Source organism: Curvibacter sp. Hmag1.1 (genome assembly GCF_059769165.1).
This window is the reverse complement of the sequence record NZ_JBMBGX010000002.1, coordinates 1275001-1332671: the sequence shown is the minus strand read 5'-3', so window position 1 is coordinate 1332671 and position 57671 is coordinate 1275001. Positions and strand designations below refer to the sequence as shown.

Annotated in this window: 41 protein-coding genes, 1 rRNA gene and 1 pseudogene (2 of these 43 only partly in view); 29 read left to right on the top strand and 14 right to left on the bottom strand. The window is 57.8% G+C overall.

Going from position 1 to position 57671, the window contains the following annotated elements; genetic code table 11:
- The 7 genes from ACOAP0_RS06790 to ACOAP0_RS06760 all read right to left on the bottom strand — a co-directional run.
- Nucleotides 1-540, bottom strand: partial view of a protein phosphatase CheZ gene (locus tag ACOAP0_RS06790; RefSeq protein ID WP_087495228.1) — the 5' portion only. 99 nt of this gene lie to the left of the window's left edge; the window shows 540 of its 639 coding nt (coding positions 1-540); it begins with the start codon at nt 538-540; its stop codon lies beyond the left edge, outside the window.
- A 2-nt stretch (nt 541-542) separates the two neighbouring features.
- A complete protein-coding gene (cheY, locus tag ACOAP0_RS06785; protein WP_087495227.1) occupies nt 543-932 on the bottom strand; it encodes a chemotaxis response regulator CheY in 390 nt (129 codons plus the stop codon).
- A 59-nt stretch (nt 933-991) separates the two neighbouring features.
- The gene (motB, locus tag ACOAP0_RS06780) at nt 992-1933 is read right to left on the bottom strand and encodes a flagellar motor protein MotB (protein WP_087495226.1); all 942 of its coding nucleotides are present in this window, start codon (nt 1931-1933) and stop codon (nt 992-994) included.
- Nucleotides 1934-1951: 18 nt separating this feature from the next.
- Nucleotides 1952-2809, bottom strand: coding sequence for a flagellar motor stator protein MotA (gene motA, locus ACOAP0_RS06775; protein ID WP_087495225.1), 858 nt, complete (start codon nt 2807-2809; stop codon nt 1952-1954).
- A gap of 162 nt (nt 2810-2971) precedes the next feature.
- Nucleotides 2972-3511: a flagellar transcriptional regulator FlhC gene (flhC, locus tag ACOAP0_RS06770; protein ID WP_498375060.1), complete on the bottom strand. Its 540-nt coding sequence runs from the start codon at nt 3509-3511 to the stop codon at nt 2972-2974.
- Between the two features lie 40 nt (nt 3512-3551).
- Nucleotides 3552-3878, bottom strand: a complete 327-nt coding sequence (gene flhD / locus ACOAP0_RS06765) for a flagellar transcriptional regulator FlhD (RefSeq protein ID WP_087495223.1) — start codon at nt 3876-3878, stop codon at nt 3552-3554.
- 341 nt (nt 3879-4219) lie between these two features.
- Nucleotides 4220-5734 (bottom strand): flagellin N-terminal helical domain-containing protein, encoded by a 1515-nt coding sequence (locus ACOAP0_RS06760; protein WP_087495222.1) that lies wholly within the window; start codon nt 5732-5734, stop codon nt 4220-4222.
- Nucleotides 5735-6226: 492 nt separating this feature from the next.
- On the opposite strand from ACOAP0_RS06760, the gene ACOAP0_RS06755 reads away from it, so the two are divergent.
- From ACOAP0_RS06755 to ACOAP0_RS06720, 8 genes are all read left to right on the top strand, one after another.
- Nucleotides 6227-7624, top strand: a complete 1398-nt coding sequence (locus ACOAP0_RS06755) for a flagellin N-terminal helical domain-containing protein (RefSeq protein WP_498391511.1) — start codon at nt 6227-6229, stop codon at nt 7622-7624.
- A 182-nt stretch (nt 7625-7806) separates the two neighbouring features.
- A complete protein-coding gene (gene fliD / locus ACOAP0_RS06750) occupies nt 7807-9225 on the top strand; it encodes a flagellar filament capping protein FliD (protein WP_498375062.1) in 1419 nt (472 codons plus the stop codon).
- A 160-nt stretch (nt 9226-9385) separates the two neighbouring features.
- Nucleotides 9386-9805, top strand: coding sequence for a flagellar export chaperone FliS (gene fliS, locus ACOAP0_RS06745; protein ID WP_087495219.1), 420 nt, complete (start codon nt 9386-9388; stop codon nt 9803-9805).
- 16 nt (nt 9806-9821) lie between these two features.
- Entirely contained in the window at nt 9822-10121 is a 300-nt protein-coding gene (locus ACOAP0_RS06740) for a flagellar protein FliT (protein WP_087495218.1), read from the top strand.
- A 140-nt stretch (nt 10122-10261) separates the two neighbouring features.
- On the top strand, nt 10262-12112 hold the full coding sequence (locus tag ACOAP0_RS06735) for a type I secretion system permease/ATPase (protein ID WP_498375063.1): 1851 nt from the start codon (nt 10262-10264) through the stop codon (nt 12110-12112).
- A 1-nt stretch (nt 12113) separates the two neighbouring features.
- On the top strand, nt 12114-13445 hold the full coding sequence (locus ACOAP0_RS06730) for an HlyD family type I secretion periplasmic adaptor subunit (protein WP_498375064.1): 1332 nt from the start codon (nt 12114-12116) through the stop codon (nt 13443-13445).
- Entirely contained in the window at nt 13442-14803 is a 1362-nt protein-coding gene (locus ACOAP0_RS06725) for a TolC family outer membrane protein (RefSeq protein WP_087495215.1), read from the top strand. Before ACOAP0_RS06730 ends, ACOAP0_RS06725 begins: the two co-directional genes overlap by 4 nt.
- Before the next feature lie 10 nt (nt 14804-14813).
- Nucleotides 14814-16610, top strand: coding sequence for a tetratricopeptide repeat protein (locus tag ACOAP0_RS06720; RefSeq protein ID WP_498375065.1), 1797 nt, complete (start codon nt 14814-14816; stop codon nt 16608-16610).
- On the opposite strand, the gene ACOAP0_RS06715 is transcribed toward ACOAP0_RS06720, so the two are convergent.
- The 5 genes from ACOAP0_RS06715 to fliE all read right to left on the bottom strand — a co-directional run bounded on the left by ACOAP0_RS06715 (nt 16579) and on the right by fliE (nt 37485).
- Nucleotides 16579-17349: an FkbM family methyltransferase gene (locus ACOAP0_RS06715; protein ID WP_498375067.1), complete on the bottom strand. Its 771-nt coding sequence runs from the start codon at nt 17347-17349 to the stop codon at nt 16579-16581. The genes ACOAP0_RS06720 and ACOAP0_RS06715 overlap by 32 nt on opposite strands.
- Before the next feature lie 9 nt (nt 17350-17358).
- Entirely contained in the window at nt 17359-18153 is a 795-nt protein-coding gene (locus ACOAP0_RS06710) for an FkbM family methyltransferase (protein ID WP_498375068.1), read from the bottom strand.
- The gene (locus ACOAP0_RS06705) at nt 18150-22550 is read right to left on the bottom strand and encodes a tetratricopeptide repeat protein (RefSeq protein WP_498375069.1); all 4401 of its coding nucleotides are present in this window, start codon (nt 22548-22550) and stop codon (nt 18150-18152) included. Before ACOAP0_RS06705 ends, ACOAP0_RS06710 begins: the two co-directional genes overlap by 4 nt.
- A gap of 9 nt (nt 22551-22559) precedes the next feature.
- A complete protein-coding gene (locus ACOAP0_RS06700; RefSeq protein WP_498375070.1) occupies nt 22560-36893 on the bottom strand; it encodes a hypothetical protein in 14334 nt (4777 codons plus the stop codon).
- Nucleotides 36894-37167: 274 nt separating this feature from the next.
- Nucleotides 37168-37485 (bottom strand): flagellar hook-basal body complex protein FliE, encoded by a 318-nt coding sequence (fliE, locus tag ACOAP0_RS06695; protein WP_198301932.1) that lies wholly within the window; start codon nt 37483-37485, stop codon nt 37168-37170.
- Between the two features lie 173 nt (nt 37486-37658).
- Between fliE and fliF the strand changes: the two genes are divergently transcribed.
- The 13 genes from fliF (at nt 37659) to fliR (ending at nt 48451) form a co-directional block, all read left to right on the top strand.
- Nucleotides 37659-39347, top strand: a complete 1689-nt coding sequence (gene fliF / locus ACOAP0_RS06690) for a flagellar basal-body MS-ring/collar protein FliF (RefSeq protein WP_498375071.1) — start codon at nt 37659-37661, stop codon at nt 39345-39347.
- Between the two features lie 21 nt (nt 39348-39368).
- Nucleotides 39369-40370, top strand: coding sequence for a flagellar motor switch protein FliG (fliG, locus tag ACOAP0_RS06685; protein WP_087495208.1), 1002 nt, complete (start codon nt 39369-39371; stop codon nt 40368-40370).
- Nucleotides 40370-41080 (top strand): FliH/SctL family protein, encoded by a 711-nt coding sequence (locus tag ACOAP0_RS06680; RefSeq protein WP_498375072.1) that lies wholly within the window; start codon nt 40370-40372, stop codon nt 41078-41080. Before fliG ends, ACOAP0_RS06680 begins: the two co-directional genes overlap by 1 nt.
- The gene (gene fliI / locus ACOAP0_RS06675) at nt 41067-42497 is read left to right on the top strand and encodes a flagellar protein export ATPase FliI (RefSeq protein ID WP_498375073.1); all 1431 of its coding nucleotides are present in this window, start codon (nt 41067-41069) and stop codon (nt 42495-42497) included. Before ACOAP0_RS06680 ends, fliI begins: the two co-directional genes overlap by 14 nt.
- A 24-nt stretch (nt 42498-42521) precedes the next feature.
- Nucleotides 42522-42989: a flagellar export protein FliJ gene (gene fliJ, locus ACOAP0_RS06670; protein WP_498375074.1), complete on the top strand. Its 468-nt coding sequence runs from the start codon at nt 42522-42524 to the stop codon at nt 42987-42989.
- Nucleotides 42986-44161 carry a flagellar hook-length control protein FliK gene (locus ACOAP0_RS06665; RefSeq protein ID WP_498375075.1) on the top strand — a complete coding sequence of 392 codons (1176 nt, stop codon included), beginning with the start codon at nt 42986-42988 and terminating at the stop codon, nt 44159-44161. Before fliJ ends, ACOAP0_RS06665 begins: the two co-directional genes overlap by 4 nt.
- Before the next feature lie 110 nt (nt 44162-44271).
- Complete coding sequence (locus tag ACOAP0_RS06660) at nt 44272-44841, top strand: flagellar basal body-associated FliL family protein (protein ID WP_498375077.1); 570 nt, start codon at nt 44272-44274, stop codon at nt 44839-44841.
- A gap of 18 nt (nt 44842-44859) precedes the next feature.
- A complete protein-coding gene (fliM, locus tag ACOAP0_RS06655) occupies nt 44860-45864 on the top strand; it encodes a flagellar motor switch protein FliM (protein ID WP_087495204.1) in 1005 nt (334 codons plus the stop codon).
- Nucleotides 45854-46294, top strand: coding sequence for a flagellar motor switch protein FliN (gene fliN / locus ACOAP0_RS06650; protein WP_087495203.1), 441 nt, complete (start codon nt 45854-45856; stop codon nt 46292-46294). Before fliM ends, fliN begins: the two co-directional genes overlap by 11 nt.
- A gap of 13 nt (nt 46295-46307) precedes the next feature.
- Nucleotides 46308-46619: a FliO/MopB family protein gene (locus ACOAP0_RS06645; RefSeq protein WP_087495202.1), complete on the top strand. Its 312-nt coding sequence runs from the start codon at nt 46308-46310 to the stop codon at nt 46617-46619.
- A gap of 1 nt (nt 46620) precedes the next feature.
- Entirely contained in the window at nt 46621-47391 is a 771-nt protein-coding gene (gene fliP / locus ACOAP0_RS06640) for a flagellar type III secretion system pore protein FliP (RefSeq protein ID WP_498375078.1), read from the top strand.
- Nucleotides 47392-47401: 10 nt separating this feature from the next.
- Nucleotides 47402-47671: a flagellar biosynthesis protein FliQ gene (gene fliQ, locus ACOAP0_RS06635; RefSeq protein WP_087495200.1), complete on the top strand. Its 270-nt coding sequence runs from the start codon at nt 47402-47404 to the stop codon at nt 47669-47671.
- Nucleotides 47672-47683: 12 nt separating this feature from the next.
- Nucleotides 47684-48451: a flagellar biosynthetic protein FliR gene (gene fliR / locus ACOAP0_RS06630; RefSeq protein ID WP_087495199.1), complete on the top strand. Its 768-nt coding sequence runs from the start codon at nt 47684-47686 to the stop codon at nt 48449-48451.
- Nucleotides 48452-48454: 3 nt separating this feature from the next.
- On the opposite strand, the gene ACOAP0_RS06625 is transcribed toward fliR, so the two are convergent.
- Nucleotides 48455-49084 carry a response regulator gene (locus tag ACOAP0_RS06625; protein ID WP_498375080.1) on the bottom strand — a complete coding sequence of 210 codons (630 nt, stop codon included), beginning with the start codon at nt 49082-49084 and terminating at the stop codon, nt 48455-48457.
- Nucleotides 49081-50220 carry a hybrid sensor histidine kinase/response regulator gene (locus ACOAP0_RS06620; protein WP_498375081.1) on the bottom strand — a complete coding sequence of 380 codons (1140 nt, stop codon included), beginning with the start codon at nt 50218-50220 and terminating at the stop codon, nt 49081-49083. The genes ACOAP0_RS06625 and ACOAP0_RS06620 overlap by 4 nt, the downstream gene beginning before the upstream one ends.
- A 160-nt stretch (nt 50221-50380) precedes the next feature.
- On the opposite strand from ACOAP0_RS06620, the gene ACOAP0_RS06615 reads away from it, so the two are divergent.
- The 8 genes and pseudogenes from ACOAP0_RS06615 to ACOAP0_RS06580 all read left to right on the top strand — a co-directional run.
- Complete coding sequence (locus ACOAP0_RS06615) at nt 50381-50824, top strand: hypothetical protein (RefSeq protein ID WP_087495196.1); 444 nt, start codon at nt 50381-50383, stop codon at nt 50822-50824.
- A 41-nt stretch (nt 50825-50865) separates the two neighbouring features.
- Nucleotides 50866-51228: a response regulator gene (locus ACOAP0_RS06610; RefSeq protein ID WP_087495195.1), complete on the top strand. Its 363-nt coding sequence runs from the start codon at nt 50866-50868 to the stop codon at nt 51226-51228.
- 43 nt (nt 51229-51271) lie between these two features.
- Nucleotides 51272-53408 (top strand): annotated as a pseudogene (locus ACOAP0_RS06605) (chemotaxis protein CheA).
- A 22-nt stretch (nt 53409-53430) separates the two neighbouring features.
- Nucleotides 53431-53919, top strand: coding sequence for a chemotaxis protein CheW (locus tag ACOAP0_RS06600; RefSeq protein ID WP_087495193.1), 489 nt, complete (start codon nt 53431-53433; stop codon nt 53917-53919).
- A gap of 62 nt (nt 53920-53981) precedes the next feature.
- Nucleotides 53982-54818, top strand: a complete 837-nt coding sequence (locus ACOAP0_RS06595; protein ID WP_498391350.1) for a CheR family methyltransferase — start codon at nt 53982-53984, stop codon at nt 54816-54818.
- Nucleotides 54819-54875: 57 nt separating this feature from the next.
- Entirely contained in the window at nt 54876-55547 is a 672-nt protein-coding gene (gene cheD, locus ACOAP0_RS06590) for a chemoreceptor glutamine deamidase CheD (protein ID WP_498376083.1), read from the top strand.
- Nucleotides 55548-55553: 6 nt separating this feature from the next.
- Nucleotides 55554-56645: a protein-glutamate methylesterase/protein-glutamine glutaminase gene (locus tag ACOAP0_RS06585; RefSeq protein ID WP_498375085.1), complete on the top strand. Its 1092-nt coding sequence runs from the start codon at nt 55554-55556 to the stop codon at nt 56643-56645.
- A gap of 328 nt (nt 56646-56973) precedes the next feature.
- A 16S ribosomal RNA gene (locus tag ACOAP0_RS06580) occupies nt 56974-57671 on the top strand; it runs 837 nt beyond the window's last position.

The following is a 57671-nucleotide window of genomic DNA, read 5'->3' as shown; positions in this document are numbered from 1 at the left end:
AACATACTCCGCTGGAGTTGCTGCGGCTTTGGCTGCAGCCTCCGGTGGGGCGGTTTGAATCAGGAGCAAAACCAATTGCTCTTCAATGGTGGCTGCCAAGTTCACCACTTTGGCAATCACTTGGCCGGTCAAGTCATGAAAGTCTTGCGCCATCATGATTTCGGTCAGGTGTGCATCCACCTTCTTGCTGGCTTGGTCCACATCGGTGATGAAGTTCATCACGTGTCCCTTGGCAACCGCTGCGACCGGGTCTTTGACAATCAGTTCACCAATGCGACGGGTTTCCGAGGCGATGAAGTCGTGTTGCTCTTTGGCCTGGTCGACCTGGTTCAACACCTTCTCGGCAGCCTGGCCGGTCAAGCGCGCAATATAAGAAAGGCGGCTTTTTGCATCGGGGAGTTCGCCCGCCCAATCCTTCACTTTGTCTGCCAAGCCCAAGCCATTCAGGGAGTCGTGCAGTTGGCGCGTCAATGCCCCCAGCTGCTGGTGGACCTCGACGGTGCTGAGCGCAGGTGCGGCGGGCGTGGTGTCGGCGGACATGGTTACTTCAGTCCCATCTTGGTGAGGATGTGATTGACCTTGTCTTCCAGCGTGGCCTTGGTGAACGGTTTAACGATATAGCCGGACGCGCCTTGCTGGGCAGCCAGCACGATGTCTTCCTTGCGGGCCTCAGCGGTCACCATCAACACGGGAATGTGTTTGAGCTTTTCGTCTTTCTTGATTTCTGCCAGCAACTGGAACCCATTCATATTGGGCATGTTGATGTCGCTCACCACGAAATCGAAGGTGCTGTTGCGCAGCTTTTGCAGCGCCGCAACACCGTCTTCCGCTTCATCCGCGTCCGAATAGCCGCTTTCTTTCAGGAGGTTTCGCACGATCCGTCGCATGGTGGAGAAGTCATCGACGATGAGAAAGCGCAATTCTTTAGACATAGGTAACCTTTGGCCGTACGGTTTTCAATTTTAACGAGTATGACTGAATTTTAGAGATTTCACGGACTGGCTTTTGTATTTCCTGTTGCCGGTGGCTCATTCTCAGTCTCCGCCTCCAGCGGAACCACTGCGCCACCCAGCAGCCTTTCTTCGGCCTCTTTGGTCATAACCAGAATACTAATGCGGCGATTTGCTGGGCTCAAGGGATTTTGAGGGTCCGCCAACAAACTGGACGCCATGCCCACGACCCGTGCCAATTTATTTTCGGGCATTCCGGCCGCGATCAGTTCACGGCGGCTGGCATTGGCCCGGTCCGCCGAGAGTTCCCAATTGCTATAACCGCGCGCTGCGTTGCCATAGGGGGTCTGGTCGGTGTGGCCGTCCAGGCTGATTTTGTTGTCTACGTCTGCAAGCGTGACCCCGATCTCTTTGAGGATGTCACGCATATAGGGTTTGACGCTGGAGCTGCCAATGTCAAACATCGGCCGGCGTTGGTCATCCACAATCTGGATCTGGAGGCCGTCCGGTGTGATCTCCAGCTTGATCTGTGAGCTGAATTCGGCCATTTTGGGATTGTTGGAGATGGTGCTCGCGATCTTCGCAGCCAGCGCTGCCAGGGTTTGGGCATCCTTTTTGGCGCGCTCAATCTTCCGCTGCTCACCCGCGTTCTTTTTGGCGGACTTTTCCGTGCCTTCGCCCCGTTTGGATTGGCCTGCCGATTGCGTCAGGTCATTACCCCCACCGGTGATCACACTGTTGCTGGCACCTGCACCTGCGCCACCTTGCAATGCGACCTTCAGAGGGGATTGAAAATAGTCTGAAATGCCTTTTTTGTCGCCTTCGGTGGTGCTACCCAGCAGCCACATGAGCAAAAAGAAGGCCATCATGGCGGTCACGAAGTCGGCATACGCAATCTTCCAGGCACCACCGTGTGCAGCGTGGCCGCCCTTCTTGACCCGCTTGATGATGATCGGCTGGAGTTTCTTGGCGTCTCCGGCCATGCTCAGGCACCCCTGCTGTTATTTCTTTTTGACATGCGCCTCCAACTCACCAAAGGTGGGGCGCTCCGTGGAATACAGCACCTTGCGGCCGAATTCAATGGCAGTGGATGGGTTGTAGCCCTGCATGCTGGCCAGCAAAGTGGTCTTGATGCATTGGAATTCTTTGCTTCCCTCTTCGACTTTTTGCTCCAGCAAGCCGGCCAAGGGTTCGGCAAACGCATACGCCAGCAAAATTCCCAGGAAGGTACCCACCAGCGCAGAGCCGATCATGCCGCCCAGCACAGCCGGCGGTTGACCCACCGAGCCCATGGTGTTCACCACACCCAACACCGCCGCCACGATACCGAACGCGGGCAAGCCGCCTGCGATCCGCTGGATCGCAGCAACCGCAGCGTGTTCTTCGTGGTGGTGGGTTTCGATCTCGCTGTCCATGATGGATTCGATCTCGTGGGCATTCAAGTTGCCCGAGACCATCATGCGCAAATAGTCGGTAATGAACTCAATGACGTGATGGTCTGAGCCCACAGTGGGGTATTTCTTGAAGATTTCCGACTGTTCCGGCTCTTCCACGTCCTTTTCAATCGCCATCAGGCCCTCTTTGCGAGCCTTCTGGAGAATGTCAAACAGCAGCGCCAAGAGTTCCATGTAGCGGGCCTTGGTGTATTTGCTGCCTTTGAAGCAGGCACCCAGTCCGGCGACGGTCTTCTTGATGACCTTCATCTGGTTGTTCGCCAGGAACGCCCCCACGGTGGCGCCACCGATGGTGAGCATTTCCCAAGGGAGTGCGTGCAAAATCACACTGATGTTTCCGCCGTGAATAATGAACACGCCGAAAACGCAGCCAAGGCAAACAAGCCAACCGATGATTACGAACATAGCTTCATTGTGACAGGGAAGCCGGAGGCTTCAAGGGTTGAACAACGGGGCTTTTTGGCCCTTGCCTATCATATCGTCCAACCACGAAGCCAGCTTGAATTTCTATTCAAATAGGCCTCTGGCGCCCATGGAATATGCGCAAGCAGCTATCAATTTAATAGCTTAGTGCAGCAGAATGCCTCCGGCGGACGCTCCCTTGCCAGCGCGGGCGGGTGGGCTGCACAGTCCGCACTCGAAATGGCGGGAGTTTTCATATGCCTCCGAGACAAAGTGGCCGCCGCACTTGGAGCACTTAGTCATGGAGAGCATGTTGTTGTCAATGAACTTGACCAGACGCCATGCACGGGTGATGGACAAGAGGGGCTCCACACCGCAGGCCGAAATCTGCTCTGTGTAGAGACGGTAGGCCGCCATGATGGCGTCGATGTCTTCCATGGCGCTGACCTTGGTCGGGTACTCATACGTATTCTGGAAAAGAGACGCATGAATGTTGGGCTGCCATGTCAGGAACCATTCGGTCGAGAAGGGCAGTTGGCCTTTGCTGGGGGAGCGGCCGGCCACTTCCTTGTACAGGCGTAGCAAGCGCTCATAAGACAACTCGGTTTCGCTCTCCAGCACCTGCAGGCGCGCGCCCAGCTGAATCAAAGACACTGCGCGTTCCACTTGCTTGGAATCGTTCAAAACACTTTTCTGGGTTGCCATGGTGCTGCTCCTGGACTAAATCGGGTGGGGCTTGGGGGCTTTAGACGGCTTCGGCGAAGCGGCCGGCCATCAGGATGCTGGCGTGCAGCTTGGTGGTGGCGTCGTTGTCGACCTTGTTGACCGAGTGGTTGGTCAGCAGATTCCAGACGATGTCGTCATCAACACGGAAGCGGCACAGCAACATGTTGCCGGAAGCAATGCGCATGATTTGTGCGGGGGAGAGTGCGCCGATCAGGTCAGCAGCTTCCTCCGACATGCCCAAGCGGAACAGCGCTTCAGCTTTGTCTTGGCGGATGAGGGTTTGTGCCAGCATGAGGTAGGTCATGTTGGCTTCGCGGATCTCGGCGAGGATTTGTTCGTTGCGCATGATTCAGCTCCTGGTTGGGGGCGATTTGTTTAAATCACCATGGAGCGAATTCTGGGCGGGAGGGCCCGGAACTTGAATCAGAAGATGGCTAATCCGCGTGTCAGAAACGCATGAGCGCCCTGTAGGGAAAAATCCTACAAGCGTGAATCGGGCTTGGGCTGGGGCGGCATGAGCCAGCACCTGTGCCTTGGATATCGGCAACCAGCGCGATATCTGAAGTGATCATTGAAGGCCGTGCGCAAAGTAGCCCGCATGCGGGTGCGCAGACAAAATTGCAAAACATCCCTTGACCCGCAGGCCCGGGAAAATCCCATCAGGCATAAGCCGGGGAGGCCCCCGACTTAGCCCTTGAGCAACTGCAGCACGCCTTGTGGCAACTGGTTCGCTTGCGCCACCATCGCAGTTCCTGCTTGTTGCAGGATCTGGGTGCGTGACAGGTTGGCAGTTTCCATCGCAAAGTCTGCGTCCTGGATACGTGACCGCGAAGCTGACAGGTTTTCGCTGTTGGTTTGCAGGTTCTCGATGGTGGTGAGGAAGCGGTTTTGGATCGCACCGAGTTGTGCCCGGTTTGCGCTCACGGAAGCCAAAGCCCCATCTACGACCAACAAGGCCGCATTGGCACCAGCCTGGGTGCTGATATCAATGGCAGCGACCGAAGACAGTGCGCTGCCGGCTGTGCCACCTGCGATCAAAGTGCCGGTTGTATCGGTGCTGGAGATGGTGAATCCATTGGAGGAGTTCAAAGCCACTTTGCCGCCAATCGCTATGGCCACGTCCGTAGTCGCTCCGGGTGTACCACCCGTCGCAGGTTGGAAGCTCACCGGTGTCAATGCATCTTCACCCACCACAATCGCGCCCGTCATGCCGCCAGTGGTGTTCAGGTTCAACATCTTGATGTCGTCACCGTCGGCTTGAGTCAATACCAGGTTACCGGTTTTGTCTGCCACGGCGGTAATTCCCGTTGTGCCGCTTTGTGCATTGATCGCCTGCGCCAAAGGTGACAAGTCGCTCGCATTGTTCACGGTGGCTGACACCACAATCGGTGTCGAGTTGGCGCCGGTCAGCTGGAACTGAACGGAGCCTGTGGTGACGTTGGAGATCGTTGCCTTGGTGGTGGCAATGGCGGTGACTCCACTCAGCGCAGTGAATGCATTGATGGCGGTGGCGACTGTTTTGGCGCTGCTGCCAGCAGCGAGCGTGCCTGTAGCGGGAATGGTGTTGACGGTTCCATTGCCTGCCAAGGTCAAGGTCTGTGCCAGGAATCCGTTCACTGCGCCACCCAACGATGCACCCACGGCGGCGGTTGCCATGCTGGGCGAAGTAGCCTGCGAGTTGACCAGGTTGTTGCCCATGTCGATGGCCCGGGCGCTGGTGACGCTCACGCCGATGGTTTGGTTCGCGTTGGCGCCCACCTGGAACTGCTGGGTGGTGTAGCTACCGTCCAGCAGCTTCAAGCCGTTGAATTCAGTCTGGTTACCCACGCGGGCAATTTCGGTTGTGAGTTGCAACACTTCTTGTTGCAGGGCCAAACGGTCGCTCGCGCTGTTGGTGCCGTTGGCGGCCTGCACAGCCAGCTCGCGGATGCGTTGCAAGTTGCTCGATGTGCTGCCCAAAGCGCCTTCAGCCACTTGAGCCAGAGAGATACCGTCGTTGGCATTGCGTGATGCCTGGTTCAGGCCACGGATCTGCGAGGTCATGCGGTCGCTGATCGCCAGGCCCGCAGCGTCATCTTTGGCGCTGTTGATGCGCAAGCCGGACGACAAGCGCTGCATGGAGGTGGTCAAAGACGCTTGAGATGCCGACAGATTGCGCTGCGCAGTCAGCGACTGGATATTGGTGTTGATAGTTGAGGCCATTGCGAAACTCCTAAAAAGAATGAACCGGCGTCGCCGCCGATTGCAAAGCCTGCTTACCCGCAGACAATCAGTAACGATGGGATGAATTCTGGAGATTCACGTTTTTGACAAAAACTTGATAAACGGCCGGAAAAGCAGCCATATCCAATCGGCTTAGCGAATCTTTATAGGGGTAAACCCTCAAATGAAAGAAGTGGGGTGGAAATACCCGGCTAATCGATTTTTCCGGGTGAAAGCAGCGTGTTATTGCCAGGCCGCTCTTGATTCACCTAAAGTTTTTTTGAGAACTCCCGAAAACAAAACCAACGGGTTCATAGCGGGCTCGTCGTCCGGAAGGCATCTCCTGGGGTGCGCCGGTCATGGTGTCAGCAGCAATGCTGGCGTTGAGATCGGCATTCCGCCGGATTAAGTGAGTCTTTTTAAGGAGTTACCAAAATGGCTTCCACCATCAATACCAACATCAACTCGTTGACCGCACAACGCAACTTGTCGATGTCCCAGTCTTCGTTGTCGACTTCCATGCAACGCCTGTCCTCCGGCTTGCGCATCAACAGCGCCAAGGACGACGCCGCCGGTCTGGCCATCAGCGACCGCATGACCTCACAGATCCGCGGCCTTACACAAGCGGCCCGCAATTCCAATGATGCGATTTCTCTGACTCAAACCGCGGAAGGCGCGCTGGGTAGCATCTCTTCCAACTTGCAGCGTATCCGTGAGTTGGCGGTGCAATCTGCAAACGGCACCAATAGCGCAAGTGACCGTGAAGCCATCCAAAACGAAGTGACACAGCTCACCTCCGAAATCAACCGCGTTGCAACTACGACCCAATTTAACGGTTTGAATCTGTTGGATGGCACCCTGACCGGTACCCAGTTCCAAGTGGGGGCGAATGCCAACCAGATCATTACCGTAGGTGTGGGCAGCGCGAAGGCCGCTGACCTGGGCAACAACACCTTGGCAAGTAGCACCGTCGCCGGAGCAATCTCGGATGCAGCACTCGCAGCGGTGAACAACACTGCAGCACAAGTACTGACCTTGAACGGAAACGGTTCCACAGCAACAGTGAACGTCGCCGTAAACGAAAGCGCCAAGTCGATCGCTGGCAAGATCAACACCAACACCGCAACTACTGGCATTACTGCCACTGCAAAAACCACTGCGACTATCTCTGGTGTCACTGCCGGCGCTATTTCCTTTACTTTGCAGGGGGCCAACACGACAGCAGTTGCAATCACTGCAACCGTGAGTGATGCAACAGACCTGTCAGCCATTGCAAAGGCTATCAACGCACAATCCAGCTTGACAAATATCACGGCGACTTCCGATAAGGCTGGGAAGTTGGTATTGACAGACCTCGACGGTAATGACATCAAAATTGACTCTACCCAAGCTGCAGCTGGCGACGGTATCGGAACAGCTTTGGTCACAGGTTCCACAGGTGCAGCCACCGCGGCTTTGGGTACTGCAACAGCGACAATTGGCGGTTCCCTGACGTTCGATGCGGACTCCGGCTTCTCGATTGCCACCGACACCGGCACTACCCTGATGGGGGCTGCTTCTAATGGTAGCGCTTTGAGCACGGTTGCGGCTTTGTCGGTTAGCACCGTTGACGGTGCTAACAAGGCACTCAAAGTGGTGGATGCCGCTTTGGCCCAAGTCAGCGACCAGCGCGCTGCATTGGGTGCAGTGCAAAACCGTTTTGAGTCGACGGTGACCAACCTGCAGACTTCCAGCGAAAACCTGTCTGCATCCCGTTCGCGTATCCAGGACGCAGACTTTGCAGCAGAAACTGCCAACCTGTCCCGCTCCCAGATCCTGCAGCAGGCTGGTACCGCGATGGTGGCTCAGGCCAACCAGTTGCCACAGGGTGTCCTGGCTCTCCTGCGTTAAACCGGTTCAACGGGCCGCCCAAAGCGGCTCCGCTTGGTTCTACAGCGACAACCGTTCATCCGGTTGTCGCTTTTTTTATGGGCGTTTCATTTCAGTTTGGCGGGTGATTGCCGATTAATTGAGCCTTTAGAGGTCAAAGTGCCTCCCCATAATCAGGGCTGGTATCAGTCTGGAGGTTCAGGATGGCTATTTCTTCAACAGGTTTGGGCAGTGGGCTGGATGTCACCAGCATCATTTCGCAGCTCTCAGCTTTGGAAAAGCAGCCGCTTAAATCCTTGCAGACCAAGGCAACCACACTCCAAACCCAGCTCTCCACCGTAGGTGTCATTCAGTCGCAAGTGTCTACCTTGGCATCGGCAGCTTCCAAATTGGGGAGCGTGTTGAGCTGGAAGGGGACAACAGCCACCTCTTCCAACACTTCGGCGGTCTCCGCCACAGCGGGTACCGGCGCTGCGGCTGCGTCTTACAGCATAGAGGTTTCCAAACTGGCGAAAGCGCAGTCACTTGCCCTGCCGACCACGGTAGGCAGTACCGCACTTCCAGCAGCCACAGACCAGTTGGGCTACGGCACCTTGTCCATCCAGGTGGGTTCGAATGCTGCAGTGAGTATCAACATCGCGGACGGTGAAGGAACGCTGGCCCAGATAGCTGCAAAGATCAATGGGGTCTCCGGATTGGGCGTTGCGGCCAGCGTGATCTCGGATGGATCCGGCAAAGTAAATTTGATGCTTAGAGCCACCAATACCGGTTCAGATGGTGCGTTTACGGTGACTGCCACAGAGGGAACGGGGGGCTCTGTCAGTGTTCCCTCTAATCTGTCGCGCCTGTCTTACACCACTGGAAACTTCGCCATGGCGCAGAACCAGGCGCCACAAAATGCAGAAGCCACCATCAACGGTGTGGCAGTTTCCTCTTCCAAGAACACCTTGACGAATGTGGTCGACGGCCTGAATCTGACTTTGTCTCAAGTCACGACCACGGCGGTGGACGTGACGGTGGCCAAAGACACTGCGGGCATGACGAAGACCATTCAGGACTTCATCGGTGCGTACAACGCTCTGAACCAGACGCTGAATGACGCTACAGCTTACGATGCGGCTACAAAAACAGCCGGTGCATTGCAGGGTGATTCGGTAGCCACTGGGCTGCAACGGGCGCTTCGTAGTCTCGTGGGGGCCACCTCGTCGACGGGGTCTACTTTTTCTCGATTGGCAGATATCGGTATCAGTGCCAAGTTGGGTGGTGACTTGGAACTCAACAGTACTAAGCTGACATCCGCGTTCAGCGATGTGTCCAATCTCCAATTGCTGTTTACCAACTTTGGCGGATCCGATGCATCCAATGGGTTCGGCCTGCGGATCAAAGACTTTGCGAACGGACTCTTGGCTGCCACCGGAACGGTTACCAACAAGACCAATGCAGTCAAGAAAGCCATCGACCTCAATTCGACCGAGCAAACCAAGGTGAATACTCGCGCATCCAACCTCGAGACGCGCCTCAAGGCCCAATACGCTGCACTGGATACCAAGATGGCCAGCCTCACCGCGCTTAACAGCTATGTGTCCCAACAAGTGACCACCTGGAACAAATCCACCAGCTAAGTTGCGTTAAGCGTAAAAAGTGGCATTGGCGCCCGTCAGTATTGCGCGGGTAGCTATAAAAGGCATAGCGGGCGGAAAACCCCGCCATTTCTGAGGGAGAAACACTTGATTTGTCGTAGCATCTGCCGATAACTAGAGCATCTCCTCAAGGAATCGCAGCATGTTTACCTCAGTCAGCTCCCGCTCAGCCTCTGCCTACAAGCGTGTAGGCATCGAGACCAGTGTTGACAACGCAGATCCGCACAAGCTGGTTGTCCTTTTGTTTGACGCGCTGAACCAGGCTTTGGGCGGCGCACGCCTTGCCATTCAGAACGGTGATGTTCCTGCCAAGTGCAAGCACATCAACCACGCGGTCCGCATTTTTGAAGAGGGCTTGATTGCCCCCCTGAATCTGCAAGAAGGTGGCGAGCTTGCTGCCAACCTGCATGCCTTGTACACCTACTGTGTGCAACGCCTCACGGTCGCCAACATCAAGAGTGATGCCGGCATCATTGAAGAAGTTCAGCGTGTCATGGAGCCCGTCTCCAGCGGCTGGAAGCAAATCAACGGGAACGGCCCCGCTTACCTGCAACCGGTCTGAATCGCGGGGTCACTCCATGCCACAAATGCTGATTGACTTTTACAAGGCCATCGAAGACAGCAGCGCCAAAATGTTGGAAGCCGCCAAGGCAGAAGACTGGGATGGTGTCATGCGCTTCGAGGGAGCCTGCGCCGTGCTGATCGAACAACTCCGCCAACGGGCGCGCAGCGAAGAGCTGGATGCGGCGTCCCGGGCCGAGAAAACCCGGATCATGCAGCGCATCTTGCACAACGATGCCCAAATCCGTTATCTGGCCGAGCCATGGCTGGCCCATTTCGAGCAACGGTTCGAAGGACAGCGCCAGTTTTTGCACTGAAAACGGGCGGTTTTTCAGGCGCTGTTCTGCGCCTAGCTTCAGAGGTGCGTACGTAAGATGGTGGCCGACAAGGCTCTATCCGTACCACCTCTTTCATGGTCTCCCCGAACCCATCATCACCTGACGAGCTGAGGCACGCGTTGCGTCAGCTGCGCTCGGCGTTTGTGACGGTGGCCGTATTCAGCGGCTTCCTGAACCTGATGATGCTCGCCCCATCGCTGTACATGATGCAGGTCTATGACCGCGTACTGGGCAGCCGCAACGAAACCACACTGTTCGTGCTGACGCTTCTGGTGCTGGGCGCTTATCTTTTCATGGCGGCGCTGGAGACCATACGCTCCTGGATACTGGTTCGGGTCAGTGCGCGCTTGGATCATTTGCTGGGTTTGCGCGTACTGAGTGCCACCTTTGAGCGCATGTTGCGACAACCCGGCAACAGCAGCACCCAGCCACTCCATGACCTGACGACCCTGCGCCAATCACTGACCGGCCCGGGTCTGATTGCTGTGTTTGATGCGCCTTGGGCGCCTTTGTATTTGTTGATCATTGCGTCCTTCTCCACAGAGGCCGCAATCTTCACCATGGCCGGTGCCTTGGTGCTAGTGGCCATCACCTGGCTCAATGAAAAGCTGGCCAAGTCTGCGCTGGGTGAGGCCCAGAAATACAGCATGCAGTCGCAGCGGGAGCTCAGCAGCCATCTGCAAAACGTTGAGGTCATTGAAGCCATGGGCATGCTGGGCCAGATTCAGCGCCGGTGGCAAAAGCTGCATACGCAAGAAATCGGACTGCAGGCCCGAGCCAGCGACCGGGCCGCGGTTATGGGCAACCTCACCAAATTTGTCCGAATCTCCATGCAGTCCTTGTCGCTGGGGCTGGCCGCCTTGCTGGTGCTGGAGGGCAAGATGACCGGGGGCATGATGATTGCCGTGTCTCTCCTGACCAGTAGAGCGCTGGCTCCGGCGGAGGGCTTGGTAGGCAACTGGGCCTCATTGGCTGCGACGGGGTCCGCGTACCAGAGACTCAAGGAGCTTTTGCATCTTTTCCCCGCGCGTCCGCCCGCCATGCCCTTGCCCGCACCGAGCGGGCAGGTTGCGTTTGAGAATGTCGCCACCGCAGCGCCCGGTGGCCGGACTGCCATCATCAAGCAGATCAGCTTTCAGTTGCAGGCCGGCGACTCGGTGGCAGTGATCGGTGCCAGCGGCGCCGGCAAGTCCACATTGGCACGCCTGCTGGTGGGCATCTGGCCCGCACTCTCCGGCACAGTGCGCCTGGATGGCGCAGACTTGTTCCGTTGGAACAAGCAGGAACTGGGTCCATACATTGGCTACCTGCCGCAGGACATCGAATTGTTTGACGGAACAGTGGCTGAAAACATTGCCCGCTTCGGCGAGATAGATCCGCAGCTTGTCGTGGTCGCAGCCCAGCGTGTGGGCTTCCATGAGCAAATCTTGCGCTTGCCACAGGGGTATGACACCCCGGTGGGTGCGGGCGGGGCTGCCCTCTCGGGTGGGCAGCGCCAGCGCATCGCGCTGGCACGAGCGCTTTATGGCGACCCGGTGTTGGTGGTGTTGGATGAGCCGAATTCCAACCTGGACGACATGGGGGAAAAAGCCCTCACGGACGCCATCAAAGACCTGTCCTCCCGGGGGCGTACCTCGGTCATCATCACCCACCGGCCTTCAGCCTTGGGGGCCGCCAACAAATTGATGGTGTTGCGTGACGGTGTCATTGCCGCATTCGGCCCGCGTGAAGAGGTGTTGGCTGCCCTCAATGGCAGGGCGATGGAAGCGCCTGCGCCGGTACCTGCGGCAGCCAATTCCGCCGGGCCACCTCGTGGCGCAGTGCCGCCTGTCCTGGTCAACAAGCAGGCTCCGCCGGCCCCCGCGCCTGCCTTAGAGCCCGTGCGCGCGGAGTCACCTGCGCGCAAAGCTGCGCCAGAGCCCGATCCGGCGAGTGGCATGCCTCCGTTCAACCTCAAGTTCAGTGATTGACATGAGCACACTGTTGAACGAATCCCCCTTCGGTACGGCCGTCCAGGTCGACCTGAACGATGCGCGCCCTATCCGGTGGGGCTGGCTCTTGCTCATCTTCGGGTTTGGTGCCTTCATGGCGTGGGCGACCATGGCGCCCTTGGATGCTGCCGTTTCCTCGTCAGGAACCGTGGTGGTAAGCGGCAGTCGCAAGCTGGTGCAGCCTTTGACCGGCGGCAAAGTGTCCGAAATATTGGTGCGTGATGGCGCGCAGGTGCAGGCGGGGCAGGTGCTTGTGCGATTGGACGACACATCGGCCAGGGCCCAGCTGGATATTGTCCGTGGCCAATGGTTGGTGGCCATGGCAACCCAAGCTCGCCTGGAGGCTGAGCAGCGAGGGCGCGCTTCTATCGACTTTCCACCTGCTCTGTTGGAACTGGGCGAAGACACCCGCGTCGTCGAGGTCATGGCCCTGCAAAGCCGGCTTTTGGAGTCGCGCCGCCAGCTGCGCAGCAACGAATTGCAAAGCATGGAAGCCGCCCTGAGAGGCTTGGAATACCAGGTGCAAGGCCAGGAGGCTGCGAAGTATTCCAAAGAAACCCAGAGCCGGATGCTGCGTGAGGAACTGCGCAACCAGAAGTCCTTGGCGGATGATGGCTTCTACCCCCGCAACCGGGTGTCTGAGCAGGAACGCCTTTTCGCCAGCATCCAGGGCGGCGTGGCGGAGGATCTCAACAGCGCTGGCAAGACACGCCAGGCCATTGCCGAGGGGCGTGCCAGAATCGCCGCCCGCCAGCAGGAGCAGCGCAAGGACATTGAGTCCCAGTTGTCCGATGTTCAGCGCGAAGCGGCCTCGTTGGAAGGACGCATGCGGGGGCTGGAGTTTGAGGTGAACAACGCGGAGGTGCGGGCTCCTGTCAGTGGTACCGTCATGAGCTTGAGTGTCCATACGGTGGGCGGCGTGGTGAGCAATGGCATGCCACTCATGGAAATCTTCCCCAAGGACGACGTACTCCGGATTGAAACGCCCCTGGCCACCAACCTGATCGACAAGGTCAAGGTCGATATGGAAGTCAGCATCCTGTTCAGTGCGCTGAATCAGTCAACCACGCCGCGTATCAACGGGCGCGTGGTCCAGGTCGCTGCCGATGCTGCGACGGATTCAAGGCAGAATGCCAACTACTTCAAGCTGATAGTTGAAGTGACGCCCGACGGAATGCAAAAATTGCAGCATCAGGAAGTGAAAGCCGGTATGCCGGCGGACGTTTTCATCAAAACAGGGGAACGCACATTCATGAGCTACCTGCTCAAGCCACTGACGGACCGCATGCACCGGGCCCTGATCGAGCCATGAAGCTGCTCAACACTCAGGTGGGTCGTATCGCACTGGCAAGTCTGGTTTGCTTGGGCGGGCTGTCCGCTGTGCATGGTGGTGAGTTCGAGAAAGCCTATGCGGCAGCTCTCGAGAACGATGCCAAGTTCCAAGCCGCCAAAGCTGCTTTGGCATCGGGGCAACAAGCCTTGCCGTTGGCTCGCAGCAGTGTGCTGCCGTCGGTGAACGCCACAATTTCAGAGACGTCGGTGCAGGGCACGCAAGACTATGACGTGGCCGGTGGCGCATCTAAATCCAACAACTTGGATTACCGGGCCCCCACACAAAGCATCAGCTTGCGGGCGCCATTGTTGAATTTGGAGGGCAGAGCTCGCGTCCGTCAGGCCAATGCGCAGGTGGGCAATGCCGAGGCTACTTTCCTGACCCGCAAGGCGGAGCTGGTAGATCGCCTGGCCGTGGCCTACTTGCAGCGCATGCTGGCGGAGGATGCTTTCCTGTCTTTGCACGCCCAAGTGCATGCCACGGTAGCCCAGCGCAACTTGATGCGCCGACGCTTTGAACAAGGTGAAGGTACCCGCACCGAGGTGGCCGAGGCCCGCGCCAACCTGAGCCTTACGATGGCGCAGTGGGCTGATTCCAAAGACCAGATGACGAACGCCCGGGAACTGCTCAACTCCCTGACGGGCCTCAATCAGCCATTTCTGGTGCGCTTGGGGGATGAATTCACCCCGCCACCTCTCGTGCCCGCCACACTCCAGGAGTGGCAGGAGAAGGCGGTAGCTGCCAATCCTGACGTCCAAGCGCGCCGTTACCTCGTGGATGCTGCCGATGCCTTGGTTGCCCGGAGCAACGCGGGTCATATGCCACGGCTTGACCTGGTGGCCAGTGTTTCCAACAGCCGGAACGAATCGGTCAGCAGTCTCAATCAGACCGTCAACCAAAGTGCGATTGGTCTTCAGCTGAATATTCCGATTTACAGCGGCGGTGCAGTGAAAGCTGCGGTCACGCAAGCAATCGCTGAAAAATCAAAGGCTGAGGCGGAGTGGCTGAATGAAAAGCGAAGCCTTGAGGTGGAGGTGAGCCGTTTGTTCCAGGTCATTCAGACGGGCAAGTCCAAGCTGCTGGCGTATGAAGATGTACTGGACGCCAGTCGCACCGCGCTGGAGGGCACGCTCAAAGGGCAGGCTTCCGGGCTCCGCACCAACGCTGATGTGCTGGAAGCGGTGCGCAAGGTTTTCCAAGCTCAACGTGATCTCGCTCAGGCCCGCTACGACCACATTTTTCAACGCTTACGCTTGTTCAACAAGGCCGGAGTGCCAGCTGACTCAGTGGTGTCGTACATCGACGAACTCCTGAGCCCGCAACGCGACACTCCCTGAGACTTCCACCATGGCTGCGTTCCAAGCGGTACATGCGACGCCTGTGGATGATTTGTTCCAGGCAGCTGTGCAGCACTTCACCAAGGGTGACTTTACCGGTGCAGACGAAGCGCTAGAGCAACTGATGAAACAAGAGCCTGACCATGCAGAAGCGCTGCATGTGCGGGGGCTTGTACAGCATCGACTTGGCCGCCACGCATTGGCGCTGCTGCTCCTGGAAAAAGCTTTGGTGCTTTCACCCCGCAATGCGGCCTTGCTGTCCAACCTGGGCTTGGTCATGCGTGCACTGGGGCGTCCGCAGGAAGCCTTAGAACTTTACGACCGGGCGCTGGACATTCAACCCGACTTTGCACAGGCCTGGGGTAACCGTGGCAACGCTTTGCGTGATGCTGGACAAAGTTTGCAGGCAATTGAGTCCTACCGCAAAGCGCTAGCACTGCAGCCTGGTTATGCCCAAAGCTGGCACGGCCTGGGACTGGCCTATAACGACCTGAAGCAATGGCAGGACGCAGTAGATGCGTTCACCCAAGCACTCTTTTGCCAAGCCGATATGACGGTGGCCTGCCTCGACATGGGCAACGCCCTGCGCGAGTTGGAGCGCTTTGAGGAAGCCTTGGCGGCCTACGACAAAGCCGTAGATCTGCGGCCTTCCTATGCCGAAGCTTGGTCCAATCGCGGCGTGCTGCTCAAGCGAATGGGCCGCATGCAGGAAGCCTTGCAGAGCTACCAAAAGGCTATTGCCCTGGAGCCGGACTTCATTGACGCGCTGGTGAACTGCTCCACCTTGCTCAAAGAGATGATGGACCTGGATGCTTCCATGGCCATGAACCGCCGCGCGCTGGCATTGAAGGCGGACAACAGCGGTGCCCATTTGAACCTCGCCATCTGCCACCTGTTGCGTGGCGAGTTCGACGAGGGCTTTGCGCACTATGAATGGCGCTGGAAAACCGAGCAGCTGCAGGCATCGGTTCGCCCCTTCGTCCAGCCTTTGTGGACAGGTGAGCAAAGCCTGCAAGGCAAAACCATACTCTTACATGCGGAGCAAGGCTTGGGCGATACCGTGCAGTTCTGCCGCTACGCCAAGCTGTTGAAGCAACGGGGTGCCCATGTGGTCATGGAAGTCCAGCCGCCCTTGCTGCCACTTTTGCATTCGCTGGAAGGGGTAGATGTTTGGTTGCGGCAGGGCGATCCCCTCCCTGCGTTCGATTACCAGTGCCCATTGCTCAGCTTGCCGTGGGCTTTGAAAACGACTCCTGCAACGGTGCCAACGGCGACTCCCTATCTGGCCGCAGACGAGCAGTTGGTCGTCCAATGGGGCCAGCGTGTGGGTTCCTCCTCACGCAAACGTGTGGGGCTGGTCTGGTCCGGTCGGCCGGAACACAAGAATGACCATAACCGATCCATGTCTCTGCAACTCCTGGAGCCGCTCTTGCGAATGGATGCCGAGTTTCATTGCCTGCAAAAGGAATTCCGGGCGGCTGATCTGGCGCTGGACCCCGCTGCCATGGGCATCCGGCTTTGGGCCGATCAACTCACCTCGTTCGCAGAAACAGCGGCGCTCATCTCCCATATGGATCTGGTGATTGCGGTCGACACTTCTGTGGCCCACGTGGCGGCTGCGCTGGGCAAACCGGTGTGGTTGATGCTGCCCTATAGCCCTGACTGGCGCTGGTTGCTGGGCCGGGACGACAGCCCGTGGTACCCGGAAATGCGCCTCTTCCGTCAGGACACAGGATCTGATTGGGCCGGTGTGGTGCAGCGGCTGCAGGCCGCACTCAGCCAGCCAGTTCCCGCAAGCGCGCTTTGAGCTGGGCCAACTCGGCTTGCGCTTGGGTCGCAACCTGCTGGGCATGGTTCAGGCGGTGGTCTACAAAGTTGTCCCATACGCAGGGCGGGTAGCCGAAATGGGCTTGCAGGTCCAGATGTTCTTTGGCCAGATAAAACCGGTTCACCGCATCGAAGTACACAAACACATACCCGGTGTTCAGCAGCAGGTGCTCCCACTCGCCATAGTTGGCCTGGGGCCGGTTGGGCAGCACGCTCTCCAACACGATCAGCCAGGGGCGGAAGCGGCTGCGATCCAGTCCGTTGAGTGCGGACTTCTCTGCGCCTTCCACGTCAATGCTCAGCAGATGCACCTCGCCTTGGGGGCGGTATTTCTCCAGCAGGTTATTCAGGGTCACCAGGGGCACCGTGTAGCTCTTGACTTCGCGCCCCTCGCGCTGGTGCATGGCCACGATGTCGGGCGCTATGGTGGCGGCCTGGTCGTTCCAGGGGAATTCGTTGAAGGTCACTTCACCATCGGATTCCCCGACGGCGGCGCCCACGAGGATGTCTTCCGGGCGATGTTTGGCCCATTGCGGGTGCAGCCGCGCTTGGGGTTCGACCACAATGCCACGCCAGCCACGCTGGTAAAGCGCGCAGGTGTTGCTGTCTGAGATGGGCATGTAGCCGCCCACGTCCACATAAAAGCCCTTGTCTACCGCAGCCAAGGCCCGGTTGATCATGACATCTTCAAAGTTCCGGGTGAACGACAGGTAGGCCATGGGCGGAGCTTAGTTCTGGATGGAAATTTGTTCGCGGGTAGGGTCCGTGCTGTGGACCGCCAGCACGTTGATACCCATGGGGAAGGTTTGGTAGCCGTGCTCTTCCAGAAATTTCAACAGAGCCACTTTGTCGGTCTTGATGGACTCGATCAGCATTACGGGCTTGTGTTTCATGATGGTGTTGCGCCCGCCGGCCAGGGCTTCCAGCTCCATGCCTTCCACATCAATTTTGATGAAGTCAAGGCGTTTCAAATCCAGCGAGTCAATGGTCAGCATGCGCACCCGCTGGTTGCGCTCCGCATTGATAGCTTGGCCGATGAACTCGCTCTTGGCCGTTTGGCGCAGCTCCAGACTGCCGAAGCTTGCAGGCTGCAGGTAGTCGGGCACAGGGATGTCCAAAACGCCTTCTTCAGCCCCGATCGCACCATGAATGGCTTTGGCGTTGAAACAGTTGTTGATGGCGATGTTGCCGGCCAGTGCGTAATAAATGCGCTCCTGCGCCTCAATGGCAATCACGCTGCCACGTCCATAGAGAGCTTTCGCCCACTCCACAGTGTGGACCCCGAGGTTGGCGCCGCAGTCCAAGCCCACGACGCCATCGCCGAAATATTTATGCCGGATGTTGAGTAACTTGATGGCCGCACCTACTTCGTCCGGGTCAAAGCACCCTTGGTTGAAGAGCTGCCAGCCCACGCCATAGCCGCGCGTGGCGTCGATCATGCGGTAGTCGTTTTTGTTGGTGATCAGCGTGCCCTGGCTGGTGGACAGGATCACAAAGGGCGACGGGCGTTTGACGTAGTTCATGGTGTTCGGGGCTTGCAGGCCCGGGCAGCTTTGGCAACATCGGCCACCAGCGCCGCGACCGGCTCTGCCCATGCTCCCCGGGCAGATTGGCGGTACAGGCGCGCAGTGGGATACCACGGTGAGTCTGCCCTAGAGAGCAACCACCGCCAATCCGGAATAAGTGGCAAAAGTACCCGCACTTGGCGGCCTAAGCCGCCTGCAAGGTGGGCTACCGAGGTGTCCACGGTGACCAGTTCATCCACTTCGCTGAGGATGGCTGCGGTGTCTTCAAAGTTCTGAATCTCAGGGCTGAGATTCAGCAGCCTGCACCCATCGGATAGCTTGTCGATTTGCGCGAGGGCATCGCCTTTTTGTACGGAAAGGACGTCCACTCCTTCCAGCCGCAACAATACTTCCAGATGCTTGAGGGCCAGTGAGCGGTTGGCATCGTTGCCGTGGGTGGGGCGCCCTGCCCACACCAGTGCCACGCGGTAGGCGGGCGCGGGCCCCAGTCGAGTGCGCCAAAAGGTGCTGCGCTCGGGCAGCGCGCTCAAGTAGGGGACATTGGCCGGGATGGTGTGCACCTCGGTGCCGAAAGCAGCAGGCAAACTCAGAAGCGGGCACTGCAAGTCAAAGGGTGGAAGCTCACTCCCATTTGGAATCAATTGGGCTATGCCCTCCACGCGCCCGGCAATGCTCTGCACATCACTTTGCACGACGAGCAAGACCTTGGCGCCCTTGGTCGCCAGCAGCGGCAGGTAGCGCAAAAACTGGAACGTGTCGCCAAAGCCTTGTTCTGCGTGGACCAGAATGGTTTTGCCAGAGAGGTCCTGCCCCGTCCACAAGGGCTGAGAAAACTGCCTGACTTCCTTGGCATCCGGCTGGCTCCAGCGGCTCTCGTAATGTCGCCATCCGGCAGCCATATCGCCGGTCAGCAACTCCAACAATGCTTCATGGAGGGCAGCCCTGATGTGTCCCCCCGCCAATTGTTGTGCATGGCGGAAGGTTTGCAGGGCCTCTTCAAACAAACCATTTTCTTTGAGCGCGATGCCCAGGTTGTACAGGTATTCGCTGGAGCCGGGTACCAACGCTACGGCCTTGCGGGTGGCTTCCAGCGCCTCGGGCCAGCGGTGCAGGGCACCCAGTGTGTTGCCGAGGTTGGCTTGGGCTTGCGGACTTTGGGGCGCCACATGGACTGCGGTGGTCTGGTAACGAAGTGCACGCTCGAGATCGCCAGCAGCCTTGAAAAATGCGCCCGTGTTCGACCAATTTTCGGGGTCATTGGGGCTTTGCCTGCAGGCGCGCGAACCCATCATGAGAGCGGCATGGGTGTCGCCGGCGCGGAAAGCGGCAATGGCCAGGGCGCTCGCTGCGCGGGCATGGGTGGGGCACTCACGCAGCGCCTGCCAGAACGCGGGGCGTGCCAGTGCCGGCTCATTGCGCTCCAGCAGCACACGGCCTTGCTCCACGAGGGCATGGGCCGCCTGCTGACGCTGCTGGCCAGCGGCAGACTGCGGCTGCGCCAACTCATTCAAATCCTTGGTCAGGCTTTGCAGCACCGATGCCCAGTCCCGGTAGGCCGGTTGGCGCAGGATGCGCACACTGGGGTACCAAGGCGAATCCTCGCGGTGAAGCAGCCACCGCCAATCCGGCATCCAGGGAATGAGCAGCCATACCGGCAAGCCCAGGGCGCCCGCTACATGGCAGATGCTGGTGTCTACACACACGAGCAGGTCTACATGCACCAGGGCTGCTGCGGTATCGCCGAAGTCTTTGAGCAGCGGCGCCATGTCGGTCACCTTGGCGCGCTGTGCAGGAGTCAATGAGTCCAGATCCGCACTTCGGGCACCGACCTGGAAAGAGAAGAAATGCACACCGTCCAAGTCCCACAGCGCAGAGAGCGCGGAGAAGTCCATCGACCGGTTGGCATCGTTCTTGTGGGTGGGGTTACCCGCCCAGACAAGGCCCACCCGCAGCTTGCCCTGCATCTCCGGTTTCTGAAAATTCGACTCCCAATTTGCACTGCGACTATGGTCGAGCTTCAAATAGGGAATGACTTGTGGAATGTTGAGTGCGTCGGTGCCGGGCAGCGCAGGGCCCAGCAGATGCGGCAGGCTCAACAAGGGGCACACCACATCAAAGTGCGGTGTGCGCGCTCCTTCGTGCACCAGTTCCACATTGGCAGGCAGCACGGCCAGTGACGTCAAAGACTCCTGAATCAATAGCAGCACGCGCAGAGCCCGCTTGGCTGCAAGGTCGATATACCTTAAAAACTGCAGGGTGTCGCCCAAGCCTTGCTCGGCGTGGATAAGCAGAGTCTGGTCGGGCAAGGGCTGGCCTTGCCAGAGGGGCTTGGGGGTCTGCAGGCGCTTGGAGGGGAAGTCCGGCACGTCGAAGCGGCGCTCGTAGTCGGCAAAGCCACCGGGCAAGTCACCGGCCAAAAGCCTCGCCAGACCGCGGTTGTAGATCAGGCCTGCGTAGTCCGGACGTACCGCGATACCTCGCTCAAAACAGGCGAGGGTGCCCGGCAGGTCGCCCACAGCTTTGAAGTAGGCCCCGCAGTTCGACCAATTTTCGGGGTCATTGGGGCTTTGCCTGCAGGCGCGCGAACCCATCATGAGAGCGGCATGGGTGTCGCCGGCGCGGAAAGCGGCAATGGCCAGGGCGCTCGCTGCGCGGGCATGGGTAGGGCACTCACGCAGGGCCTGCCAGAACGCGGGGCGTGCCAGTGCCGGCTCATTGCGCTCCAGCAGCACACGGCCTTGCTCCACGAGGGCATGGGCCGCCTGCTGACGCTGCTGGCCAGCGGCAGACTGCGGCTGCGCCAACTCATTCAAATCCTTGGTCAGGCTTTGCAGCACCGATGCCCAGTCCCGGTAGGCCGGTTGGCGCAGGATGCGCACACTGGGGTACCAAGGCGAATCCTCGCGGTGAAGCAGCCACCGCCAATCCGGCATCCAGGGAATGAGCAGCCATACCGGCAAGCCCAGGGCGCCCGCTACATGGCAGATGCTGGTGTCTACACACACGAGCAGGTCTACATGCACCAGGGCTGCTGCGGTATCGCCGAAGTCTTTGAGCAGCGGCGCCATGTCGGTCACCTTGGCGCGCTGTGCAGGAGTCAATGAGTCCAGATCCGCACTTCGGGCACCGACCTGGAAAGAGAAGAAATGCACACCGTCCAAGTCCCACAGCGCAGAGAGCGCGGAGAAGTCCATCGACCGGTTGGCATCGTTCTTGTGGGTGGGGTTACCCGCCCAGACAAGGCCCACCCGCAGCTTGCCCTGCATCTCCGGTTTCTGAAAATTCGACTCCCAATTTGCACTGCGACTATGGTCGAGCTTCAAATAGGGAATGACTTGTGGAATGTTGAGTGCGTCGGTGCCGGGCAGCGCAGGGCCCAGCAGATGCGGCAGGCTCAACAAGGGGCACACCACATCAAAGTGCGGTGTGCGCGCTCCTTCGTGCACCAGTTCCACATTGGCAGGCAGCACGGCCAGTGACGTCAAAGACTCCTGAATCAATAGCAGCACGCGCAGAGCCCGCTTGGCTGCAAGGTCGATATACCTTAAAAACTGCAGGGTGTCGCCCAAGCCTTGCTCGGCGTGGATAAGCAGAGTCTGGTCGGGCAAGGGCTGGCCTTGCCAGAGGGGCTTGGGGGTCTGCAGGCGCTTGGAGGGGAAGTCCGGCACGTCGAAGCGGCGCTCGTAGTCGGCAAAGCCACCGGGCAAGTCACCGGCCAAAAGCCTTGCCAGACCGCGGTTGTAGATCAGGCCTGCGTAGTCCGGACGTACTGCGATGCCTCGCTCAAAACAGGCGAGCGCTTCGGGCATGGCGTGCTTCTCAGACCACAGCCTCGCCAAGGTGCCCCAGGCGTCTGCGTTGGTCGGGTCGGCACGCAACACAAGGGTGAGTTCACTGCGGGCTCGCTCCATCTGTTGGAGCTCCAGCAGGCACTTGGCCAGCATGAAACGGTATTCCCCAAGCTGGGGTTGCAGGGAGGAGGCGGTTTCGAAATAGTTCAGGGCTTTGTCAAAAGCACCTTGGCTGTACAGCAGGTTGCCGAGGTTGTTGTGCGCTGAGTGAAAACGTGGGTCCAGGGTCAGTGCGTGCTGATAGGCCTGTGCTGCGTCTTCGAGCCGTCCCAAGGCCTTGAGTGCCACACCCCGGTTGGCATGCGCTTTCGACTCTTGGGGAACCAACGCAATCAGCTGTTCGAACAGACCCAGCGCCTGCTGGTGCTCCCCCATGCTATTGCACAGGATACCCAGATTGTTCAGTGCATTGAGGTGCTCCGGTTCTTTCCGGAGCAGCGCTTCATACGCCTGGCGGGCGGCATCACCAAGCCCCGCACTTTGCAGTGACAGGGCCCGGGAAAACAGTTCATTCGATTCCTGTTTCGGTTGCCGTCCGGCCATTGAGCGTGTTTAAGTCCATTGGAAATCGGAAGCGCTGAGCGCTGCCGCGGAACTTCCAAGCAAGGTGAGCTTCATGTCGGCTGCGCCGTTGCCATCGGAGTCGATAAGCAGTGTACCGGTAGAGGTTCCACTGTTATAGGCCCAAGTAGCCTGTGCATTGCCCGTATTACTGAAGCTACTCACGATGCTGAAGGTGCCGTTTCCAAGGCCTTCGAACACGAGTTTGTCCTGACCAACCACGAAGTCGTTCACCGTATCCGCCACGGTCACGCTGGATTGCAGCGTGTCGCGGAACACAAAGCGGTCCGCGCCACTACCACCGATCAGGATATCGGCACCGTTGCTGCCGACCAAGGTGTCGTCGCCTGCGCCGCCGTTCAGCGTAGAACCCACAGTCGCCAGTGCCAGGGTGATGGTGTCATCTGCTGCACCACCGATGATGCTTTCAATGCCGGTGGCTGTCACATTGTTGGCGCCGGTGCCTGAGAGCGTGAGTTTGTCTGCACCGGCACCCAGATTGAAGGTCACTGAGTTGGCGACCTCGCCTAAGGTAATGTCGTCATTACCACCCGAAGCAATCAGGGTTTCCACACCCAGGATGGTCAACTGGTTGGTTCCGCTGGCGGCAAGCGTCAAGGTGTCGCTTGCGCCACCCAGATCGATGGTCGCACCGGTGATGGCGGTGGTGTAAGTGATGCGATCGCTGCCACTGTTGCCGTTGAGGAATTCAACGCCTGCCACAGACACGGTGTTCACACCGGAAGACAGGTTCAAGGTATCGCTACCGCCTGCCAGGTTGATCAAACCGCCGGAGAGCGTAGTGCTCAGGGTCACCGTATCTGCTCCGGAGTTGCCGACGATGGTTTCCACACCGGATGCCGTGAAGGTATTGGTGAAGTTGCCCAGGTTCAAGATGTCAGTACCACCCGCCAGGTTGTAGGTGGTGCCGTTGACAGCGGCAGTGAGTGTGATGGTGTCTGCTGCTGCGTTACCGGTGACCGTTTCAATGGTGCCGTCGGAAAGACTGAAGTTGTTGATACCGTTGAAGAGGCGCAACTCATCGACCCCGTCACCGCCTGTGAGGCTGGTGGCACCGGCGATTACTGCGCCAAATGTCACGATGTCACTACCCGTACCGCCGATGATGGTCTCCACATTGGAAGCGGTGAAGTCGTTTCCGTCGTTGCTGAGAATGATCTTGTCGCCCAAGGTTCCAAGATCAATCACATTGCCTGTCAAACCGGCTGTGAAGGTCAGGGTGTCAACAGCGCCGGAGCCCAGCACGCTTTCCACGTTCATGACGGTCAGGGTGTTGGCGCCCGTGCTGGCCAAAACCAGCTTGTCGGTGCCGGCACCCAGGTCATAGACCCCTGCAGTCTGCGCAACGGTCATGGTGATCGTGTCCGTACCCGCATTGCCCGTGAGTGTCTCTACCCCCGCCACGCTTGCCGTATTGTTGAAGTTGGCCAGCGTCAGGATGTCGGTACCGGAGCTGAGGTTGATCAGGCTGCCCACTGCTTGGGTGGTAAGCGTGATCGTGTCAGCGCCGGAGTTGCCGGTGATCGTTTCCACGTTGGCCAGTGTTGCCACGTTGGTGAAGTTGCCGAAGGTCACCGCATCTGCACCTGCGCCCAGACTGTAGGTGTTGCCGGTTGCTCCGTTGGTGCTCAGAGTGATGACGTCCGATGCGGAATTGCCTATCACGGTTTCCACCGAGTTGGTGAGCGTGATGTTGTTGACGCCATTGAACAGTCGCAGTACGTCGGTGCCGGCACCCAGGTTGAAGGAGCCACCTGCAGCAACGTTGCCCAGGGTGATGTCGTCTGCCCCGGCATTGCCCACAATGGTTTCCACACCAATCGCGGTCAGCGTATTGTCAAAATTGCCCAGCGTCAGGGTGTCTACCGTACCACCGCCCAAGTCATAGCGCCCGGCAGTGATCTGCGTCAGGAAAGTGATCTTGTCATCAGAGCTGCCGCCGACCACACTCTCCACATTGGACATGGTGAATGTGTTGGCTGCAGTCGCCAAGTTCAGCCTGTTGGTGCCGCCACCAAGGTCAATCACCGCGCCGGTCAGACCGGTTGCGAGTGTCACCGTGTCATCCGCAGCATTGGTCGTGATGGTTTCGGCATTGGACACCGTCAGGGTATTTGTGCCCGAACTCGCCGTCAGGGTCAGGGAGTCTGCCCCGGAACCCAGATTGATAATGGCAGCGGTGGTATTGGTCGTCACGGTGACTGTGTCGGCACCGGTGCCACCAGTGATGGTTTCCACGTTCGCCAGGGTAACGGTGTTGCTGGCTCCGGTCAGTGTCATTTGGTCTACACCGGCTCCGAGGTCAAAGCTTCGGCCTGCAACCGCTGCGCTCAGCGTGATGACGTCATTCGCGCCACCGGCAACCAGTGTCTCAATGTCGGTGTTCAGCGTCAGTGTGTTGGTACCGGCCGTAGCCAGTACCAGTATGTCGGTGCCCGATCCGAGAGAGATGTTGGCTCCGCTGATCGCGCTCGACAGCGTAACGGTGTCGTCGGCACCCAAGCCCACGATGGTTTCGATGTTGATGGCGGTCAAGGAGTTAGCGCCGGAGGCAGACAGGGTGAGCTTGTCGATACCCCCCGCGAGATCGAATGTTTGACCCGTGACGCTGTTGCCGAGGGTAATAAAGTCTGCCCCAGTGTTGGCAACCAGTGTTTCCACGTTGGTGACCGTCAGAGTGTTTGCACCGCTGAAAAGCACCAGTTTGTCACTGCCGTCTCCCAGGTTGATCGTACCTGCGGACACAGCTGCAGTCAGTGTCACCGTGTCGACCAGTGAGCCACCAAGCAGAGTCTCGACGGAATTTCCTATAGACAGATTGTTGGCGAAGGCGCCCAGCTGCAAGATGTCGGCACCGGACCCAAGGTCAATGCTTAATCCGGATGCAGCAGTTGCCAAAGTGATGGTGTCAGCGCCTGAGCCGCCCGTGATGGTCTCAATATTGGACAGCGTGGCACTGTTGGCTCCGTTGGCCAGGACCAACTTGTCCAGTCCTGCGCCCAGGTCAAAGATACCGTTTGTGGCCAGGGTACCCAATGTGATGGTGTTGACGCCCGATGTGCCAACGATGCTTTCCGTGTTCCGCACTGTCAGTGTGTTAATGCCGGTGGCCAAAGTCAGGACATCCGCGCCGGAACCCAAGTCATAGACCCCCGCAGATTGTGCTGCTGTCAGTGTGACCAAGTCAGCACCTGTGCTGCCGGTCAGTGTTTCCACGTCGCTCACCGTAACGGTATTGCCTGCGCCTGCCAGGGTCAACACGTCTGCACCACTGCCGAGGTTGTAGGTGTTGCCGCTGACGGCAGCGCTCAGTGTGATTACATCAGCTGCAGCGTTGCCCACAACCGTTTCAATGTCGCTACCGAGGGTCAGGGTAGTGGCTGCATTGGCCAGGTTCAGAATGTCCGTTCCACCACCCAGCACGATGCTGGTGGTTCCAGACAACCCGGCGCCCAGGGTGACGGTGTCATTGCCATTATTGCCAGTGATAGTTTCTGCACCTGTTGCCGTCAAGGTGTTGTTGAAACTGCCCAGCGTCAACGTATCAGCCCCAGATCCCAGGTTGAAAACCCCGTTGGTCGTTTGGGTGGACAGAGTGACATTGTCCGCTCCCGAGCCGCCCATGACCGACTCCACATCACCCAGGGTGACTGTGTTGGCTCCGGAGCCTGTTGCCATCAAGGTCAGGGTATCCGTTCCAGAGCCGAGGTTGTAAACACCACCGGTGACCGTAGCGCTGAGCACGATGGTGTCGTTGGCGGTACCGCCATTGACGGTCTCTACCGTGCTGTTCAGTGTCAGGGTGTTGTTGAAGTTCGCGAGCGAAAGGATGTCGGTACCTGCTCCCAGATCGAAGGATCCATTGCTGCTTGCAGCGGTCAAGGTGATGGTGTCGTCGCCTGTGCCTCCGGTGACAGTCTCTATATTGGCTGCGGTGATGGTGTTGGTGCCGTTGGCGAGCACCAAGCGGTCCGTGCCGCCGCCCAGGTCGTAGGTACGGCCGGTGACTGCGCTGGACAGGGTAATGAGGTCCGCGCCGGAGTTGCCGATCAGGGTTTCGATATCAGCGCCAACGGTCAGTGTGTTGGCTGCATTTGCCAGCGTCAGGGTGTCAGTGCCGGAACCCAGCACGATAGACCCACCACTGACGGCTGCACCCAGAGTCACACTGTCGTCGCCGGAGTTGCCGGCAATGCTTTCGGCGCCGGAAACGGTCAAGGAGTTGGTGCCGTTGGCCAGGGTAAGCACGTCTGCGCCGGAACCCAGATCGAAGACGCCGCCCGTGATGGTGGTGGACAGCGTGATGGTGTCAGCGCCCGAGCCGCCTTTCAGTGACTCGACGTTCGACAGGGTCACCGTGTTTGCACCGGTGCCGGTTGCCAGCAACACCAAGGTATCCGTACCCGAGCCCAAGTCGTAGGTGTTGCCTGCAGCTACAGCTGTCAGAGTGACCGCGTCGTTCGCGGTTCCGCCCACCAGGCTTTCAATCGCAGCGTCAATAGACAGGCTGTTGTTGAAGTTGGCCAAGGTCAGTACGTCGGCGCCTGCACCCAGGCTGACGGAGCCGCCGGAGATTGCAGTAGTCAGAGTGATCAAGTCATCACCGCTGTTACCCACGATGGTTTCCACATTGCCCAGCGATACGGTGTTGTTCGCGTTGAACAGGTTGACGCGGTCAGCACCTGCGCCGAGGTCGAAAGTGCCGCTGGTTTGGGCTGCACTCAAGGTCAAGGTGTCGGCACCGGTGCCGCCCACAATGGACTCTATGCCGCCCACGGTCAGTGTGTTGGCGCCATCAGCAAGGGTCAGTTGGTCGTTGCCTGTACCCAGGTCGTACACATGACCGCTTACCGCAGTGGTCAGCACGATGGTGTCGGCAGCCGAGCTGCCGGCCAAAGACTCGATGGAGCCGTTCAGGGTCAGGGTATTCGCCCCCAATCCAGACAAGGTCAGCCGGTCTGCGCCAGCGCCCAAGTCGTAGGTGTTGCCGGTGACGGCACCGTCCAAGGTCAGCGTGTCGGCGCCGGAGTTGCCCAGCACGCTTTCGACGTTGCTGCTCAGGGTGAAGCTGTTGGCTGCATTGGCCAGGATCAGGGTGTCGTTTCCACCGCCCAGATTGAATGCACCGGTGCTCACGCCACCATTGAAGGTCACCGTATCTGCACCTGAGCCGCCGGTGATGGTCTCTACCGTGTTGCTTGCTGTCAGGCTGTTGGTACCATCTGCCAAGATGATGGCGTCCGTGCCGGAACCCAGGTCGAAGTTGCCTGCGGTCACAGTCGTGAGCAGGGTGATGACGTCAGCGCCAGCGCCACCGGTAATGCTCTCCAGGTTGGAGGCTGTGACCGTGTTGCCGCCTGCTGCCAGGAACAATTTGTCCACGCCGACACCCAGATCCAATTGAGCACCTGCTACCGCTGCACCGAAGGTGATGACGTCGGCTCCTGCATTGCCTTCCACAGACTCCACATTGGTCAGGGTCAAGGTGTTGCCGCCGGTGGCGAGGGTGACTTTGTCACCGGTGCCGGCGCCCAGATCCACCACCGCATTGAACGGGCTGGCATTGGTCATGGTGATGACGTCATTGCCGTTACCGCCAGTCAAGGATTCCACGTTGTTGATGGTGGCGACGTTGCCGCCGTCGGCCAGGGTCAGGCGGTCGCTGTCGTTGGAGCCTGCCAGGTTGACCGTGCCGCCGGACAGGGTGGTGGTCAAGGTGACCACATCATTGCTGCCATTGCCGGTTACGGATTCGACGTTTGCCAGCGTGACGTTGTTGTTGCCCGCGCCGGAGAGCTGAACGGTATCGTTGCCGCCGGCGAGATCCAGGCTGGCACCATTGATGGCGGCTCCGAGTGTGACGTTGTCGTCCCCGGCGTTACCGGTGATGGACTCCACATTGGAAGCTGTCAGCAGGTTGGTGCCACTGGCCAGGGTCAGGCTGTCGGAGCCACCCGCCAGGTCATACACTCCGCCGGATACGGCTTGGGTCAGTGTCAAAGTGTCGGCAGCAGCGCCGCCGATGACCTGTTCCACACTCGCATCCAAGCTCAAAACGTTGGCAGCAGCGCCGGACAGGGTCAGCCGGTCCACGCCAGCCCCGAGGTTGAATACACCGCTGCTTTGCGCTGCACCCAAGGTGATGGTGTCTGCGCCTGTGCCGCCAGTCAGTGTCTCCACGCCGGTTGCGGTCAAGTTGTTGCTGCCGTTGGCCAGGATCAAATGGTCAGATCCGCCTGCCAGATCGATGTTGCCATTGCTGATGACGGAGCTGAGAGTCACGATATCGACACCCGAGTTTCCGATGATGGTCTCGACGTTGCTGGCGGACAGCGTGTTGGCGCCGTTGGCCAGTGTCAACTTGTCAGTGGTACCGCCACCCAAGTCGACCAGCAAGTTGGTGGTCACGGTGGTCAGGGTCACGTCATCCGTGCCGGAGCCGCCCACAATGCTTTCTACATCGCTGGCGGTAATGGTGTTGGTGCCGCTGGCCAGGGTCAGACGGTCTGTCCCGGCCCCCAGGTTGTAGACGGTGCCGGTGGCTGCTGCTGTCAAGGTGATGTTGTCAGCCAGCGTACCGCCAGTGACTGTTTCAACCGTTGCGTTCAGGGACAGGGTGTTGGCTGCGTCGGCCAGAATCACACGGTCTGTTCCGCCGCCCAGATCCACCGAAATGCCGCTTACCGCTGCAGTGAAGGTTACCGTGTCGTTCACTGAGCCGCTGCCGGCAATGGTTTCAATGTTGTTGACGGTAACCGTGTTGGCGCCTGCGCTGGACAAGATCAACTTGTCACCCGAGCCGACGCCCAGATCGTAGGTTTGGCCTGTGACGGCACCACCCAAAGTCACTATGTCGTCACCTGCGCCACCCACCAGGCTTTCGACCGAGGCTGCCACTGTCAGCGTATTGCCCGCTGCACCCAATGTGAGAGTGTCAGCGCCCGCGCCCAGATCAATGGAGCCACCGCTGACGCTGGTGGCCAGGGTGATGCTGTCGTCGCCGCTGCCGGTCGCCTGAATGGTCTCGACGTTGCTAACGGTGAGTGTGGTTCCGCCAGCAGCCAAGGTCAGGCTGTCTGCGCCCGAGCCGAGGTCGATGCTGGCCCCGCTGATGGCCGCACCCAGTACCACCGTGTCCGCTGCACTTCCGCCGGTGATGGTTTCAATGCCTGTGGCGGTTAGTGTGTTGGCACCCGCACCGGACAGTATGAGTGTGTCAGTGCCGCTGCCTAGGTCGAAAACCGCGTTGGTGACGGCAGCGCCCAAGGAGATGGCGTCAGCCAGTGTGCCGCCAACGATGCTTTCAATGCCTGACACCGATACGGTGTTGGCAATGTTGGTCAGCGTGAGCGTATCCGCACCGGAGCCGCCCACGATCGATTCGACGTTAGTCGTTGTGATGGCGTTGGTGCCATTGGCCAGCACCACCTTATCGCTGCCTGCAGCGAGGTCGATCGTGGCTGTCGTCGTTGCAGCACTGAAGGTAACGGTGTCCGCACCGGCATCGCCGGTGAGAGTCTCGACTCCTGCCACAGTCAGGGCATTGGTGCCGTTGGCCAGTGTCAGGCTGTCGCTTCCGCTGCCCAAATTTACTACCGCGCCGGTCACGCTGATACCCAGCGTCACAGTGTCTGCGCCTGTACCGCCTGTCAGCGTCTCGACGTTGGATACGGTAAAGACGCCGTCGCTGTTGGACAGGGTCAGTACGTCCGCACCGCTGCCCAAGTCCACGGTGCCTGCAGAGCTGCCGGCCCCCAAGGTAATCGCGTCAGATCCGGTGCCTCCCGTGATGGACTCTACGTTGCTCACACTCAAGGTGTTGGCACCGTTGGCCAGCACCAGTGCATCGTTGCCTGCTGCGAGGTTGATGGTCACGCCCGATGCGGCCACTGCCAGAGTCAGGGTGTCGTCGCCGGTTCCCCCGGTGACGGACTCCACGTTTTGTGTGGTGACGGTGTTGGTGCCGTCTGCCAGTGTCACGCTGTCGGTTCCCGAACCGAGGTTCACGACAGTGCCGGTCAAGGCGCTGCCGAACGTGACGCTGTCAGCGCCCGTGCCGCCATTGAGCGTTTCGACGTTGCTGATCGTGACCGTGTTCACGCCATTGGCCAGGTTCAGCGTGTCTGTGCCCGCACCCAGGTTGACGTTCACCGCAGCGGTATCGGTAAGTGTGATGGTGTCTGCGCCGGAGTCACCGATTACGGTTTCCACGCCGGTCAGGGTCAGGGCGTTGTCTTCGTTGAATAGGGTGAGCGAGTCGCCGGTGCCTGCCGCGAGGTTCACCACGCCGCCAGTGACGCCCGCACCGAAGGTGATGACGTCGTTGCCTGCATTGCCGGTGATGGTTTCCACGCCGGTAGCGCTGATCGTGTTGTTGCCTGTTGCGAGCACCAGAGTGTCAGCTCCGGCCCCCAGGTTGGCGTCGAGACTGGCGACGTTGGTCGACAGCGTCACGGTATCCGCGCCCGAGTCACCGATGATGGTTTCTACGTTGGTGATGGTCAGGTTATTCGGTGCATCAAACAAGGTCAGGATGTCCGTACCGCCCGCCAGGTCGACTTGCACACCACTGACGCTATTGCCCAGTGCCACGGTATCGGCCGCGGCGTTACCGACGATGGATTCGGCGTTTTTGACGGTCAGCGTGTTGGCGAAGTTGCCCAGGTTCAGTACGTCTGCACCGGCGCCAAGATCTATCTGGCCTGCGGTGCTTGCGTCGCCCAGAGTCAGTGTGTCAGCGCCTGTGCCACCGTTGATGGTTTCCACGCCAGTCGCGGTGAGGCTGTTGGTGCCGTTGGCCAGTGTGACTTTGTCGGCGGTGCCCGCACCCAGATTGATTTGGCCTGCAGTGAGTGTGGTGGTGAGGGTGACCTGGTCTACCCCGGAGTTGCCGGTGACCGACTCTATGTTCGAGAGCGTCACGCTATTGGAGGCATTGGCCAGTGTCAGGCTGTCTGCACCACCGCCGAGGTCCAAGCGCATGTTGGCGACACCGGTACTCAGAACAATGGTGTCGTCGCCAGCGCCTGCAGTCAGGCTTTCGATGCTGTTGCCCAAAGTCAGTACGTTGTTGCCGCCTGCAAGATTCAGGCGGTCGCCCGCACCGGCACCCAGGTCGTAGCTGCCGCTGGTGACCGTGGCACTCACGGTGATGGTGTCATTGCCGGCGCTGCCGACCACGGTTTCTACTGTGGTGTCCAGCGTCAGGGTGGAGCCCACGCCGCCCGCCAATGTCAGGGTATCCGTACCGGAACCCAAAGAAATGGTGCCGCCGCTCAAGGCGGTTCCCAGGGTGACACTGTCGTCGCCGGTGCCGCCGGTGATGGTTTCTACACCCGTGGCGGTCAGGCTGTTGGTGCCGTTGGCAAGGGTCAGACTGTCGTTACCTGCATTCAGGTTGATGACACCGGCTGTGATGGCAGTGGCCAGGGTGATCGTGTCATCGCCGTTGGCGCCGGTAATGGTTTCGATGTCACTCGCAGTGAGCGAGTTGGCAGATATGCTGGTCAGTGTCAGGGTGTCAGTGCCCGAACCCAGCTGGTAAATGCCGCCAGTGACTGCGGCCGTCAGCGTGATGGAATCTGCCAATGTGCCGCCCACCACGGTCTCTACCGTGGCATTCAGAGACAGCGTGTTGACCGCATCCGCCAGAATGATTTTGTCTTGGGTGCCCGCGCCCAGATCGATGCTGGTGCCCGATACGGCGGCAGTGAAAGTGACCGTGTCGTTGGCAGTTCCCCCTGCAACAGTTTCCACGCCCACCGCGGTGATGGAGTTAGCGCCTGCGCTGGACAGGGTCAAACGGTCACCTGTGCCGGCTCCCAGGTCGTAGGTCAAGCCGGTAACGGCGCTGCCGACGGTGATCAGGTCGTTGCCCGATCCACCAACCACGGTTTCAATGCTTCCGCTGACAGTCAGGGTGTTGCCGCCGTTGGCCAGATTCAAGGTGTCGGTGCCAGTGCCCAGATCGAAGCTGCCGCCGCTAACGGTGGTGCTCAGGGTCACTGCATCGTCACCGGTGCTGCCCACAACGGTTTCTACGGCAGACACGGTGATGGCGCTGCCGTTGCCCGCCAGGGTCAGGGTATCGGTACCGCCGCCGCCAACCACGCTTTCCACGTTGGTGGCGGTGAGACTGTTGGTGCCACTGGCCAGGCGGAGGATGTCGATCCCGGCCTTGAGGTCAAATGTTGCACCGGTCACCGCCGCACCCAGAGTGATGCTGTCATCCAACGTGCCGCCGGTCAGGCTTTCGATGGAGGACACAGTCAAGGCGTTGGCAATGTCGGTAAGGGTCAGTGTGTCGGTTGCTGTGCCGCCGGTGATGGTCTCGACACCGCTGGTAGTGAGCGTGTTCGCGACGTTGGTGAGCACTAGGGTGTCGGTTCCTGCGCCACCGGTAACCGTTTCCACGCCCACGGTGGTGACTTGGTTGGTTCCACCTGCGAGGGTCAGGGCGTCAGCACCTGCACCCAGTGTCACGGTGATGCCACTGGCCGCGCTACCGATGGTGACAAGGTCGTCACCGGTGCCGCCGGTGGTGGTTTCCACGCCTGTCAGGGTATAGGAACCACCGTCTGCGGAGAGCGTCAACGCATCTGTTCCGCTACCCAGATCAATCGTGCCTGCAGTCGTGCCCGCGCCCAGGGTGACGGTGTCTGCGCCGGTTCCGCCGCTGATGGACTCAATGCCCGTGGCGGTCAGAACGTTGGTGCCATTGGCCAGTGTCAGCTGGTCAGTGCCGGCCAACAGGTCAATACTGGCGCCGTTGATGGCCGCCCCCAGGGTGATGTTGTCGGCACCTGCGTTGCCAGTGATGCTTTCGGTTCCGGACACGGTCAGGGTGTTGCCGCCGGCGGCCAGCGTCAAGCTGTCAGCGCCAACACCGAGGTTGACCGTACCTGCTGCTACCGCTGCGCCGAAGGTCACCGTATCAGCCGCAGAGCTACCGGTGAAGCTTTCCACGTTGCTGACGGTAATGGTGTTTGCTCCGGTGCCGTTGCCCAGGATGACCTGGTCGGCGCCGACGCCGAGGTCGTACACGCCTGTTCCAGCCGTCAGCGAGTTGAAGGTCACTACATCGTCGCCGACACCACCTGTGACGGTCTCAATGTTGGCGACACTGATGTTGTGATTTTCGACGGACAGGGTCAGCACGTCGGTGCCCGCGCCTAGGTCGAAGATGGCATTGGAAATGCCTGCGCCCAATGTAATTTGGTCTGCACCAGCATTACCCAATACGCTTTCGGCACCTGCCACCGTCAAGGTATTGGTGCCGTTCGCCAGAATCAGTTTGTCTGCGGTACCGGCGCCAAGTTCGATATCTCCCGCCGCTTGCGCCGCGCCCAGTGTCAGTGTGTCGGCACCGGAGTTGCCGACGATGGTTTCTATGCCCGTAGCAGTGATGACGTTGGTGCCATCGGCAAGGTTCAATTGGTCGGTACCACCTGCCAGGTCAATGACAGCGCTGGTGCTGGCGGCTCCCAGGGTCACGGTGTCGTCACCGCCGACACCGGTAATGCTTTCGATGTTGGATGCGGTCAGCGTGTTGGTGCCTGTGGTCAGGGTCAGGGAGTCGGTGCCGGCACCGAGGTTGAACACCCCACCTACGCTGGCATCGCCCAGAGTCAGGGTATCGGCGCCTGTGCCACCGGTGACGGTTTCAACCGCAGTGGTTGTGAGGCTGTTGTCAGAGTCCGCGAGCACGATCCGGTCAGTGGTGCCGCCTGCCAGATTGAACTGGCCGTTGGTGACTGCTGTGCGCAACGTAATCTGGTCGGCACCGGAGTTACCGGTGATGGATTCCAGGTTGGAGACCTGCAGGATGTTGGCTGCGTTAGCCAGTGTCAGTTTGTCAGCGCCGCCAGCACTGTCAATCTGCATGTTGATCACACCTTGGGTGAGGGTGATGTCATCAGCGCCGTTTCCGCCAATCAGGGTCTCCACACTGCCGTTCAAGGTGACCGTGTTGCCGCCGTCGGCCAGGTTCAGGCGGTCGGAGCCTGCGCCCAGATCGAAGGTGGTGCCCGACGCTACAGCGGCACTCATCGTGATCGTGTCCGCACCGGAACTGCCGACCAGGCTTTCAATCGTGCCGTCCAGCGTGAGTGTGGAAGCGCCACCCAACGTCAGTTGGTCGGCTCCTGCCCCGAGGCTGAAAGAGCCACCGGTAACGCCGCCGCTGAAGGTGACGTTGTCTGCACCACCACCACCGGTGATGGTTTCCACGCCACTGACCGTCAAGGTGTTGGCTCCGGTGCCAGCGTCCAACGCCAATATGTCGGTTCCCGCACCCAGTGCCACGGTGGCACCAGTCACAGAGCCGGAGAGGGATACCGTGTCGTTGCCTGTGCCGCCGGTGATGGTTTCGATATTGCTGGCCGTCAGGCTGTTGGTGCCATTGGCCAGAGTCAAGCTGTCGCTGCCGCTGGCCAGATCTACCGTTGCGCCGGTGATGACTGCGCCGAAGGTCACGGTATCCGCGCCGCTGCCGCCCAAGACACTTTCAACGCCGGTTGCGGTCAGGACGTTGGTTGCGGTATCCAGCAGGTTCAGAACGTCGGCGCCGGCGCCCAGGCTCACGCTATTGCCCGAAATGGCAGCTGTAGTCAGCGTAATGGTGTCGTTGCCGGTGCCGCCGGTAATGGTTTCTACGTTGGCTGCGCTGAGCGCGTTGGTGCCATTGGCCAGCGTCAGGCTGTCGACACCACCTGCCAGATCAATAGTGCCGCTGGTTTGTGCCGCACCCAGCGTAATGACATCGGAATTGGCCTCCCCGGTGATGGACTCCACGTTGGAGACAGTCAAGGTGTTGCCGCCGGAGGCGAGCGCCAGAGAGTCGGCGCCAGCGGCCAAGTCGATGGTGGCTCCGGAAGTGGCTGCAGTCAGCGTCAGGACATCGGCTCCGCCGCCGCCTGTAATCGATTCCACGCCGCTGGCGCTCAGGGTGTTGCCACCCGCGGCCAGGGTCAGGCTGTCGGCACCAGAGCCGAGGTTGGCAATGGCGCCCGTGATGGCGGCTCCGAATACCACCGTGTCTGCGCCGGTGCCGCCGGTAACGGTTTCCACGTTACTGGCGGTGAGGCTGTTGGTGCCGTTGGCCAGGGTAATGCTGTCAGCGCCGGAGCCCAATTGGTAGACACCGGCAGTCACCGTACCGCCCATGGTGACGGTGTCGTCACCTGTGCCGCCTGTCAGGGTTTCGATACCGGTGGCGTTCAGGGTGTTGGTGCCGTTGGTCAGCGTGAGGGTGTCAACTCCAGCGCCGGCGCCGAGGTTGAAAACACCGCCGGTCGTAGCCGTCAACAGCGTGACGGTGTCGTCACCGGTGCCGGCGGAAACGGACTCGACGTTGGAAGCGGTGATGACGTTGGTGCCTGCCGCCAGCGTCAGGGTGTCATTGCCCGCGGCGAGGTCAAAAACGCCGGTTTGTGCGGCGCCAAGGGTAAGGGTGTCAGCACCGGCGCCGCCGGTGACGGACTCGACGTTGGACAGAGTGACCGTGTTTCCGCTGCCTGCAAAAGTGATCTGGTCGGCGCCATCGCCGAGGTTGATGCTGCCACTGGCCTGTGCCGCGCCGATGGTGATCACGTCGTCGCCACTGGCGGAGGTGGTGATGGTCTCGGCGTTGGAAATGGATGCGGTGTTGCCGCCTCCGGCAAGCGTCAGGGAGTCAGTGCCGGCCAGCAGGTCAATAACGCCCGCAGAGGCGATGGCGGTCGTCAGGGTGATGGTGTCGTTGCTGGTGCCGCCGGTGACGGTTTCCGCACCTGCCACGTTCACCGAGTTCACACCGTTGCTAAAGGTGATGGTGTCATTGCCGGCGCCCAGATCAAAACTGCCGGAAGTTACTGCGGTATTGAGCGTCAGCACGTCGGCACCACTGCCCAAACTGACGTTTGCCGCGCCGAAGGAGCCTCCCATGGTCACGGTGTCGTCCCCGGCCACACCGACCACGGTTTCGACGTTGTTCAGTGTTATGGTGTTGGTGCCGGTGGTGAGGGTGACCTTGTCGCTGCCAGCGCCCAAGTCCATGGTGACGCCGGTGGCGGCTGCAGACAGGGTCAGCGTGTCTGCACCTGAATTGCCGGTGACCGACTCGATGTTGGCGATGGTTCCGGTATTGGCAAAGTTGCCCAAGGTAAGGCTGTCGGTGCCGGCCCCTAGGTCAATCAGGGTGTTGCTGACATCCGTCAGCTGGGAGCTGATGGTGATCGTGTCCGCCCCCGTTCCCCCCATGATCGTGTCGATGTTTCCGGGCAGGGTCAGATTGCTGTCGCCGCCGGATATGGTGATCGTGGTCATGGTAGGCCTCTCGGATTAAGTGTCTGCTGGCAATTTTTTGGCCGCACGGCAGGTAACCCGGGTCACCCACTTCAACAATACGGCCTCTCCACGGTATTACGTCAAATCTGAAAAAATCTTGAGGCCGATGGGCCACAAGCCGGAAATATTCCGCTTTTCAGGGTTTATGACGAAGTGCAGGCTGGCTGGATATACAGCTTGTGTTTATGTATGAAATTGGCATCTAGCGCACGTTGAATGTGCGCGAGTAGCTATCAAAAAGATAGTAAATCAATCACACCTGCATATTCATGATGTCGGTGTACGCCTGGACCATGCGGTTGCGTACATGCAAGGTGGCCTGGAAGCCGATCTGGGCTTTCTGGATGGCCACCATGGTTTCCTCCAGGCTGACCTTGGGGTTCTCCATTTGCACTTCCCGCTGCAAGCGGCTGGATTCGTTCTGGGCGGCGCTCACAGAGCTGAGGGCATTTTTCAGTTCCCCGGAAAAACCACCGCCTACGCCGGTGGCGCTGCTGGCCCCGCCGGGTTTGATGCCGGTAGAGGGGCGGATGGAGGTGGGCATTGAGACGGGTGTGAGCTTGAGATCCATGCTGGTCTCCCTGTTAGTTGGGTTGCCGCGAATCCTATGCCCGCACCTCTCTGCGCATTTTTTTGAATTGGAGGGTAAAGCCGGGGCTTATTACCCTAATGTTTTGGAGGGTGGGTCGAATAATCAGCCCCATTCATGCGGAGAAGCCCGCCCTCAGCCCTGGAAACCAAGACATGCCCGCAGTTGCCACCATTCCTGTGAACCCCACCCTGGGACAGCGCCTCACGGCTCTGGACCAGGGGCAGCGCATCCGATTGGCTTTGGGTATCGCTCTGTTTGTAGCGATTGCCGTGGTCGGCCTGGTCATGGGGCGCCAAGCGGAATGGCGGGTGCTTTACTCCAATCTGGCGGACAAGGACGGCGGTGCCGTGATTGCCCAGCTGACCACCATGAACGTGCCCTATAAATATACAGAGGGCGGTGGCGCGATTCTGGTGCCGGCAGACCGTGTGCACGACGTGCGGCTGAAGCTGGCTTCCCAAGGTCTGCCCAAAGGATCAGTGAGCGGTTTCGAAATGATGGAGGCCAATCGCTTCGGCATGACGCAGTTCCAGGAGCGGCTGACTTTCCAGCGCGGGCTCGAAGGCGAGTTGACCCGCTCTATTCAAGCGCTGTCTTCCGTATCCAGCGCCCGGGTGCACCTGGCACTTCCTAATCAGAATGGCTTTTTCCGGGAGCAGCAGAAACCTTCAGCTTCCGTGTTGTTGAGTCTGCACCCCGGTCGTGCACTTGATAAAGGTCAATTGGCCGGCATCGTGCACTTGGTGGCGTCCAGCGTGCCTGAGATGAACCCGAGCGCAGTGAGTGTCTTGGACGACACCGGCAAACTCCTGTCCGCCAACCCCGACGCGGCCGCCGGGGTGGATGCCGAGCAACTGCAGTATGTGCAACAGATTGAGCAGCTTTACAGCCGCCGCATTCTGGACATGCTGGAGCCGCTGGTAGGCAAGCAGAATGTCAAGGCGCAAGTGACGGCGGAGCTGGATTTCTCCCAAACCGAGAGCACCACCGAATCGCACAAGCCTAACCAGACGCCTGACAGCGGCGCCGTGCGCAGCCAGCAATTGGTGGAAAGCACCAATGGCACCCAGCCAACGCCTCCAGCCGGCGTGCCCGGTGCCACAACCAACCAGCCACCAGCCCAGCCCGCCGCGCCTATCAACGGCCAGCCACAGACATTGGCCGCCAACGGCCAGACGGCTGCAGGGTCCACCAACAGTTCATCCAAGAAAGAGTCCATCATCAATTACGAGGTGGACAAGACCATCCGCGTCACCAAAGGTGCGGTGGGTGCCATCAAGCGCATCAATGCGGCGGTGGTGTTGAACAACCAGTCCGTCACCGATGCCAAGGGCGTGACGACCAGTGTGGCCCTGACAGAGGCTCAGCTGGAGAAGATGACAGCCCTGGTCCGTGAGACGGTGGGCTTCAACCAGGACCGCGGTGACTCGGTGAATGTGGTGAACGCTCCATTCGCGCCTGAAAAAGCTGAAGTGAACGACACGCCCGTCTGGCGTCAGCCTGAGGTTCAGGAGCTGGCCCGCAGCCTGGCTTGGCCTCTCGGCACCCTGGGCTTGGCAGCACTGGTACTGCTGGGTGTGATCCGCCCTGCGATGAAGGCGCTGACCCAGCCCGCACCAGTGGCCGAACCGCTGGAAAACAATGATGTTGCGCAGCTGGATGCCATTGAGAACGATCAGCCAGAACGTCCTCAACTGACAGGTCCGAGCTCCGCCAATGAGGCGCAACAGGCGTCTCCCGGCGAACTCCGCTTGGAAGATGCCCGCAAGCTGACACGGGACAACCCCGCGGCGGTGGCCAATATCGTCAAAGCATGGATGAATGGAGAGGCACCGGCGTAAAGCGCGGCGCAAAATACCACCATGGCAAACGAAGACGGACTCCAAGACGCAGCAATCCTCATGATGTCTCTGGGCGAAGCAGAGGCATCCGAGGTTTTCAAACACCTGTCGCCCAAAGAGGTTCAACGCCTCGGAGAAGCGATCGCCAAGACCACCCAACTCACCCGCGAAAAGGTGGATGAGGTGGTGGACAAGTTCACCGGGGTCGCGGCCTCGCAAAGCTTGCTGGTCTCCAACTCGGGCGACTACGTGCGCTCAGTGCTGAAACTGGCGCTGGGTGACGACAAGGCCGCTTTACTGATTGACCGCATTTTGCAGGGCGGCGATGTCTCCGGCATTGAAAGCTTGAAGTGGATGGACCCGCTTTCGGTGGCGGAGCTGCTGCGCAACGAACACCCTCAAATCGTGGCGGCCATCCTGGTGCACCTGGATTACGACCAGGCCGCTGATGTGTTGAAGAACCTCACTGAGCGCCAGCGCAACGAAGTCATGCTGCGAGTGGCCACCATGGAAGGTATTCAGCCTACCGCCCTGAAGGACTTGAATGAAGTGCTGTTCAAGGTGCTGGCAGGTGGCGACAAGATCCGCAAGTCGTCTCTGGGTGGTGTGAAGACAGCGGCCGAGATGATCAACTTGATGGGTACTGCCATCGAGGGCACGGTGATCGAGTCCATCCGCAGCCACGACGCGGATTTGGCCCAGAAGATCATGGACAAGATGTTTGTCTTCGACGATCTCAACAAGCTCGACGACAAGGCCATCCAGATGGTGCTCAAGGAAGTGTCTTCCGATGTGCTTATCGTGGCTCTCAAGGGCGCACAGCCCGAGCTCAAGGACAAGATTCTGGCCAACATGTCGTCCCGTGCGGCGGCAACCCTCAAGGAAGACTTGGAGTCCCGGGGGCCCATGCGCTTGTCGGAAGTGGAAGCGCAGCAGAAAGAAATTCTCAAGGTGGTGCGCCGTTTGGCAGACGAGGGCCAGATTGTGCTCGGCGGTGGAGGTGGCGACGACGCCATGGTCTGATGAATCGCAACCACGCACGTTTTATCCCCGGCGAAGAAATTGGTTCCGTCACCGATTGGGACTTTGGCGATGTCGACAAGTCGTCTTCCCGCTTTGCCGCCAAGTTGGCTGCCCAAGCACTGGCCGAAGAGCAGGCGAAAGAGGCGGTAGTGCGCCAATCGTCCTTCTCGGAAGGACATGCCCAAGGATACGCTGAGGGTTACGCCCAAGGGCATGCCCAAGCCACGCTCGAAGGCCAGCGCCAGCTCAATGACTACATCGCCAACGAGGGCAAAGTAGCTGCCGAAGCCATGGCGCAACTGTTTGCCAATGCCCAAACGCAGCTGGCCGAGTCGGAGCAGGCCATGGCCCAGGGTGTGCTGGAATTGGCCTGCGAGATTGCCCGCCAGGTTTTGCGGCATGAAATGTCCAGCAACCCGAACGCCCTGCAACCGGTGGTACGTGAGGCACTGAGTGTGTTGGCCATTGATAGCAAGGCCGCGCTTGTGCGGATGAATCCGCTGGATGTGGAGGTGTTGTCCGAAGTGTTGCGGCAGGAGTTTTCCAACCTGTCTCTGACGATGCTGCCTGACAGTGCGATCAGCCGCGGCGGTTGCCTGGTGGAGGCGGCCGGCACGGTGGTGGATGGCACCGTAGAGCAACGCTGGCGCAAAACGGTAGCCACCCTGGGCTTGGAAGCCCCTTGGGAAGATGCAGATGCAAACCCCTGAGTCCACTCCCTCCACGGCTCCCGCCAAATGGGCGGATTACCTGGCCCAGGCCCGTGCTGCCGTGGGTGAAGAGTCATCGCTGGAGGTGCGTGGTACGTTGACCAAACTGACGGGCTTGGTGTTGGAGGCGAGTGGCATTCGGGTGCCCGTGGGTTCCCAATGTGTGGTCACCATGAAGGCGCGTGAGCCTGTGCTGGCGGAAGTCGTCGGTTTCTCGGGCGACCGCGCTTATCTGATGCCGGCGGGCGATGTGCATGGCTTGTCCAGTGGCGCCGGTGTGGCAGCCGCCGCTGCGTTTGTGCCCGTGCCTCGCTTGGGCGAAAAGACGGTGCCTGCAGATGCAGCATCTGCAGGCATGCTGCGCTTGCCCTTGGGTGATGGGCTACTTGGCCGCGTGGTGGATTCGCAAGGTTTCCCCATGGATCGCATGGGGCCGTTGGCCGATGTGTCTGCCCGTGTCCTGGACCGTAAACCGATCAATGCCATGGACCGCGCGCCGGTGCGTGAAGCGCTGGATACCGGCGTGCGCAGCATCAATGCCCTTTTGACAGTGGGCCGTGGCCAGCGCTTGGGCTTGTTTGCCGGTTCCGGCGTCGGCAAAAGCGTGTTGCTGGGCATGATGGCCCGCTATACCCAGGCGGACGTCATCGTCGTCGGTCTGATCGGCGAACGTGGCCGCGAAGTGAAAGAATTCATTGAAGACATTTTGGGCGTGGATGGCAGAGAACGATCTGTGGTGGTTGCCGCTCCTGCGGACGCGCCACCTTTGTTGCGTATGCAAGGTGCGTCTTACGCCACCGCGATTGCCGAGTACTTCCGTGACCAGGGCAAGCATGTGCTGCTGCTGATGGATTCGCTGACCCGCTATGCCATGGCGCAGCGCGAAATCGCCTTGGCTATTGGCGAGCCGCCAGCCACCAAGGGTTATCCGCCATCCTGCTTTGCCAAGTTGCCTCAGTTGGTGGAGCGGAGCGGCAATGGTCTCAACGGCGTCGGGTCCATCACCGCTTTTTACACCGTGCTGTCTGAAGGTGACGACCAGCAGGACCCGATTGCAGATGCGGCCCGCGCCATTCTGGACGGGCACATTGTGCTGTCGCGATCCTTGGCCGAGTCCGGGCATTACCCCGCGATTGATGTCGAGCAATCGGCCTCGCGGGTGATGCACAACGTGGTGGATCGCGGGCATTTTGAGCAGGCGCGGCGTTTCCGCAGCCTCTATTCCAAGTACCAGAAGGGTCGGGATTTGGTTCAGATTGGTGCTTATGCGCCGGGCTCGGACCCCGTCCTGGACGAGGCCATTGCTCTGCAACCCGGCATGATCCAGTTTTTGCAACAGGACATGCAGGAAGCAGCGCCCATGGAGCAGGCATTGGCCGAGCTGGCGCTGAGTACTTCCGTGGAAGCGCTGCCATGATTTGCGGTGTGATCGGCGGTTCGCATGGCTGACTCATCCGGCCTTTTGCTGGCAATCTCACTGGCAGAGCGCAAGCGGGATGAGGTCATTCGCGCCTTGGCACAAAGTCAGCAAAACGTGCAAGCTGCGATGGGTCAGTTGGACCAGTTGCGCTCCTATGCCGGCGACACGGATCACCGTTGGGTCAGAACGGGTTCAGTGGGGCTCTCGGTGGAGTTGATCAAGCATCACTACCAGTTCAGTGGCCGGCTACAGCAAGCTATTTCGATGCAAGACGGCGTGATTGCCAATCTGCAGCGCCATGTCGAAGGCGTAAAGCAACAACTTCAGCTAGCCGAAAGCCGCCTGTCGGGATTGAACAGCGTGCTGAAGAAACGACGGGCTGAGGCGGAACGCATTGCCCAGCGACGTGATCAGGCGCAGATGGACGAAATGGCAGCCCAACTTTTTGCGCGAACCCGCGCTCAGCAAACCCAAGGTGAAGCACGATGACCATTGAAATCGCACCCAAAGCTCCCGCATCCGCAAAGCCTGCCGAGGGCAGTCCCGGGCAAAAAAGCACCGACAAGCCGGAAGGGGGCAGCGCGAACAACGCCAAAAGTTTTTTGGCGGCGTTAGCCTGTGCCCAAGAAGTGGCACCTGTGGCTGTTGATGCGACGATTGCGCCCGCAGTGGATCCGGCGACCAATGTGTTGGTGGTAACGGACCCGGCGCTTCTCCAGGAAAAACCGCTGGACGGTGTGTCCGGAATACTGCCGGATCCTGCACTGTTGTTGGCGCAAGTGGCGGCAGTGCCGGTAACGGTTGCTCCCTTACCCGCTGAAATCGCTCGCGGTAAGTCGGGGTCAGTAGCGGGCAGGGATGGTGCCTTGCCCCTGCAAGCTGCGCTGGATTCTGCGCCTGGTAAGCCATTGAACACCCCGCAAGCCAAATCTGGCAAAGTGGCTTTGGATGCGGCGGCCCAAGCCGCGCAGCCTGAGTTGGCAGACGCATCGACAGCGAACGCAAGTGCAGCAGCCATAGCCGCTGCGAGCAAGGAAGCGACCCCAGAGCGGATTCACAAATTTGTCCAAGAGCTCACAGCTTCATTAACCAAAGCTCCAGAAGTCAGCACATTGGCCCTGGGTTCGAGCCGGGAACGTTCGCAGGAACTCCAGGCGGGTCCCAGAGTGTCATCGAACGAGGTGTCTGCACAGAACTGGGTTGCGCCTCAGGGTGCTGGTGGTGCCATGGGCGTGGATGGGGTTGTCGCGGGAGCTGCAACCGCCAGCGCCGATGGGCAATATGCCGAGCAGGTCAGCTATTGGATTAGCCAGGATGTACAAAAAGCGGAAATGACACTGGATGGTTTGGGCGCCAACCCTGTCGAGGTCAGTATTTCTATGCAAGGTAAAGAGGCCACGGTTGTTTTCCGCTCTGACGAGGCCTTGACCCGTGAGGCCCTTGCCAATGCCAGTTCCCAATTGCAAGACGCCATGAGCCGCCAGGGGGTGGTGTTGTCAGGGGTGTCGGTTGGTACTTCGAATTCGGGTGACTCGCAGCGGCAGGGCTCTGGAGGCAAACCTTCCGGTTGGAAAGTCGGGACGGTGGAGGCTGCAGCTGAGCCCGCCCCAAGCATTTCCAGAACTGGATCATCGGGGCGATCGATTGACCTGTTTGTGTAAGTGGGCTTGGTGAAAATGACAGGTGGAAATGAATAATCCCCCTTATTCATGCTTATGCGCTCATGGAGCCATGAATAATCCCCTTAACTTCACACATTCGAGGTATTCACGTGTCAGCAAAACCTGAAGCGGCAGATGCCGCCAAACCGCCAGCCAAGAGCAAGAAGATGCTGATCATCGTCGTGGCGGCTGTGCTCGTGCTGGTCTTGGGTGGTGGTGGTGCCTTTTTCTTTATCAGTAAACAGCATGCCGCTGCAGAAGACGGTGAGGAGGCGGCTCCGCCTCCTAAGGCTGCGGCGCATGCAGCACCCAAAACACCACCGGTGTACCTACCCATGGATTCCATGGTCGTCAATCTGGCAGACCCCGGTGGCGAGCGTGTCGCTCAGATCGGCATCACTCTGGAAGTGATCGATGCCAAGGCTTCGGATTCGGTGAAGGCCTATTTGCCGACGATCCGAAGCAGCGTGTTGATGCTCATTTCCCAGCGGACCGCCGACGAATTGCTCAAGGCGGAAGGCAAAGAGAAGCTGGTGGAGGACATATTGAAAGCAGCTTCAGTGCCGTTCGGCGGTGGTGAAGAGGAAGAGGAGTCCACCTCCAAGAAGAAAAAGAAGAAAGTGGTGCATGTGGAGTACCCTGTCACCGGCGTTTTGTTTTCGAGTTTTATCGTTCAGTAAAGGAACTGTGGGCTTGCTATGAGCGAATCGTTTCTTTCCCAGGAAGAAGTTGATGCCCTTCTGGAAGGCGTAACTGGTGAAAGCCAGAAAACCGTAGAAGAGGCAGCGGAGCACGGGGAAGTCCGTGCTTACAACATCTCCAGCCAGGAGCGAATCGTCCGTGGGCGCATGCCTACGATGGAAATCGTGAATGAGCGGTTTGCCCGGAATTTGCGGGTCGGCTTGTTCAACTTCATTCGCCGTAGCCCTGAGATTTCTGTCGGCCCGGTGGTAGTGCAGCGCTACAGCGCGTTCTTGCGTGAATTGGCGGTGCCTACCAACTTCAATATCGTGGCGATCAGGCCCTTGCGGGGTAGTGGTTTGGTGGTTTGCGAACCTGCATTGGTTTTTGGTGTCATTGACACCTTGTACGGTGGCATCGGAAAGTTCCAGACGCGTATTGAAGGGCGGGACTTTTCGGCCACAGAACAACGCGTGATCAACCGCTTGGTGGATGTGATCACCACGGAATACAAAAAGGCTTGGAAGGGCATTTACCCTCTGGAGCTGGAATATCAGCGCTCGGAGATGCAGCCCCAATTCGCGAACATCGCGACACCCAGCGAAATTGTTATCTCCACCTCTTTCCAGCTGGAAATCGGGGATATCACGGGCGCCATTCATTTCAGCTTCCCGTATTCAACGCTGGAGCCGATCCGGGATGTTCTGTATTCCTCTACCCAAGGGGATTCGATTGAGGTAGACCGCCGCTGGGTGAATGTGCTTACTCGAGAAATCCAAGCAGCAGAAGTCACTATCGTTGCCGAACTGGCCCGAGCAGATGCCACCGTTGAGCAGTTATTGGGCATGAAGAAAGGTGACTTTATCGAACTGGACCGTGCGCCAAGGATTCAGGCAACCGTAGACGGTGTGCCGATTTTCGAGTGCCAGTACGGCACTCACAATTCGAAGTACGCGATACGCATTGAAAAAGCACTTCGCGGCAATGACCAAAACTGGTTGGGAGAACGCAATGGCATCTGAAGATAAACCCGACGAAGTTCAAGGTGCTGCCGACGACGGCATGGCAGACTGGGCGGAGGCCCTTCTGGAGCAAAAATCCAGCGACGGAGCGGGAGATGCTGCTCCCGGCGGTCCGCTCTCGGGGGACACTCCGAAGCCATTCACCTCGGGTGGCGATGGGCATGTCAACGACATCAACATGGTGTTGGACATACCTGTTCAGCTCTCCGTTGAGCTGGGACGCACCAAAGTGCCCATCAAACACATATTGCAGTTGGGCCAAGGTTCAGTCGTTGAGCTAGATGCGCTTGCGGGTGAGCCCATGGACGTTCTGGTCAATGGATATTTGATCGCTCAAGGTGAGGTCGTCGTGGTCAATGACAAGTTCGGTATACGATTGACGGATGTCGTGACACCGTCTGAACGGTTGAAGCGAGTCAGTAGAAACTAAACGGCAGTTGCCGATGTCATTGCAACTCTTACCTGTCATCCTCTTCCTTATTGCGCTGGCCTGCGTTCCCTTTTTGATTCGTTGGCTGAAGGCCCGTGTGCCATCGTCTTCCCGCTTGGGTGGGGCACAAAGCCGGTTTGTTTCGGCGGTTGCCGTCGGGCCGCATCAACGGGTTGTTACCGTTGAAGTGGGGCCCCTGCATAACCGCGTATGGTTGACTTTGGGCGTGAGCGCGAACGGCATTCAATGCCTGCACACTGCCACAGCACCTGTTGAGCCTCAGGAGTCGATGGAAATTCCAACGGTGCCAGGAAGGATCTCTTGAAATGACCGGTGCTTCCTCTTCGGTCATTCGTCAGTTGGGTTTGGCTTCACTCGGCTTGGTTGCGTTGCTTGCCTCCGCTTCGGCATTTGCACAGGCTCCCGGTCAATTACCCTTATTGGTAGGGACAGGGGAGAGCGGCGTCAATTTCTCAGTTCCCATCCAGACACTTCTGTTTTTCACAGCACTCTCGTTCATACCCGCTGTGCTGTTGATGATGACGGGTTTCACCCGGATCGTGATTGTCCTGTCCTTGTTGCGTCAGGCGCTGGGAACCCAATCTGCCCCCCCAAATCAGGTGATTGTGGGCTTGTCCCTGTTTTTGACTTTCTTTGTCATGGGGCCCACCTTCGATCGGATTTATGCCGATGCCTACCAGCCTTACTCACAGGGCACGATGTCATTCGATCAGGCGCTTCAAAAAGCAGAGGTTCCCATCCGAAACTTTATGGTGAAGCAGACTCGCCAGTCGGACTTCTCACTTTTTGCAAAGCTCGCGAAGCTTCCGCCGGATATGAAGGCGGACACGGCACCCATTCGCGTGTTGGTGCCGGCGTTTGTGATCAGTGAGTTGAAGTCAGCGTTCCAGATCGGATTCATGATTTTCATCCCGTTCCTGGTGATTGATATTGTGGTTGCCAGCGTATTGATGTCGCTAGGCATGATGATGCTCTCCCCGGTGTTGGTCGCTCTGCCATTCAAACTGATGCTTTTCGTGCTGGCAGACGGGTGGAACCTTCTGATTGGCTCGCTGGCTGCGAGTTTTGTAACCTGAGGTATCGACCATGAACGCGCAAACCGTTTTGACCATGGGGCAAGAAGCCTTGTTGATGCTTTTGATGGTGTCAGCGCCGGTGTTGGGCGCGGCCCTTGTGGTCGGTTTGCTGGTCAGCCTTTTTCAAGCGGTCACCCAGATTCACGAGGCGACTCTGGCATTCGTTCCCAAGTTGCTGGCAGTTATTGCTGTGTTTGCGATTGCTGGTCCGTGGATGCTGACCATGCTGGTGGAGTACATCCGTCGAATGCTGGAGGCCATTCCGGCGTCCGTGGTGTGACAGGGTGAACCTGTGATCTCATTTGATGAAGCCCAGATTGCGCAGTGGCTATCACCGATCATCTGGCCTTTCTTGAGAGTCCTAGCCGTTTTTACGTCTGCGCCGGTACTTTCTTCCCGGGCTTTTCCCATGCGGGCAAAGATTGGTTTATCGCTTCTGGTCGCCCTGGCTATTCAGGCCAGTCTGCCGGATGCGCCGGTCATTTCGTTTAATGACCCCGCTGCGCTCGCAGTCGTCATTCAGCAAGTCGTTATCGGTTTATCGATTGGCTTTGCCGTTCGCCTGGTGTTCTCTTCTGTTGAGCTAGCAGGGGAAGTGGTGGGTTTTCAGATGGGATTGAACTTCGCCGCGTTTTTCGATCCATCCATGAACACGCAGTCCAGTGCGGTTGCGAGATTCTTTGCGCAGATCGCTTCCTTGCTTTTTGTGGTGATGAATGGGCACCTGATGGTGATGATGGCAGTCACCCAGAGTTTCGTCGCTTTTCCTGTGTCGCCACATTTTTTGGATGCATTGGCAGCTATGCAGCTTCAAAAGCTGGGGGCAGAAGTCTTCGCAAGTGCCCTTTGGATTGCGCTGCCCATGGTCGGTATCCTGCTGTTCACCAACATGGCTCTAGGGATCATCTCGCGCGTTTCACCTCAAATGAACATTTTTGCCATTGGTTTCCCCATCACACTCGTCGTCGGAATTGTGGGGATCGCCGTGACGCTGCCCATGCTGGACCAACCCTTTACGGCTTTGATGGGGAAGGTGATCGGACTTTTTGTATCCAGTTAAGGCCTAGACGAGGGCGTTGCGAATGGCATACACGGTAAGTTCTGCATTGTTGCTAAGCGCGAGTTTTTCCAGCAGTCGGGCTCGATAAACGCTTACGGTCTTTGGGCTCAGCATGAGCTCTTCCGCTATGTCCGAGAGTTTTTTACCTGAAGCAATTTTGATCAGTGTCTGCAGCTCTCGCTCTGAAAGTCTGGAGTGCAGAGTCTCTTCGCTGGGTGTAGCGAGTTGATTGACCAGCATCTCTGAAACTTCCGGAGTAACGTATTTCCGGCCGGAATGGATGGTGCGGACCGCCTTCGCTAAATCTGCAGGGTCACCTGCCTTATTTAAATAGCCGGATGCTCCGGCACGGAGGCATCGGATCGCGTATTGGTCCTCTGCGAACATGGAGACGATGAGGGTTCTGACATGGGGGTGAGATTCCTTCACGGCGGCAAGAACTTCCAGCCCACTTCGGCCGGGTAGATTGAGGTCAAGTACCAATACCTCGCAGGCCGCGGATTTGAGCGTTTCCTTGAGTTCCTGATAGCTGCCCGCTTCACCGGTGACTTCAATCCCGCCCGAGTCGACGAGTGTGTCACGGATACCCCTGCGGATCATTGCATGGTCATCGCACAAAACGACTTGGATCATGGGTTCTTCAGCGCTGTAGGGTTGATAAGGTGATGCTGGAGTGGCAGTGTCAACGTGATGGATGTGCCCCGTCCCGGAGTGCTGCTGACATCAAGCCAACCACCTATGTTTTTCGCTCTTTCGCTGAGTCCTTTGAGGCCGAAGCCAGCAGTTTTTTTGAGTCGCGTCATTTCAAATCCGGGGCCATTGTCGGAGACTTCAACGGTGAGTCCGTCACCGCCGTCGGCGATGTCTATCAACACATCAGCCTCGGGCGCATATTTGCTGATGTTGGTCAGCGATTCTTGAACAACCCGGTATGCGGTCAAACGAGCGCCATCATTGAGTGCGGTCTCGTTCTCCAGCCTGCAGTTGAGAAGTACCCGACGTCCAACGCGTTTAGAGTGGGCCTCGGTCAACCATTGCACGCTGGCTGCCAAGCCTTGATCAAGTATCGCTGGACGGGTGTTTTGCATGATGCGTTGGGTGGCTGTAAGGGCTTGCCCCACCATCTGCTGCATGGCGCTAACTCTTTCGAGTATTTCCGAGGACTCCGAGTGGCGCTTCATCCAGGCGACATCGAGCTTCATTGCGGCGAGTGCGCCGCCGATTTCATCGTGAATTTCTCTTGAAATGGCCGCTCGTTCTTTTTCCAGCGAACTTTGCAAGTGCCTTGCGAGCTCAGAGATGCGAAGCTCCGATTCTTGAAGGGCGTCGGCCGTTCGCTGTCTTTCTTTCTCGCTTTGATGCAACTTCAGGGCGCGCAGAATGACTCTTGCCAATTCTTTGAGGTTGTCTTTGTGCAAATAGTCCGTGATTCCACTCTGGATGGCTGCGACAGCCGCTGCTTCCCCGATGGCACCTGAAACGATGACGCAAGGCGGAGTGGCGCTCAATTTTGATAGTTCGGCCCAAGCGTCCATGGCAGTAAAGCCGGGAAGCCTGTAATCCATGAGCACTATGTCGAACTCTTGTCCCATTAAAGACGCAAGCAAGCTCTGTTTATCATCTGCTCGCGCAATACTGAAGTGGAGTTGGCTGCCTGCCAGTGCCCGCTTGACGAGCAAGTGGTCGGCGTCTGAATCCTCTAAGTGCAGTACTTTTACAGGGTTACCCAGTGGATTGGACTCGTGTTTCAGGGCTATCATGCGTTTCATTATGTGCTGCCAGTGCTAAACCCAAAGTTTTTGTTCTGTCAAAGTAATTGATTTTTCCCCAAAATTCGTGAATCCTGCTAATCTACGCATCTTGATTAACTCAAAGCTCATGAATCCGGCGTAGGATAGCGAACAAGACAGGCACTGAGGAAGAATGACAATGGAACCATCGTTGACGCCACCTGCTGCTCCGGCTGTTCAGCTGCCTGTGATGCTGGTCGCCGAAGTGCAAGATTCCTTGCTAGTTGTCGTGCATGATTTGACTCGGCTTGACGGCTTGCTTGCGCACACTATGGAAAACCTCATGGAGCGGTTTACCACGGCGAGTGCCAACCTGTCTTCTCCCGCTTTGGGGCACTCTGAAGAGCTGGACCGGGTTCGTAGTGCCCTGCACGCCGCGGTCACTGAGCTTCAATTCCAGGACATGGCATCTCAGCTTATCGTTCACACCTCGAAAATTTTGCAAGGGTGTGCCTACCGATTAGCTTCCGAATCAATGGGTAACGAAGACGGCGAGGCGGTGCCTTTCGTTGAAGAAGTGCCGGAACGTCCCAATCCAGTTACTCAAGATGAAATGGACGCCGGTTCCATTGAGCTCTTTTAATCCAAACCACAATTTCCCCCGCGTTTTTTTCGGAGCCTCTCATGCCTTTAATACTTGCTGTTGACGATTCCCCCTCCATGCGAAAGATGGTTTCTTTCACCTTGACCGGTGCGGGGTACCAAGTCGTGGAAGCTGTGGATGGTCAGGATGCGTACGAAAAAGCGCAAACGCAGACATTTGATTTGGTTCTGACGGATCAAAACATGCCCAGGCTGGATGGCCTTGGTTTAACTCGAAAGCTGCGGGAGCATCCTCAGTTCAAAACGACTCCGATTCTCATGCTGACTACCGAGTCGAGTGATCTGATGAAGCAGGCCGGTCGCGCTGCGGGTGCCACAGGTTGGTTGGTAAAGCCGTTTGATCCGGCAAAGCTGCTGGACGTCATCAAAAAGGTTATTCGCTAGATTGGGTGGGACGTCGTTGGGTTCTCAATAACAGGAGCTAGGTATGGCCGAGACGCATCAAGATGGTGGGGCTGGTGGTGACTTTGATCTGAGTCAGTTTTATCAAATCTTCTTTGAAGAGGCGGGCGAAAACTTGGATCAGATGGAGCAAATGCTCCTCAACCTGAATCTGGAAACAGCGGATGACGAAGAACTGAATGGAATTTTCCGCTGTGCGCACTCGGTCAAGGGGGGGGGCAGCGACATTCGGATTTGCTGACGTTGCTGAACTGACGCATCAGATGGAGTCTTTGTTGGACAGGCTTCGCAGGCATGAATTGCAGCCTACAGCGGCAATGGTCGACGTGCTTTTGGAGTCTGCCGATGCCTCGCGTAGCTTGTTAGCGCGTCATCAAGCAGGTGATGAGGGCGAGGCTCTCCCAACAGCCGACTTGGTAAAGCGTATCAGCGTATTGGCAGCAGGCGGAACTTTGGAAGTCCAGAAAACAGTCGCTGCACCAGTGGTGCCAAAACAAGAAGCCCCAGTCAGCAAAGCAAAAGCATCTGGCCCTCGCAGTCTCCAAATAACTGTGGGGCCGTTGGACAAGCCTGAGCAAGCGGATGCCATACAAGAGCTTTTTCGGGACATTCCGGGGCTGGGTGACATCAAGCCTGTTGTGTCGCCTAAAGCCGGTTTCCGCGTTTTTCAAGCGGAAACATCTTCTACTGATGAAGAGTTGCTGGATCTGTTCGCTTTCCATGTTTCCAGAGAGAAGGTTCAGATTGAGATCACCGGAGGGCAAGCACCTGCGGATCCGGGTTTCGGTTTCTTTGATGGCGCTGCTGGGGCCCCCGCTGTGGCTGGTGGCACCGCCGAAACGAAGGGAGCGCCGGAGGCTGGTTTCGGTTTCTTTGATGGCTCTCCCGGAGCGCCCGGTGTTTCGGTTGAGCCAATAGCTGCTCCATCTGTCGCACAAGAGGTCGCTACAGTTGCGAAAGTCCCTGCCAAAGTTAACCCGGCAGCCGTGGCACAGCCTGAAGCGGCAACTATTCGGGTTGCGATCAGCAAGGTTGATCAGCTTATTAACCTTGTTGGAGAGCTTGTAATCACACAAGCAATGCTTGCTCAGAATAGCAGAGCATTGGACCCTGCCGTGTACCAGCAGTTGTTAACCGGATTGGCGGATCTGGATCGAAATACCAGAGATCTTCAAGAGTCTGTGATGTCGATTCGGATGATTCCAATGTCGATCGTTTTCAGCCGGTTTCCACGCATGTTGCGTGACTTGGCCGGTAAGCTGGGCAAGAAAGTGGAATTTGTAACCCAAGGTGAAGCTACTGAGTTGGACAAAGGCTTGGTTGAGAAAATTACCGACCCATTGACTCACCTTGTGCGCAATAGTTGTGATCATGGAATCGAGATGCCAGCAGAGCGCATAGCTGCTGGCAAGTCGGAGTCCGGCACGATTACCTTGTCTGCCTCACACCAAGGCGGATCCATCGTGATCGAAGTGCGTGATGACGGCCGAGGACTTTCGCGTACGAAAATTTTGAATAAAGCCAGAGAGCGTGGACTTGACGTTTCGGATCAAATGTCTGACGCAGAGGTTTGGCAACTAATCTTTGCGCCCGGTTTCTCAACTGCGGCAGTAGTTACGGATGTCTCGGGTCGCGGGGTGGGCATGGATGTGGTGAAGAAGAACATTACCGCGTTGAACGGCACTGTGGATATCGATTCCGCTGAAGGCTACGGCATGAAGGTGTCGGTGCGCTTGCCACTCACGCTCGCCATCATGGATGGCATGTCTGTAGGAGTGGGAGAAGAGGTCTACATACTCCCACTTTCCTCTGTTATTGAGTCTTTCCAGGTGAAGGCAGATGCAGTGAGCACAGTGGGGCAGGGTTCTCAGCTGGTAAAGGTGCGAGATGAGTACATGCCAGTGATTGAGTTGGAAAAGGTGTTTCAAATCCCGCGCTTCGACTTTGAAAAGTCCAGTGACATCATGGTTGTCGTTGAGGCTGACGGTAGCCGAGTTGCACTTTTGGTCGATGAGCTTCTGGGGCAGCAACAGGTCGTTGTTAAGAACCTTGAATCCAACTATCGGAAGGTGCCTAACGTTTCCGGAGCTACGATTTTGGGAGATGGCAAAGTCGCGCTCATTCTCGATACTGGTGCACTTGTGCGCCGGTCACGTCATTGAAATGCTGCTCTAGGAGTCTCTCATGGGAATGATGGAAAAACTTAATGATCTAACCACAAGTGGTGCGCGCGAATATTTGACTTTTCGCTTGGATCAAGAGGAGTATGGCATTGACATATTGAAGGTCCAAGAGATACGTGGCTATGAACCTCCGACGCGAGTCGCAAATGCTCCCAGTTTCATCAAGGGTGTTGTGAATTTGCGTGGAACGATTGTTCCAATCGTGGATATGCGATTGAAGTTCAATTGTGCGAAATCAGAATACAACTCCTTTACGGTCGTCATCGTTTTGAATTTGCGTAATCGAATCGTAGGTATCGTTGTTGATTCCGTGAGTGATGTGATGGAACTACCTCCCGAGAGTTTGAAGGCTGCACCAGATATCGAAAGTGTGATTGATAGTTCTGCAGTTCTAGGGCTTGGGTCTGTTGGCGAGCGAATGTTGATTTTGTTGGACATAGAGAAACTGATGTCCGCTCCAGAGATGGGGCTGGTCTCAATGTCTGAATGAGATCGGATTAGGCAGAGACTTTTTCGTTTGATTACCATTGCATTCACTGTTGAAGGCTATTGATGGCATCTAGTTCGACAGACGACATGCAAGGCAGAGAGTTCGTTTGGACGAACTCCGACTTTGAACATGTTCAGAAGCTGATTTATCAAAGGGCAGGCATTAGTCTGCATGATGGTAAGCATGCAATGGTGTATAGCCGGTTATCCCGACGGCTAAGAGAGACGGGGCACCAGAGTTTTAAGGACTATCTCCGCTGGCTTGAATCAACGGATGGTCCAGAGTGGCAAGAGTTTGTAAATGCGCTCACCACGAACTTGACCTCTTTCTTTAGAGAAGGACATCACTTTCAAATCTTGGGTGATTACTTAAAGTCAGACAAATTCACAGGCGGATGCAAAATTTGGTGTAGCGCTGCTTCCACGGGAGAGGAGCCATATTCCATAGCAATGACGGCTGTAGAGGCACTGGGTAGCACGAAGAATTTTTCTTTGGCAGCCAGCGATATCGACTCGAAAGTTTTGCACGCTGCGGCGCAAGGGGTCTATCGTGCTGATGCCCTAAAGGGGATTGATCAAGGCCGATTGCAGCGGTTTTTCCTTAAGGGTAAGGGGGGAAATGCTGGCATGGCTCGTGTGAAGCCAGAGTTGCGAGAAAAAATCGACTTCTTGATGGTTAACTTGATTAAAAACGATTGGCCGTTTCGAGACCCTTTTGATGTCGTTTTTTGTCGCAATGTCATGATTTATTTTGATGCAGCGACTCAAAGGCAGGTACTCGAGCGTATCCATAAAGTTATGAAGCCGGGAGGTTTGCTTTTTGTAGGGCATGCCGAGAACTTTAGTGATTCACGTGATCTTTTTGCCCTAAAGGGCAAAACTGTGTACGAGCGTGTTTAACCTCTTTTTGTGATTACGCTAACCATGGCCATTAACACTCCAAATACAGGCGGCTCGATGGTTCGTCAGCCAACGGCTCCGGCAGGTGCAAAAATCCTGGCGAACGGGCGTGTTTCCAGAGTAGATCAGCTTAAGGCCCAGCTCCGAAAGCCCGGGGAGGCCTCCTTTTTTTACGCAGATCACCATTTCCAGTACGATGCTGTGAAGGTGCTTCCTGGAGAGTATTTCGTCTCGAACGAAGAGATTGTCATCATGACGGTTCTTGGTTCCTGCATTGCTGCTTGTATTTGGGATGGGAAGGCTCGAATTGGTGGAATGAATCACTTCATGCTTCCGGATGGGGAGGGAGGGGATGGGTCTGGGCGATATGGCTCGTTTGCGATGGAATTGCTGATCAACGAAATGTTGAAGCTTGGCGCGCGCAGGGAAACGATGCAGGCCAAAGTCTTTGGCGGCGGTCAAGTGATGGCTGGTTTTACGACAATGAACGTGGGCGAACGGAACACCAAGTTTGTTTTAGATTATTTGTCGACGGAGCGTATTCCGGTGGTTTCTCAAGATGTCTTGGATATCCATCCGCGAAAAGTGTGTTTCTTTCCTACAAGTGGAAAAGCGTTAGTCAAGCGCCTAGCACATTCCCATCCTGAAACGCTCGTAGTGGAAGAGCGTAAAGGTAACGCAGCGACTGTAGCCAAATCGAATGCTGGTGGATCTGTTGATCTGTTTTGATTTTCAATGAAGAAAATACGTGTTGTGGTGGTGGATGATTCTGCTTTGGTGCGGAGTCTCTTGACGGAAATAATCAATAAGCAGCCAGATATGGAGTGTGTTGGGGCCGCCAATGATCCGCTGATTGCTAGAGAAATGATTCGAGAGTTAGACCCCGATGTCATTACGCTTGATATTGAGATGCCCAAAATGGACGGGTTGGAATTTCTTTCGCGCCTGATGCGGCTGCGGCCCATGCCTGTTGTCATGATTTCAACGCTTACAGAGCGTGGCGCCGAGGTTACGATGCGCGCCTTGGAGCTGGGTGCGGTGGATTTTGTTGCGAAGCCTCGGATTGGCTTGGTTGATGGAATTAAGGAGCTGTCCGTTAGCATCGTTGACAAAGTCAGGATTGCTTCCAAGGCTCACATTAAGCGCTCTGTCGCTCCTAAGTCGCAAGGTGCAGGCTCCTCGTCGCATGGTCTTGATGTTCCCCTTTCAGTCCCGGTGTCTCTTGGGCGAATCTCAACGGAGAAATTGGTTGCAGTCGGTGCGTCTACCGGCGGTACTGAGGCGATTAAAGAGGTTCTGATAAAGATGCCTGCCGATTCGCCAGGCATAGTTATCACCCAACATATGCCGCCGGGATTCACGACGAGTTTCGCTGCTAGGCTAAACAGCCTTTGTCAGATCACTGTGCAGGAGGCTACAAACGGCACGCGAGTTCTACCCGGCCATGCGTATATCGCACCCGGTGGAAAGCAATTCCGTATTGACCGAAGCGGCGCTAACTATGTTTGCGTTGTTGAGGATGCTGAGTTAGTTAATCGGCATCGTCCTTCTGTCGAGGTGTTGTTCCAATCGGTTGCAAAATTCGTAGGACGCAACGCTATTGGAATCATGTTGACTGGGATGGGGAATGATGGCGCTCGGGCAATGAAAGAAATGAAAGACGCTGGCAGTTACAACTATGTGCAGGATGAGGCGTCTTGCATTGTGTTTGGGATGCCGCGGGAGGCGATCTTGGCGGGTGCTGCTGATGAGGTTCTGCCGCTTACGGATATTGCTGCTGCTGTGCTCTCTCGGCTTAAAGGCGCCGGTGATCGTTACCGCATTTGAACGTCTCAAGATTCGGTGCTATAATTCTGTCCCTGTTTTAGCGCTGCGTGCGGCGTTAAAAAAAGCAAGAAATCTTCGCTAAGTTTGACGGCGAACTAAAAAGTGTGTCATAATTTAAGGCTTCGCTGATCGCAGCAAGGCAAGAAGAAGATGAGAGTCTGCTTCTGATCATTAAAAATTTACAGCCGATAAGCGTGGGCGTTTGAAGGTGATTGCCAAGTTCTTTTGGAACTAGTCGCAAGACTTTAAACGCTCATGAGAATAGAAGTGAAGTTCACTTCAATTCCGTTTTTATGAGTTGCTCGAAAGAGCGAAAAAATTCAAGATCGAACTATAGAGTTTGATCCTGGCTCAGATTGAACGCTGGCGGCATGCCTTACACATGCAAGTCGAACGGCAGCACGGGAGCAATCCTGGTGGCGAGTGGCGAACGGGTGAGTAATATATCGGAACGTGCCCAGTCGTGGGGGATAACGTAGCGAAAGCTACGCTAATACCGCATACGATCTATGGATGAAAGCGGGGGATCGCAAGACCTCGCGCGATTGGAGCGGCCGATATCAGATTAGGTAGTTGGTGAGGTAAAGGCTCACCAAGCCGACGATCTGTAGCTGGTCTGAGAGGACGACCAGCCACACTGGGACTGAGACACGGCCCAGACTCCTACGGGAGGCAGCAGTGGGGAATTTTGGACAATGGGCGCAAGCCTGATCCAGCAATGCCGCGTGCAGGATGAAGGCCTTCGGGTTGTAAACTGCTTTTGTACGGAACGAAACGGCGAGCTCTAATACAGTTTGCTAATGACGGTACCGTAAGAATAAGCACCGGCTAACTACGTGCCAGCAGCCGCGGTAATACGTAGGGTGCGAGCGTTAATCGGAATTACTGGGCGTAAAGCGTGCGCAGGCGGTGATGTAAGACAGATGTGAAATCCCCGGGCTCAACCTGGGACCTGCATTTGTGACTGCATCGCTAGAGTACGGCAGAGGGGGATGGAATTCCGCGTGTAGCAGTGAAATGCGTAGA

Coding starts and splice junctions, on each gene's coding strand:
- cheY (WP_087495227.1), bottom strand. CDS start 932: ATGTCTAAAGAATTGCGCTTTCTCATCGTCGATGACTTCTCCACCATG.
- motB (WP_087495226.1), bottom strand. CDS start 1,933: ATGGCCGGAGACGCCAAGAAACTCCAGCCGATCATCATCAAGCGGGTC.
- motA (WP_087495225.1), bottom strand. CDS start 2,809: ATGTTCGTAATCATCGGTTGGCTTGTTTGCCTTGGCTGCGTTTTCGGC.
- flhC (WP_498375060.1), bottom strand. CDS start 3,511: ATGGCAACCCAGAAAAGTGTTTTGAACGATTCCAAGCAAGTGGAACGC.
- flhD (WP_087495223.1), bottom strand. CDS start 3,878: ATGCGCAACGAACAAATCCTCGCCGAGATCCGCGAAGCCAACATGACC.
- ACOAP0_RS06760 (WP_087495222.1), bottom strand. CDS start 5,734: ATGGCCTCAACTATCAACACCAATATCCAGTCGCTGACTGCGCAGCGC.
- ACOAP0_RS06755 (WP_498391511.1), top strand. CDS start 6,227: ATGTCCCAGTCTTCGTTGTCGACTTCCATGCAACGCCTGTCCTCCGGC.
- fliD (WP_498375062.1), top strand. CDS start 7,807: ATGGCTATTTCTTCAACAGGTTTGGGCAGTGGGCTGGATGTCACCAGC.
- fliS (WP_087495219.1), top strand. CDS start 9,386: ATGTTTACCTCAGTCAGCTCCCGCTCAGCCTCTGCCTACAAGCGTGTA.
- ACOAP0_RS06740 (WP_087495218.1), top strand. CDS start 9,822: ATGCCACAAATGCTGATTGACTTTTACAAGGCCATCGAAGACAGCAGC.
- ACOAP0_RS06730 (WP_498375064.1), top strand. CDS start 12,114: ATGAGCACACTGTTGAACGAATCCCCCTTCGGTACGGCCGTCCAGGTC.
- ACOAP0_RS06725 (WP_087495215.1), top strand. CDS start 13,442: ATGAAGCTGCTCAACACTCAGGTGGGTCGTATCGCACTGGCAAGTCTG.
- ACOAP0_RS06720 (WP_498375065.1), top strand. CDS start 14,814: ATGGCTGCGTTCCAAGCGGTACATGCGACGCCTGTGGATGATTTGTTC.
- ACOAP0_RS06715 (WP_498375067.1), bottom strand. CDS start 17,349: ATGGCCTACCTGTCGTTCACCCGGAACTTTGAAGATGTCATGATCAAC.
- ACOAP0_RS06710 (WP_498375068.1), bottom strand. CDS start 18,153: ATGAACTACGTCAAACGCCCGTCGCCCTTTGTGATCCTGTCCACCAGC.
- ACOAP0_RS06705 (WP_498375069.1), bottom strand. CDS start 22,550: ATGGCCGGACGGCAACCGAAACAGGAATCGAATGAACTGTTTTCCCGG.
- ACOAP0_RS06700 (WP_498375070.1), bottom strand. CDS start 36,893: ATGACCACGATCACCATATCCGGCGGCGACAGCAATCTGACCCTGCCC.
- fliE (WP_198301932.1), bottom strand. CDS start 37,485: ATGGATCTCAAGCTCACACCCGTCTCAATGCCCACCTCCATCCGCCCC.
- fliF (WP_498375071.1), top strand. CDS start 37,659: ATGCCCGCAGTTGCCACCATTCCTGTGAACCCCACCCTGGGACAGCGC.
- fliG (WP_087495208.1), top strand. CDS start 39,369: ATGGCAAACGAAGACGGACTCCAAGACGCAGCAATCCTCATGATGTCT.
- ACOAP0_RS06680 (WP_498375072.1), top strand. CDS start 40,370: ATGAATCGCAACCACGCACGTTTTATCCCCGGCGAAGAAATTGGTTCC.
- fliI (WP_498375073.1), top strand. CDS start 41,067: ATGCAAACCCCTGAGTCCACTCCCTCCACGGCTCCCGCCAAATGGGCG.
- fliJ (WP_498375074.1), top strand. CDS start 42,522: ATGGCTGACTCATCCGGCCTTTTGCTGGCAATCTCACTGGCAGAGCGC.
- ACOAP0_RS06665 (WP_498375075.1), top strand. CDS start 42,986: ATGACCATTGAAATCGCACCCAAAGCTCCCGCATCCGCAAAGCCTGCC.
- fliM (WP_087495204.1), top strand. CDS start 44,860: ATGAGCGAATCGTTTCTTTCCCAGGAAGAAGTTGATGCCCTTCTGGAA.
- fliN (WP_087495203.1), top strand. CDS start 45,854: ATGGCATCTGAAGATAAACCCGACGAAGTTCAAGGTGCTGCCGACGAC.
- ACOAP0_RS06645 (WP_087495202.1), top strand. CDS start 46,308: ATGTCATTGCAACTCTTACCTGTCATCCTCTTCCTTATTGCGCTGGCC.
- fliP (WP_498375078.1), top strand. CDS start 46,621: ATGACCGGTGCTTCCTCTTCGGTCATTCGTCAGTTGGGTTTGGCTTCA.
- fliQ (WP_087495200.1), top strand. CDS start 47,402: ATGAACGCGCAAACCGTTTTGACCATGGGGCAAGAAGCCTTGTTGATG.
- ACOAP0_RS06625 (WP_498375080.1), bottom strand. CDS start 49,084: ATGATCCAAGTCGTTTTGTGCGATGACCATGCAATGATCCGCAGGGGT.
- ACOAP0_RS06620 (WP_498375081.1), bottom strand. CDS start 50,220: ATGAAACGCATGATAGCCCTGAAACACGAGTCCAATCCACTGGGTAAC.
- ACOAP0_RS06615 (WP_087495196.1), top strand. CDS start 50,381: ATGGAACCATCGTTGACGCCACCTGCTGCTCCGGCTGTTCAGCTGCCT.
- ACOAP0_RS06610 (WP_087495195.1), top strand. CDS start 50,866: ATGCCTTTAATACTTGCTGTTGACGATTCCCCCTCCATGCGAAAGATG.
- ACOAP0_RS06600 (WP_087495193.1), top strand. CDS start 53,431: ATGGGAATGATGGAAAAACTTAATGATCTAACCACAAGTGGTGCGCGC.
- ACOAP0_RS06595 (WP_498391350.1), top strand. CDS start 53,982: ATGGCATCTAGTTCGACAGACGACATGCAAGGCAGAGAGTTCGTTTGG.
- cheD (WP_498376083.1), top strand. CDS start 54,876: ATGGTTCGTCAGCCAACGGCTCCGGCAGGTGCAAAAATCCTGGCGAAC.
- ACOAP0_RS06585 (WP_498375085.1), top strand. CDS start 55,554: ATGAAGAAAATACGTGTTGTGGTGGTGGATGATTCTGCTTTGGTGCGG.